General features: G+C 37.4%; 52 protein-coding genes and 1 pseudogene (2 of these 53 cut by a window edge). 37 read left to right on the forward strand and 16 right to left on the reverse strand.

The annotated features are described in order from the left end of the window. The 3 genes from R3F25_07620 to R3F25_07630 form a co-directional block, all read right to left on the reverse strand. A protein-coding gene (locus R3F25_07620) for an EAL domain-containing protein (protein MEZ5496683.1) crosses the window boundary here: on the reverse strand, window positions 1–1,297 show its 5' portion. Its footprint begins 764 nt before the window's first position; 1,297 of the gene's 2,061 nt are visible here — the first part of the coding sequence; it begins with the start codon at window positions 1,295–1,297; its stop codon lies off the left edge, out of view. A 266-nt stretch (window positions 1,298–1,563) separates the two neighbouring features. After that, on the reverse strand, window positions 1,564–2,772 hold the full coding sequence (locus R3F25_07625) for a DUF3011 domain-containing protein (GenBank protein ID MEZ5496684.1): 1,209 nt from the start codon (window positions 2,770–2,772) through the stop codon (window positions 1,564–1,566). Between the two features lie 3 nt (window positions 2,773–2,775). Further along, window positions 2,776–4,305, reverse strand: a complete 1,530-nt coding sequence (locus R3F25_07630) for a peptide ABC transporter substrate-binding protein (GenBank protein ID MEZ5496685.1) — start codon at window positions 4,303–4,305, stop codon at window positions 2,776–2,778. Window positions 4,306–4,395: 90 nt separating this feature from the next. Between R3F25_07630 and R3F25_07635 the strand changes: the two genes are divergently transcribed. From R3F25_07635 to R3F25_07655, 5 genes are all read left to right on the forward strand, one after another. Further along, entirely contained in the window at window positions 4,396–5,748 is a 1,353-nt protein-coding gene (locus R3F25_07635; GenBank protein MEZ5496686.1) for a glutamate--cysteine ligase, read from the forward strand. A 152-nt stretch (window positions 5,749–5,900) separates the two neighbouring features. Beyond that, window positions 5,901–6,383, forward strand: coding sequence for a transposase (locus R3F25_07640; GenBank protein ID MEZ5496687.1), 483 nt, complete (start codon window positions 5,901–5,903; stop codon window positions 6,381–6,383). Beyond that, a complete protein-coding gene (locus tag R3F25_07645; GenBank protein ID MEZ5496688.1) occupies window positions 6,383–6,571 on the forward strand; it encodes a hypothetical protein in 189 nt (62 codons plus the stop codon). The genes R3F25_07640 and R3F25_07645 overlap by 1 nt, the downstream gene beginning before the upstream one ends. Window positions 6,572–6,610: 39 nt before the next feature. Then, window positions 6,611–7,090, forward strand: a complete 480-nt coding sequence (locus R3F25_07650) for a transposase (protein ID MEZ5496689.1) — start codon at window positions 6,611–6,613, stop codon at window positions 7,088–7,090. Then, on the forward strand, window positions 6,973–7,359 hold the full coding sequence (locus R3F25_07655; GenBank protein ID MEZ5496690.1) for a transposase: 387 nt from the start codon (window positions 6,973–6,975) through the stop codon (window positions 7,357–7,359). Before R3F25_07650 ends, R3F25_07655 begins: the two co-directional genes overlap by 118 nt. A gap of 370 nt (window positions 7,360–7,729) precedes the next feature. Here the strand turns inward: R3F25_07655 and R3F25_07660 are convergent, their stop codons facing one another. The 3 genes from R3F25_07660 to lpxL are packed head-to-tail and all read right to left on the reverse strand — an operon-like array spanning window position 7,730 to window position 10,238. Next, window positions 7,730–8,458 (reverse strand): class I SAM-dependent methyltransferase, encoded by a 729-nt coding sequence (locus R3F25_07660; GenBank protein ID MEZ5496691.1) that lies wholly within the window; start codon window positions 8,456–8,458, stop codon window positions 7,730–7,732. Then, on the reverse strand, window positions 8,455–9,318 hold the full coding sequence (locus R3F25_07665; GenBank protein MEZ5496692.1) for a class I SAM-dependent methyltransferase: 864 nt from the start codon (window positions 9,316–9,318) through the stop codon (window positions 8,455–8,457). Before R3F25_07665 ends, R3F25_07660 begins: the two co-directional genes overlap by 4 nt. 14 nt (window positions 9,319–9,332) lie before the next feature. Then, window positions 9,333–10,238, reverse strand: a complete 906-nt coding sequence (gene lpxL, locus R3F25_07670) for an LpxL/LpxP family Kdo(2)-lipid IV(A) lauroyl/palmitoleoyl acyltransferase (GenBank protein ID MEZ5496693.1) — start codon at window positions 10,236–10,238, stop codon at window positions 9,333–9,335. 165 nt (window positions 10,239–10,403) lie between these two features. Here lpxL and nhaB point away from each other — a divergent pair, with 165 nt between their 5' ends. Next, complete coding sequence (gene nhaB, locus R3F25_07675; GenBank protein ID MEZ5496694.1) at window positions 10,404–11,873, forward strand: sodium/proton antiporter NhaB; 1,470 nt, start codon at window positions 10,404–10,406, stop codon at window positions 11,871–11,873. A gap of 307 nt (window positions 11,874–12,180) precedes the next feature. Here the strand turns inward: nhaB and R3F25_07680 are convergent, their stop codons facing one another. The 8 genes from R3F25_07680 to R3F25_07715 all read right to left on the reverse strand — a co-directional run bounded on the left by R3F25_07680 (window position 12,181) and on the right by R3F25_07715 (window position 24,706). Further along, window positions 12,181–15,021, reverse strand: coding sequence for a glycosyl hydrolase (locus tag R3F25_07680; GenBank protein MEZ5496695.1), 2,841 nt, complete (start codon window positions 15,019–15,021; stop codon window positions 12,181–12,183). Window positions 15,022–15,147: 126 nt separating this feature from the next. Beyond that, on the reverse strand, window positions 15,148–15,891 hold the full coding sequence (locus tag R3F25_07685) for a PhnD/SsuA/transferrin family substrate-binding protein (protein ID MEZ5496696.1): 744 nt from the start codon (window positions 15,889–15,891) through the stop codon (window positions 15,148–15,150). A 21-nt stretch (window positions 15,892–15,912) separates the two neighbouring features. Then, on the reverse strand, window positions 15,913–16,281 hold the full coding sequence (locus R3F25_07690) for a roadblock/LC7 domain-containing protein (GenBank protein ID MEZ5496697.1): 369 nt from the start codon (window positions 16,279–16,281) through the stop codon (window positions 15,913–15,915). 30 nt (window positions 16,282–16,311) lie between these two features. Then, window positions 16,312–17,274 (reverse strand): IS30 family transposase, encoded by a 963-nt coding sequence (locus tag R3F25_07695; protein MEZ5496698.1) that lies wholly within the window; start codon window positions 17,272–17,274, stop codon window positions 16,312–16,314. 259 nt (window positions 17,275–17,533) lie between these two features. Beyond that, entirely contained in the window at window positions 17,534–19,849 is a 2,316-nt protein-coding gene (locus R3F25_07700; GenBank protein MEZ5496699.1) for a DUF1631 domain-containing protein, read from the reverse strand. Between the two features lie 132 nt (window positions 19,850–19,981). Next, window positions 19,982–22,747, reverse strand: coding sequence for a valine--tRNA ligase (locus R3F25_07705; protein ID MEZ5496700.1), 2,766 nt, complete (start codon window positions 22,745–22,747; stop codon window positions 19,982–19,984). 68 nt (window positions 22,748–22,815) lie between these two features. Next, complete coding sequence (locus R3F25_07710; GenBank protein ID MEZ5496701.1) at window positions 22,816–23,193, reverse strand: GxxExxY protein; 378 nt, start codon at window positions 23,191–23,193, stop codon at window positions 22,816–22,818. Between the two features lie 46 nt (window positions 23,194–23,239). Then, entirely contained in the window at window positions 23,240–24,706 is a 1,467-nt protein-coding gene (locus R3F25_07715; protein ID MEZ5496702.1) for a leucyl aminopeptidase, read from the reverse strand. A 135-nt stretch (window positions 24,707–24,841) separates the two neighbouring features. Between R3F25_07715 and lptF the strand changes: the two genes are divergently transcribed. Together lptF and lptG are read left to right on the forward strand one after the other, a co-directional pair. Further along, entirely contained in the window at window positions 24,842–25,906 is a 1,065-nt protein-coding gene (gene lptF / locus R3F25_07720; protein ID MEZ5496703.1) for an LPS export ABC transporter permease LptF, read from the forward strand. After that, a complete protein-coding gene (lptG, locus tag R3F25_07725) occupies window positions 25,906–27,003 on the forward strand; it encodes an LPS export ABC transporter permease LptG (protein MEZ5496704.1) in 1,098 nt (365 codons plus the stop codon). The genes lptF and lptG overlap by 1 nt, the downstream gene beginning before the upstream one ends. A gap of 1 nt (window position 27,004) precedes the next feature. Here the strand turns inward: lptG and R3F25_07730 are convergent, their stop codons facing one another. Next, complete coding sequence (locus R3F25_07730) at window positions 27,005–27,415, reverse strand: RDD family protein (GenBank protein MEZ5496705.1); 411 nt, start codon at window positions 27,413–27,415, stop codon at window positions 27,005–27,007. A gap of 282 nt (window positions 27,416–27,697) precedes the next feature. Between R3F25_07730 and R3F25_07735 the strand changes: the two genes are divergently transcribed. The 28 genes and pseudogenes from R3F25_07735 to R3F25_07870 all read left to right on the forward strand — a co-directional run bounded on the left by R3F25_07735 (window position 27,698) and on the right by R3F25_07870 (window position 56,388). Then, on the forward strand, window positions 27,698–28,453 hold the full coding sequence (locus tag R3F25_07735) for a DUF3450 domain-containing protein (GenBank protein ID MEZ5496706.1): 756 nt from the start codon (window positions 27,698–27,700) through the stop codon (window positions 28,451–28,453). A gap of 17 nt (window positions 28,454–28,470) precedes the next feature. Further along, window positions 28,471–29,811: a MotA/TolQ/ExbB proton channel family protein gene (locus R3F25_07740; GenBank protein MEZ5496707.1), complete on the forward strand. Its 1,341-nt coding sequence runs from the start codon at window positions 28,471–28,473 to the stop codon at window positions 29,809–29,811. A 1-nt stretch (window position 29,812) separates the two neighbouring features. Continuing rightward, a complete protein-coding gene (locus R3F25_07745) occupies window positions 29,813–30,340 on the forward strand; it encodes a MotA/TolQ/ExbB proton channel family protein (protein ID MEZ5496708.1) in 528 nt (175 codons plus the stop codon). 81 nt (window positions 30,341–30,421) lie between these two features. Beyond that, window positions 30,422–30,823, forward strand: coding sequence for a biopolymer transporter ExbD (locus tag R3F25_07750; GenBank protein MEZ5496709.1), 402 nt, complete (start codon window positions 30,422–30,424; stop codon window positions 30,821–30,823). Between the two features lie 18 nt (window positions 30,824–30,841). Further along, window positions 30,842–31,480 (forward strand): energy transducer TonB, encoded by a 639-nt coding sequence (locus R3F25_07755; GenBank protein MEZ5496710.1) that lies wholly within the window; start codon window positions 30,842–30,844, stop codon window positions 31,478–31,480. A gap of 13 nt (window positions 31,481–31,493) precedes the next feature. Next, the gene (locus tag R3F25_07760; GenBank protein ID MEZ5496711.1) at window positions 31,494–32,786 is read left to right on the forward strand and encodes a hypothetical protein; all 1,293 of its coding nucleotides are present in this window, start codon (window positions 31,494–31,496) and stop codon (window positions 32,784–32,786) included. 23 nt (window positions 32,787–32,809) lie between these two features. After that, the gene (xerD, locus tag R3F25_07765) at window positions 32,810–33,712 is read left to right on the forward strand and encodes a site-specific tyrosine recombinase XerD (protein ID MEZ5496712.1); all 903 of its coding nucleotides are present in this window, start codon (window positions 32,810–32,812) and stop codon (window positions 33,710–33,712) included. A gap of 100 nt (window positions 33,713–33,812) precedes the next feature. Continuing rightward, on the forward strand, window positions 33,813–34,538 hold the full coding sequence (locus R3F25_07770) for a thioredoxin fold domain-containing protein (GenBank protein MEZ5496713.1): 726 nt from the start codon (window positions 33,813–33,815) through the stop codon (window positions 34,536–34,538). A 154-nt stretch (window positions 34,539–34,692) separates the two neighbouring features. Continuing rightward, window positions 34,693–38,532, forward strand: coding sequence for a phosphoribosylformylglycinamidine synthase (gene purL / locus R3F25_07775; protein ID MEZ5496714.1), 3,840 nt, complete (start codon window positions 34,693–34,695; stop codon window positions 38,530–38,532). A gap of 3 nt (window positions 38,533–38,535) precedes the next feature. Then, a complete protein-coding gene (locus R3F25_07780) occupies window positions 38,536–39,195 on the forward strand; it encodes an exosortase H-associated membrane protein (GenBank protein ID MEZ5496715.1) in 660 nt (219 codons plus the stop codon). A gap of 110 nt (window positions 39,196–39,305) precedes the next feature. Beyond that, on the forward strand, window positions 39,306–40,964 hold the full coding sequence (gspE, locus tag R3F25_07785; GenBank protein MEZ5496716.1) for a type II secretion system ATPase GspE: 1,659 nt from the start codon (window positions 39,306–39,308) through the stop codon (window positions 40,962–40,964). Continuing rightward, window positions 40,964–42,172, forward strand: a complete 1,209-nt coding sequence (locus R3F25_07790) for a type II secretion system F family protein (protein ID MEZ5496717.1) — start codon at window positions 40,964–40,966, stop codon at window positions 42,170–42,172. The genes gspE and R3F25_07790 overlap by 1 nt, the downstream gene beginning before the upstream one ends. A gap of 10 nt (window positions 42,173–42,182) precedes the next feature. Then, window positions 42,183–42,611 carry a type II secretion system major pseudopilin GspG gene (gene gspG / locus R3F25_07795; GenBank protein MEZ5496718.1) on the forward strand — a complete coding sequence of 143 codons (429 nt, stop codon included), beginning with the start codon at window positions 42,183–42,185 and terminating at the stop codon, window positions 42,609–42,611. 37 nt (window positions 42,612–42,648) lie between these two features. Next, window positions 42,649–43,116, forward strand: a complete 468-nt coding sequence (locus tag R3F25_07800; protein ID MEZ5496719.1) for a prepilin-type N-terminal cleavage/methylation domain-containing protein — start codon at window positions 42,649–42,651, stop codon at window positions 43,114–43,116. Beyond that, window positions 43,116–43,538 carry a prepilin-type N-terminal cleavage/methylation domain-containing protein gene (locus tag R3F25_07805; protein MEZ5496720.1) on the forward strand — a complete coding sequence of 141 codons (423 nt, stop codon included), beginning with the start codon at window positions 43,116–43,118 and terminating at the stop codon, window positions 43,536–43,538. The genes R3F25_07800 and R3F25_07805 overlap by 1 nt, the downstream gene beginning before the upstream one ends. A 2-nt stretch (window positions 43,539–43,540) precedes the next feature. Next, complete coding sequence (locus R3F25_07810) at window positions 43,541–44,251, forward strand: prepilin-type N-terminal cleavage/methylation domain-containing protein (protein ID MEZ5496721.1); 711 nt, start codon at window positions 43,541–43,543, stop codon at window positions 44,249–44,251. Continuing rightward, complete coding sequence (locus R3F25_07815) at window positions 44,252–45,151, forward strand: type II secretion system protein GspK (GenBank protein MEZ5496722.1); 900 nt, start codon at window positions 44,252–44,254, stop codon at window positions 45,149–45,151. Window positions 45,152–45,171: 20 nt separating this feature from the next. Then, complete coding sequence (locus R3F25_07820; protein MEZ5496723.1) at window positions 45,172–46,320, forward strand: PilN domain-containing protein; 1,149 nt, start codon at window positions 45,172–45,174, stop codon at window positions 46,318–46,320. Beyond that, the gene (gspM, locus tag R3F25_07825; GenBank protein ID MEZ5496724.1) at window positions 46,310–46,936 is read left to right on the forward strand and encodes a type II secretion system protein GspM; all 627 of its coding nucleotides are present in this window, start codon (window positions 46,310–46,312) and stop codon (window positions 46,934–46,936) included. Before R3F25_07820 ends, gspM begins: the two co-directional genes overlap by 11 nt. Further along, window positions 46,933–47,640, forward strand: a complete 708-nt coding sequence (locus R3F25_07830) for a hypothetical protein (protein ID MEZ5496725.1) — start codon at window positions 46,933–46,935, stop codon at window positions 47,638–47,640. Before gspM ends, R3F25_07830 begins: the two co-directional genes overlap by 4 nt. A 23-nt stretch (window positions 47,641–47,663) precedes the next feature. Further along, entirely contained in the window at window positions 47,664–49,772 is a 2,109-nt protein-coding gene (gene gspD / locus R3F25_07835) for a type II secretion system secretin GspD (protein MEZ5496726.1), read from the forward strand. 7 nt (window positions 49,773–49,779) lie between these two features. Further along, window positions 49,780–50,196: a hypothetical protein gene (locus tag R3F25_07840; protein ID MEZ5496727.1), complete on the forward strand. Its 417-nt coding sequence runs from the start codon at window positions 49,780–49,782 to the stop codon at window positions 50,194–50,196. Between the two features lie 122 nt (window positions 50,197–50,318). After that, window positions 50,319–51,836, forward strand: coding sequence for a hypothetical protein (locus R3F25_07845; protein MEZ5496728.1), 1,518 nt, complete (start codon window positions 50,319–50,321; stop codon window positions 51,834–51,836). 164 nt (window positions 51,837–52,000) lie between these two features. Beyond that, window positions 52,001–53,338 carry a hypothetical protein gene (locus tag R3F25_07850; GenBank protein MEZ5496729.1) on the forward strand — a complete coding sequence of 446 codons (1,338 nt, stop codon included), beginning with the start codon at window positions 52,001–52,003 and terminating at the stop codon, window positions 53,336–53,338. A 1-nt stretch (window position 53,339) separates the two neighbouring features. Next, a complete protein-coding gene (locus R3F25_07855; protein MEZ5496730.1) occupies window positions 53,340–54,305 on the forward strand; it encodes a peptidylprolyl isomerase in 966 nt (321 codons plus the stop codon). Between the two features lie 432 nt (window positions 54,306–54,737). Beyond that, the gene (locus R3F25_07860) at window positions 54,738–55,187 is read left to right on the forward strand and encodes an IS30 family transposase (GenBank protein MEZ5496731.1); all 450 of its coding nucleotides are present in this window, start codon (window positions 54,738–54,740) and stop codon (window positions 55,185–55,187) included. Then, window positions 55,184–55,423 carry a hypothetical protein gene (locus R3F25_07865; protein MEZ5496732.1) on the forward strand — a complete coding sequence of 80 codons (240 nt, stop codon included), beginning with the start codon at window positions 55,184–55,186 and terminating at the stop codon, window positions 55,421–55,423. The genes R3F25_07860 and R3F25_07865 overlap by 4 nt, the downstream gene beginning before the upstream one ends. Next, a pseudogene (locus R3F25_07870) lies at window positions 55,420–56,388 on the forward strand (integrase core domain-containing protein). The gene R3F25_07865 and the pseudogene R3F25_07870 overlap by 4 nt, the downstream one beginning before the upstream one ends. A gap of 473 nt (window positions 56,389–56,861) precedes the next feature. Here R3F25_07870 and R3F25_07875 read toward each other — a convergent pair. Beyond that, on the reverse strand, window positions 56,862–57,275 hold the full coding sequence (locus R3F25_07875; GenBank protein ID MEZ5496733.1) for a hypothetical protein: 414 nt from the start codon (window positions 57,273–57,275) through the stop codon (window positions 56,862–56,864). 109 nt (window positions 57,276–57,384) lie between these two features. Here R3F25_07875 and R3F25_07880 point away from each other — a divergent pair, with 109 nt between their 5' ends. After that, window positions 57,385–57,671, forward strand: the 5' end (the start) of a protein-coding gene (locus R3F25_07880) for a polysaccharide ABC transporter ATP-binding protein (protein MEZ5496734.1). It continues 913 nt past the right edge of the window; the window shows 287 of its 1,200 coding nt (coding positions 1–287); its start codon is at window positions 57,385–57,387; the stop codon falls past the right edge of the window.

The raw sequence follows: 57,671 nt of genomic DNA on the forward strand, positions 1-57,671 counted from the left end.
ATTCAAAGTTTTCAGCGTTGTATATAGTGTATTTGTTCTTACCTAATTTTTTTGAGACATAACAGGCTTCATCGGCATGAATGAACACTGATCGAAAATCATCTTCATTTTCTACAAAAACAATACCAATGCTGATTCCCAGTTTAAAAATTTTGCTTTTCCATTGATAGGTATAATTACTAATGGCAGACTTGATTTTTTCGGCCAATGCTATCACCTCTTGTTGAGAGGTTTCGCTTAGGATTAATCCGAACTCATCTCCCCCAAGACGAGCTAGATAAGCATCCTTTCCACTAGTTTCTTGTAATATTTGGCTGACTTCTCCCAAAACATCATCGCCGTATATATGTCCACAGGAGTCATTAATGACTTTAAAATAGTCCAAGTCCATATACATAAAGCTTAGCTTGCTTTTGTCGTAGGTTTTTTTAAGAAGTTGTTTTAACTTTTTCTCACACCAACGACGACTGTATAGGTTGGTTAAAGAATCTCTAAACGCCAGTTTAGCCAGCCGGTCAACAAGTTGAGTTTGATTTGTAATGTCTTTGTAATACCAACAGGTTCCTGCAATTTCATCATTACTTATGTGCGGAACCGAGCGTCTTTCAATGATTCTTCCGTCTTTGAAGTGGATTGTGTCTCTGGTTTGGGATTTCTTATCAAAGTTTTGCGTAAAACTAATTAAAACACCTTGTTGCTTCTCTGAAATCTTTTCCTGCATGATTTTATAGGTCTCATCCAGAGTTTGAATAAATAAGTCACCCTTGTTAAAACCCCACATATTGTTAAACTCCAGGCTGATTGCCAGAAATTTTTCATTGCGATCAATGATGAGCAATGCTTCGGATAATGAATCGAGAATAATTCGGTTAGTTGTTTGCAAGTTTTTAATCGCTTGTTTGGTTAATACATTCTCTGTTTCGATGATAGAAATTCCGAAATACCCAATCAGTTGATCATTCTCAAAAACGGCTCTAGCATGGGTATTCAGATGCATGATTTGGCCGGTTGCCGATTTAATCCGGAATTTAATGTTGTTAAAAAAAGAACTTGGTTCTTGAAGTTCGGCAATGGCATTATCCCATGAGCTTTTATTGTAAGGGATTATGATGTCATTGAGTTTGTGTCCGATGACCTCTTCTTTGGAATATCCTATCTGTTCACTGATTGTTTGATTGATGTTTTGAATGACGAAATCAGAGTCCACTTCCCAGAAAATAATTTCATCAGAGAGCTCAACCAGTTCAAGCATTTTTCTGGTTTCTGAGTTGTAATTGTTGTCTGCCTTCATTGTCATAGTTATTTGTTAGCAGTTGATTCCCGGAGTTGAGTGAATCAATGTTTAATATTCAACCAAATTTCTGAAAAGGTACGACGAATGAAAATAGCCAAGCTGAACTTGACCTTGTATTTGTTGTCCTATCCACTATACGATTGACTAGGTATTATACACCAAATTATGACGAATGTTAGAAGTAGAAAGGTCTGTTAAATAGAGTTTTTAAAAATAAAAAACCGGGTGAATAAACTCCACCCGGTTGGTAAAAAATACGATTTCAGAAATTAGTGAATTTCAAATTCGGCACGACATCCGTTATCAACCCAGATATTGTTTCTGTCATATCCCCAATTTCCTTGGCAACTGCTACTGGATAATTGTCTTTTTAGCTTCACTTTTCTACCACTTGTAATTGCACAAGTGTTTCTTCTATTATTGAGTGATGAGCATATCAGCGTATTGTTATATCCGTTATTGTTGTGTCCCGGATTATTGTTGTAACCAGGACCATTGCCGTAGTTGTTTCCATGTCCATAATTACCATGATGCCCACCACGTCCGTTAATGTACAACTGGAATGTTGCTCTGCAACCATTATCAACCCATATGCTGTTACGGTCATAACCCCAATTTCCTTCACAAGATGATCTGGAATGTTGTTTTTTCAGTCTGACGCCACCGGATGTATCTGCCGGGCAACTATTTCTTCTCATATCTCGCGAAGCACAACTCACAGTATCATCCATGTATCCGTTATTATTGTTATTGAAAGGCAAGATTCTGAATTTGGCACGACAGCCGTTTCTGACCCAAATTCCCTGACGGTCATAACCCCAGTTACCATTACAGCTGGCGCGTGATAGTTGGCGGATAAACTCGACACCACCTCGAACATCCACATCACAAGATTGGAATCTCATATCGTTGGAACTACAATAGACAATATCGTCTTGAGGAGTTCCCCAGTGGCTTTGATTAACGACAAACTCAGCTCGGCAACCATTAGTCACCCAAACACCATTTCTGTCAAATCCCCAGTTATTATGACAGGAAGTGTAACTTAACTGACGGAGTAACTGGACTTCACGTCCATCAAGGTAAGCCGGACAATAAGTACGGTTATATCCATGCGACTCACAGACAAAAATATTCTCATCAGCTCCCGGTTGATCCCAGCCATAATTGACAGTAAATTCAGCCCGGCAACCATTATCAACCCAAATTCCGGTTTGATCATATCCCCAGTTGTAATTACAGGTTGCATAAGATAGCTGTTGATTGAAATTCACACCGTATCTAGTGTCAGCCGGACAATGTGTGCGTCGATTTCCATTGGATTCGCAAACAATCACTTGTTGATTTGAGTGATAATTGTACCTGTCCATGTATTTATCATTATTCTGATTCTTCAAATTTTTCAGATCCCTGGTTTGTTCTTGTTGGGCAATTGCTACAACACTAAATAATAGAAAAAATATAAATAGCTTTTTCATGATTTAATCCTCTTTCTCGTGTAAATATTTTGATAAGTGGCGGTCAGCGACATTATCCTCAAATCCGGCAATTTTCGTATTGACCAGATGCCTTGAAACATAATAATACAACGGTATGACCGGTAAGTCATGTAATAAAATGTTTTCAGCATTTTCTGTTAACTGTTGTTTCATACTTAAATTGTCGGTATTTTTTATTTGCTCGATAATGGTATCGAAATTTTCGTTGCTGTATTTATAAAAGTTGAAGTGTGAATCGGAGGTGAACAACTCCAAAAAATTGAGTGCATCGGCATAATCTGCAATCCAACCCGAGCGAAATGTTTGTCTGTCACCGGATTTTCTTGAATTGACAAAAACTTTCCACTCCTGATTGACTAACTTGGTTTGAATTCCTAAAGTCTGTCGCCACATGGCAGCGATGGCAATAGCGACTTTACGCTGGTTTTCACTACTGTTATAGAGCAGTTCAATCTCACACTCGTGCTTGTTAAAACCGGTTTTCTCAAATAACAATTTGGCTTGTTCAACCCTTTCAGCATAATTTGTCCTATCTTCCGTAGGAATTCCTGAAAGATTTTGCGGAATGATTCGATAAGCGGCTTGCTGACCTGTTTTTAAAACTTTCTCAACTAGGATTTCACGATTGATGGCAAGTGACAATGCTTTTCTTAAATCAGAGTTTTGTAAATACTTATCTTTGGTGTTTAAACCTAAAAAAAATGATCCCAGATAAGGTGTAATTCGCAACTCGTTTGGCAAATTTTGCCGAATCCAGTCGATTTGATTGTCAGGAATGGCTTCGGTGATGTCCAGTTCTCCGGCACGAAAACGTTTGAGTTCGCTGGATTGATCTTCGGTGACCCAATAAACCACTTTATCAAAATACACCGAATCTTTATCGTAATAATGAGGATTCTTCTCCAGAACAATTTTTTCCTGAATGTTCCACTCTGACAATCGGTAAGCTCCGTTACTGATGATGTTTCTTGTGGTATTTTGTTGTTCCGGAAGTGGATAAAAGACTGGTAAGGTCAGTTTTTCCAGAAATGCGGAATCCGCTTGCCATAGTCTGATTTCCAAAGTGAAGTCATCAATCGCTTTGACGACTAAATTATCAGGTGTGAGCTTTTGTTGTAGGGTTTCTTCACCATGACGAATATTTTTTAGCAGAAAAGAATAGGGTGCTGCTGTTTCCGGTGCTATGGCTTTTTGCCATGCTCTGACAAAATCACCGGCAACCACAGGTTTGCCATCCGACCATTTGCTGTTCTGGCGAAGTTTAAAAGTCCAGACATTATTTTCAACTTTATGACTCTCGGCGACGCCATAAATCGGTTGACCTTTGGCATCCAAAGTCATCAAGCCTTCATACAAATCACGAAGAATATTGTGTGAATTCAAACCCTCTGCCTGATGAATATTCAGAGAATCAGGCTCAGAACCATTTCCACGATTCAGAATTTTTTCAGCATGACAACCGAGGGAGAATATAAGCAGAAAACAAATAATGTTTGAAAAATAATTTTTCATACCTAAATTGTATCTTTCGTTTATGAATAATTTGTGAACGCCATTCATTATACATGATAGAATCGCAAGTAACCTTTACCGAGAATCAAATTGAAACAATCACCAGTTATAGAGAATAAAAGCCAGCTTATCGAATATCTCGCCTCGGGTTGCAAACCCAAGTCTGAATGGAAAGTCGGAACCGAACACGAAAAGTTTGGGTTTCATAAAGATACACTAGCTCCTTTAAAATATGCTGAAAAAGGCGGAATCAGGGATATTCTTGAGGGTTTGAGAGATAAATTTGACTGGCAACCTCAATATGAAGGTGAAAATATTATTGCTTTGACTCGTGACGGTTGTTCGATTACCTTGGAGCCGGGCGGACAGTTGGAGTTATCCGGTGCTCCGCTTGCTGATATTCACCAAACCTGCAGAGAAACCAATTTACACCTGAAAGAAGTCAAAGCGGTTTGTGAGGATTACAACTCTGCTTTTATTGGTATGGGCTTTCATCCGACTGCCAGAAAAAAAGACATTGAATTTATGCCCAAGGGTCGTTATAAAATCATGCGGGAATACATGCCTAAAGTTGGTACTTTGGGTTTAGACATGATGAAACGCACCTGCACCATTCAGGCGAATCTCGACTTTGCCAGTGAAGCCGATATGGTGCAAAAGTTTCGTGTGTCTTTGGCATTGCAACCGATAGCGACAGCGTTGTTTGCGAATTCGCCTTTTAAAAATGGTAAACCGAATGGATATTTGTCCTATCGTTCACATATCTGGACGGATACCGATAATGACCGTTGCGGAACGATTCCTTTTGTTTATGACGACTCCATGAGCTTTGAACGCTATGTGGATTATATGCTGGATGTACCGATGTATTTTGTCTATCGAGATGGCAAATATATTGATGCCAGCGGTTTGTCTTTTAAGGATTTTATGCAAGGCAAACTGTCGGTGTTGCCCGGTGAATTACCAACACTGAAAGACTGGGAAGATCATTTAACCACAGCTTTCCCGGAAGTTCGTCTGAAAAAATATCTGGAAATGCGCGGAGCCGATGGCGGTCCGTGGCGACGAATCTGTGCTTTGCCGGCTTTGTGGGTTGGGATTTTGTATGATCAGGAATGTCTGGATGCCGCATGGGATTTGGTCAAAGACTGGACAAAACAAGAGCATCAATTACTGCGAGATAATGTACCTAAGAAAGGATTATGCACTAATTTCAGAACAGGAATCGTCCGTGACGTGGCTCTGGAAATGTTGAAAATTTCCAGATTAGGACTTGAAAAAAGAAACATTCGTAGCTCGTGTGGAAAAGATGAGTCGTTATTTCTGGAAACCTTACAAATCATTGCTGATACCGATGTGACACCGGCAGAGCGTAAACTTGGAAAATATCACAGTGTGTGGAATAAGGATTTGAAGTATCTTTATGAGATTATGAAGTATTGAATGCAATTGACAATGTGAAATGAATAATTAGTAATTTGTAATTAACAAACTAATTATCTCGTTCCTATTCTCTGAGACTGTGAAATAACTCATATTAGAATTACAACAAAACATGTTACAATCATATGTGCTAATAATACAAATTTTTACAAATGTCATCATTTTATAAATCAGGAAAGAATCGTCATCAACAATTAATCTTCCCTCCCAGTCTGGATGAATATATAGACTCTGACAATAGTGTAAGAGCGATTGATGATTACATTACACAACTGGATTTTGATAAGCTAGGCTTTCAAGATACAAGGAAAAGCAACCGGTCTGACGGTCAAAAATCTTACAGTCCCAAACTATTAATGAAAATATATCTTTATGGATATTTGAATAAAATCAGAAGTAGCCGAATGTTAGAGCGAGAGTGCAAACGCAACATTGAACTCATGTGGCTTACTTCAGGATTAACACCAACTTACCATACAATATCAGACTTTAGAAAAAACAATCCCAAAGCACTAAGAAAGACATTTAGACACTTTGTTCTGTTATGTAAGAACCTGAGTTTGATTGGAGATGGTCTAAAAGCTGTTGATGGAGCATTTTTTAAAAGCCAATGCCTCAAAAAAACAAATTACTAATGAAGAAGACAATTGAAAAAGACTTGGTAATTATAGATGAGAAAATTGAAACCTATTTAAAAACTTTAGATAGTTCGGATAAAGAAAAGCAACCATCAAACCTGGCAGATAAATTACCCAGGGATATAGAAAAACTGAAAGCCAGACAACAAAAGCTGTTAGATGATTTAGCGCTTCTGAGAAACTAAAAAAAGCAACATAACCTCACAGACCCGGATGCATCACTAATGAAAAAGCCTGCTCATAACCTTGTGGCTTACAATACACAAATAACAGTAGATGAAAAATTCAAATTAATAGTAGCCACTGATGTTTCCTCAAATGGTAATGACTTAGAACAACTTCACAATATGTCAGTTCAAAGCAAAGAGAATCTTGAAGTTCAGGAATTAGACATAGTCGGTGATGTAGGATACTTTAGTGCCAAAGAGATCAAGAAGTGTGTGGATGACAACATCAAAATATCAATACCTGAAGGCAATAAAACTCAAGGTCAAAAAAACAAAGGTAAATATACAAGAGACGCCTTTAAATATGATTCACAAAATGACTGTTATGTATGTCCAAACAATAAGAGCCTCAAAAAACAATATCGAAACAAACTAAAAATGAAAAACTATACTATAAATATGCAACGACAAACCCGGATTGTAATGGATGTCCATTACGAGAAAAATGCTTGTCATCTAAGGCGTCTTATAAAGTGATTTATAGATGGGAATATGAAGCTGTGGTTGAAAAACATAGGGAAAATATGGCCTTAGAGGAATCAAAAGAAATTATTAAGAAAAGAGGTTCCATTGTAGAGCATCCATTTGGAACAATAAAACGAATGCTCGGTTGGGATCATTATCTTGTTCGGGGCATTGAAAAGGTATCTGGTGAAAATGCATTAATCATGTTTACTTACAATTTTAAGCGAGTATTAAATATACTGGGTATTGATATATTTAGAAAAATGATAAGATTGATGTAAGACCTTTAAAAGGCCATATTCACCTGAGTAAAAAGTCAGTTATTGAAGATAATGACAAGCAAAGCTAAATTTATAGCTAGTAAGAAAATATAAAGTAGTTAATCATAAATTTAGTACAATATAGAAAAATGAGAACAATCCATATTTACGATGATTTTTCTATATGTTATTTCACAGTCTCTCTGCGTGGGAATGCGTATTTGTTTTTATGCAGATACTTACGAACTCTTAAAACTCATCCACTTTGCTTAACATGATTGTGTTTTACTAGATGTCTGATCGGTTTCGGGCATGACATAACTCTTTCTAACTTGCACCGAATTTTTTATTCAGAATTAAAATATCGAAGAAGTAACTAAATTAATAAGCTCTATTTCCTTGCGACCAATATTGGTCTGGCATATCCGAAAAGACTTTTTTTGTTGGGTTTGATTATTTCGGTACTTTTAAATCCGGCATCACTTAATCGCTGTAAAATATCTACTCCATAGTTTCTGTAACAGAAAACTTTGTTTTTTCCACGCAGGCTGTCTGAGTGATATTCGGGTGGAAGTATGTTTATTCTTTTTCCATTGACGACCTGTGTTCTTTCAATAGTTTTTGAATCAAGGATGATAGGAACTGTAAAGATAAAAACTCCGTTTGGTTTAAGCACTCTGTATACTTCTTTGAAACCTTTTATATCATTCTCAACATGCTCAAAAACTTCTAAAGATGTGCAGATGTCAAAACAGTTATCTTCAAGTGTCAGTTTTTCGACATTCTGACATTGAATTCCATTTTTGTATTCACCGGGTTTTATTTCATCGATGTACTCACTCAGAGTCAGATTTCTATTTTGCTTTTGCAGAAAGCGAACAAAAGCTCCTCGTGAAGATAATTCATAAACACTCATATCAGGTTTGAAAAATTGTTTAAATACTCGACCTAATGACTGTGCAACCGGAGAGGCGAAACATTTAGAGCAACGAACTCCCATTTCATCATTATGTGTTTTGATTTGGAGCTTCCAGCCACAAAGTGAACACTTCTCTCTATTTAATCGGAGTTGAGACGGCTTTGTCTGTTTGAGTGCTGATATTATCTTGCGAACAATCATTTTTCAGCACATATGAGAATTTGTTCATCACCCAAATACGCATATTTCTCAGACCAGTAGAGAAAGATGTATGCGTCTTTAAATCCTATGTCTTTAAGTTGCTTTAACAATTGCCAACCAAAAGTGTAATAACTTAATGAACCTTTACCGGATACCGGATTTCCATGATATTCGGGAGTTTCATGATGAATGATTTGATTGTCTTTGATGCTTGCTCGAGTTAGATTAGTTAAAGAGTTTAAATCAAAAGGCACTGATAAAAGAAGTTTTCCTTTAGGTTGAAGAACTCTGTGTATTTCATTCAGAGCGGTCTGGTAATCAGGAATATGTTCCAAGCAATCAAATGATAAAATGTATTTGAAACTGTTATCACTAAAAGTTAAGTTGGTTAAGTCTTTATGATTTAATTTATCAGGGAAAAATTTTAGTGAAAGTCTGAATTTAAAGTAGAATGAACTATCTGACAAATATTCGCTGCCGACTATTTTTTTGTATTTCCTTTTAAGCCATTTATATAGCAATGATGCTTGTTCAGTGATATAAATTTTGTCGTTGATGTTTGGTTTAAACAGATTTTCAAATAAATGGATACTTCCTCTGATTCTATTATTAAGTTTGGATTTTTTGCACACCAATCTTTCTCTGAAATTGATCGTTTCATTATTCGAATACTTTAAATCGATTGAAAATTGACTTGGACTTTGAGCGGTCCAGGAAAATCCGTCAATTAAAAAAAATGCTTGTTTCTTGATTCTGAGATTGAGACTGTTATTAATTTTTTGAAGCTCGTCAAGTTGCAACCTATCGTTTAGCAAGTGGTTTTTGTAGTCATTAATGTACTCTATTCGTGTGATATGCATTTGTTATTTAGCCTTTAAGGGAGATTATATGGGTTTTTCACTCTGTCAGGTGTTGTTTTAAATCTTTTATGCACCCAGAGGTATTGTTCAGGGCATTGTTTTACCATATTCTCAATTCCAAGATTGATACGCGTTGTATCAATAATAGCATCTTTTGTTGGAAAGTCAGGCAATGGTTCTGAAATTTTCAGAGTGTAATAGGGTGGTTTAGGATTTCTTTGCACATGGAAAAATAAAACCTCGCAGTCAGATAATCTTGCCAGTTGGTGCGTAGCAACGATGGTGGCAGCCGGACGATTGAAAAACGGAACAAATACCGATTGCCCTCTTCGGTAGTCTTGATCCGGAGCGTACCATAATATTTTTCCTTGTTTTAAATGCTTGATAATTGGTCGGAGTTCGTCTCGTTTAAACATGTGAGTTGCGTATTTAAGACGTGATTTTGTCACGATATATTCGGTCACAGGGTGTTTGTGAGGTCGGTACATACCGGCGATGGGATATTTTTTACAAAGGATTTTTCCTCCCATATCTAAAGCTGTAAAGTGCCCGGCGACCAGCAAGATTCCTTTCTTTTCATCTAAACATCGTTCAATGTGTTCACTACCATCAATAATGGCATTACTTTCGATTTTTGTTGTATTTCCGAGAAAGGCTTTGAGAGTTTGGGTGAACATGATTCCAGTTTCGGAGATGTTTTTTTTGAGCAAAAATTTTCTTTGTTCCTCAGATAAGTCGGGAAAACAAATCTGTAAGTTTTTTTGAGCGACTTTTTTTCGTGAACTCAATAATAACATTAATAACTTACCAAGTCCTGAACCCAATAACACCAGCAGATGATAAGGCAAAGCAGAGAGTAATCGCAATAAAATGTATAGCAACCATGCAAGAGGATATTTGAATATCGAAGGCTTAATCATGGAGTGGATTATATCAATTGCAATTTGGAAATAATATGTCGCGGAGACTTTTTAAATATTTTAGTCTTGAACGATATTATAAATCATATTTTTCAGGCACGATATACCTGACTTTTAGTTGTGAGATGTTGTAGAATGTTGTTTTTTTGAAAATTAGGGGACATTGTGAATATCGTATTCAATCAGTTTTTAGGCAATAGTCCAAAATGGTTTAAATTAACAATTTTAACCTTTTTGGTGTTGTGCTATCCACTAACTCTGGCATTAGGAAAAACCGTAATGGGTTGGGCTTTTATTGCCATGTTCATTATGACTTTAGCGTTAGCTTTGAAATGCTATCCGTTGCAATCCGGTGGTTTGCTGGGGTTGGCAATTCTGGCTTTGGGTTTAACCAGTCCGGAAACGGTTTGGCATGAAATACAGGCTAACCTTGGAGTGATTTTTTTATTGGTATTTATGGTGAGTTTTATTTATTTTATGAAACCACTGCTAATTTTTCTATTTGGAAAAATTTTATTAAAAGTGAAAAACAAGTTGATATTGTCTTTTATTTTTTCCTTTGCAGCAGCTTTTTTATCAGCTTTTTTGGATGCATTGACTGTAACTGCTGTGTTAATCACAGTATTTGTTGCTCTTTATGGAGTGTATGAAAAAGTTCACTCTTCCATGAATGTTGATTATGATGATAACAAAGAACCCGACAGAAAGCAGATGGGGGGCGATACTCTTTCGGAGTTTCGTGCTTTTATTCGTTCATTGGTGATGCATGGTGCAGTTGGTACGGCTTTGGGAGGTGTTTGTACAACAGTAGGTGAGCCACAGAATTTATTGATTTCAGAAAAGATGGGATGGGATTTTGTTACTTTTGCGGTCAACATGTCTCATGTCACGGTTCCTGTTTTTATTGCCGGAATAGTCACTTTGGTTATTGTTGAGTTAACGAAAACATTTGGTTTTGGCGCAAAACTGGATCCGGGGGTTCGTGAAATCCTGAAAAATTATTTACAGGAAGAAGATGCGAAACGCACATCGAAAGATCGCTATAGTCTGGTGATCCAAGGTATCAGTGGCTTATTGCTTATTTTTGGTTTGGCGTTTCATGTGATGGAAGTCGGGTTGATAGGCTTGAGCCTTTTGGTTCTTGTCACCTCTTTAACCGGCATTACAGACGAACATCAAATAGGACGAGCATTCGAGGAATCTTTGCCATTTGTCTCATTGCTGGTTATCTTTTTTGTAGTGGTTGGAATGATTCATGACTTGCATTTGTTCAAGCCAGTGATTGATTGGGTTCTGGCGATGCCATTTGAACAACAACCGAAGGCGTTTTTCCTCGCCAATGGCATCTTGTCTGCAATTAGTGATAATGTTTTTGTTGCAACTGTTTATATTAATGAGGTGAAAGCCGCATTTGATTCCGGAGCGATTACCAGAGAGCATTTCGATACTTTGGCTGTTGCTATAAATACAGGAACAAATATTCCTTCAGTTGCCACTCCAAACGGACAGGCTGCTTTCTTATTCTTGCTGACGTCTGCTTTAGCACCTGTAATCAGGTTGGGTTATGTAAGAATGGTAACAATGGCTTTGCCTTACACGGTTATTCTGACGATTGTCGGATACTTTGCTCAATAAAAATTGAGACACAATATCAAAAGAAGCACCTCTTTTTAGAGGTGTTTTTTTTATGCAAAAAAAACCCGGCAATTTCTTGCCGGGTACAAAAATACATAAAAATTGATTGGGGAAAACCAATTTTCCAGCTTATTCAAAGGGGGGGGAAGAATAAGCTAAAACATGACTCTTGCGAAATCATGGTTCTATCTAATCATGTTTTATTTATATTAGCAAGCATTAAATTAGCAAATTCTAATATAATTTCAAAATTCTTCATTACTCTCAGAAATGTCTAAGTGAAAACTGACAAAATTTGTAAATGGAATCATTTAACCATTAGTTCAGTATCGACACTTGACTCTGATCCGCCAACGATAAATTTGTATTTCCCTTTCGGAATATAAACACCGTGTCCAAGTCTAAGAGCTTCGCTAATTGGTGTTAATGATTTATTCAAAGGTTGTTCTTTGTCTTTGTTTTTGAACTTCTCAGCTGCAAGAGCTAACTCTTCATTGAGTTTGTAATCCCATGTGATTAAATTGAGCCCCTTATGCAAATGAGCTTGATTGGTATAGATAGCCTGTTCATTTTCATCCTGAATTTCGACATGAACTGATTGTTCTGAGTTTGACCAGATTTTGAATGATGCCTGATTCGGTTCGCCATCGTTATACCATCTTGATGGGGTTGAGTTCCAAGCAGAGGAAAACTGAACTTCATCAGGTTTAAAAATATGCAATTCTTTATCTTTGTAGGATTCATATTCCTGAATGAAAGAAACGTCACTTACCCATACGCTTCTTCCATGAGTAGCAACAACCAATTCATTATCTCTGGGGTGAACAATTAAATCGTGTACCGGAACAGTTGGAAATTCATCGCCCAAAGTTTGCCACTTTTGTCCATAATTCAATGAGTAATAAACTCCTCTGTCAGTACCTATGTAAACCAAACCTTTAGTCTTTGGATCTTCTTTAATCACATTGACGGCTGAATTAGGGAGGTTGTTGGAAATATCTTTCCATGATTTTCCAAAATTATTGGAATAGTAAGCATAGCTCTGAATATCATCATTTCGATAGTTATTTAAAGTGAGCCACAAATGGTTTTTGTCATGTTCTGAAGCAACCACTCTGGAAACCCAAAGTTTCTGAGGGAGCTTCTTCGTCACATTCTTCCAGTTATTTCCACCATCGGAAGTGACCCAAACCAAACCATCATCTGTTCCGACAATGATTCTGCCAAACTCCAAGGGTGATTCAGAAATAGAAGTGATTGTGGCATAAGGCACATCGCCATATTTGAGCGATTGAGTTAAGTCTTTGCTAATAGCCTTGTAAGTTTCACCTTTATCCATGCTTCGATAGAGTTTGTTGGCTCCATAATAGATAATTTCTTTATTATGCGGAGATAAAACGACCGGAGTATTCCAGTTGTAACGCAAAGGAGCTTCATTCAAATAATTAGGAGGTTTGATAGATTTAGGTTTTCCTTCTCCAAGTTTGAAATAGTTACCGAATTGAAATCCGACATAGGTTGTATTGTCATCGGTGTTAACATACATTCCATCACCACCAAACAGACGTGTCCATGATTCGCCATCTTTCCAGTCTGTTTTACTGGAACCTTTCAATGTGCCGTTATCTTGTAAGCCGCCATAAACATTATAAGGTTCTTCCATGTCAACATTGATTGTATAAAACTGTCCAACCGGTTGGTAATCTAACTTCCGCCAGTGTTCACCGCCGTCATAAGACTCATCAGCACCACCATCGTTTGCGGCGATGATATGATTGGAGTTTTTAGGGTCTATCAACACTTCATGATAATCGACATGAACCTTAGGATCATAAAGGCTAATCCAATTTTGTCCGCCATCTGTTGATTTTATTAATGGAACGCCCATGGTGTAAATCGTATTGGAATCATTGGGATCAACATGAATTTTGCCGAAATAGTAACCATAGGTGAAAACTACATTATCTAATGACTTTTCGTGTGTTTTGCTAAATGTTTCTCCTCCATCATCTGAGCGATAGACTTCCAATCCCTTAATATCAGTATCGAACAAGTTATTATTGGCATCCTTTAATGACTTGACTAAATCTTGTGGCGTGGTTTTTTTCTCTTTTAGTTCTTCTATTACTTTATCGGCAGTGGTTTTCGGTGGAAAATTATTATCTCTAAGGAATTTCTCCAGTGCATCTTTATCTTGCAATAATAATTCTTCAGTTGTCATTTTTTTAAGGCGTTTGGCATTAATGGCTGTATCTCCCATATCCCACTGATCTTCCGGGAGTTGTTCCTGATTATCGACCACTACATAGACAACATTATTGTTGGAAGCTGCAACATCAACACCCATACGACCAACAAATTTACCGCTTGGTAAGCCATTTGAGAGATGCCTCCATGACTTGCCATGATCAGAACTTTTGTAAATTTTACTTCCTACGCCTGACTCTTCAAAATCCCATGATTTCCGGAACCGTTGCCAGGCACTGGCGTAAACATCACCATTTGAAGCTATGGATAAATCGACAAAACCGGTAGTTTTATCGCCTTTGAGAACTTGTTTCCAATTTTTTCCACCATCTTCAGTTAAGTAAATTCCACGTTGTCCGCCCTCGGAGTACAAAGCTCCTAAAGCAGCAACATAGACTCGATTGGAATCACTGGGATCAACGATGATGTCTCCAATTCGATTGGTATCACCCAGTCCCATATATTGCCAGGATTCACCGGCATCATTTGAACGATAGACGCCCATTCCTGCATAAGATGAGCGTGAAGAGTTGTTTTCGCCGGTTCCTAACCAAAGAACATTTTCATCATTTGGATCAATTGCTAAAGAACCAACAATTTGATTCGGTAGTTTGTCAGTGATTGGCTTAAAAGTGATCCCTTTGTTTTCAGATTTCCAAACACCTCCGGAGGCATAAGCCAGATACATAATGTGGTCGGATTGTTGCGGAACTCGAATCGCTACCACACGTCCGCCTTGTAAAACCGGTCCGATATTTCTCCAAGGCAAATCACGAAAGTCTGATAATTCGACTAACTCTTGATGTTGTTTCCATGATTTGAGTTGGTTTTCATAGGAATCAGGAATACCTGCATAGGCAGATATATTTAAAACTAAGAATGTTAGAACCAGATTTTTCATAATTTGAATTACCACTGCAAAAGTGGTATCAATTATGCTGATTCAGATAAGTTGTGACAATGTATTTTTAAAAAAAGCTAACCAATGAGTTAGCTTGTTGAAATATTTGAATATGCCAGTGGAGAATTACTCCATAATTTCAGATCCCAAGGTCAGCAATGAACGAAATCTAAGAATCTCCAGTTTGCTGACAGTGATAAATTTTTCAATATTTACGCCTGATAACACGCTGTTACCTTTTTCGGTGAGGTGAGCCTCTGAAAGTGTTTGGATAAGGTGGTTTTTATGGTCAGCATATTTTGGATTAATAAATAAGGTGTGGAAAATGCTTTGTTCCTGAGTTTCTCCAAGTTTATGAACCAGGCTTTTACTCATTTTATTGAGTCCATCATAGAAATCTTTATAAACAAAACCGTACGGCATTTCGCCTTGACTAACAGCTTTTACAACAGCCATCCAGTTGTCTTTTGAATGTATAGTTTTAGGCTTAATGTTCTTGCTGAATAAATCTTTAATCCCAATTCGCGTGACCATCATGCTGTTGCAACTGACACACTCTTGATTATTAAGAACTTCAAGAGATCCATGGTCAGCATCTTGGTTGGCTATAAAAACGATTTCATCAAACAAGTTTGTGGAGTGTAACAGCGGAATAAATCCGTGTTTTTCTTGTAATGAAAGAGAGTCTTGCGGATTGGCATAGATGATATCGGCTTCCTCCATTTTGTTATGGAATTCGACAAAATCTAAGCATTGATAAAAAAGAGTGCTGACATTTGCATACTTGCTTAGGTATTGACTAAACTGAAACCACTTTATTGGATCGCCGGCTGTATCGTGAGGGCATACCATCATTTTTAAACTATCCATTCTTTTCTCCTCAATTTGATACTATGACTGGATTGTTTCTGAGATTTTTTGAGATGCTCTTTTGACGTCTAAAAATATGAGTCCGAGTTTGGCATCTTTCTTTGCGAGAACAGTTAGAACAGCGTCTTCTCCGGCACTAACCATAAGCACATAGCCCATTTTTCCTTTAATTAGCACTTGCTCTAATTGACCTCTTTCCAACTCTTGAGCTGTTCTTTCACCGAGTGAAAGCATAGCTGCACTCATAGCACCAACTCTATCTTCATCGACATTATTTGGGAGTTGTGATGCGATAATTAAACCGTCGGTAGATATAATTGCCGATGCCTCAACATCAGGTGATGAACTATTTAACTCTTGTAAGGTGGACTCTAAAATATTTATTTTCATATTCTTGTTGTTATATAAAAGGAGCTGGATTCAACAACGAAGTGCAACACTCCAGTTTCTAGATTTTACTTCAAGGGGAGTTAAAAAGCCTAATTTTTTTCTGGGTCTGTTGTTCAAAGCGTCTTCAACAGCCTGAACTTCGTTTTCTGATAACTGATCAAGAGTCTTGTTTTTAGGGAAATACTGTCTGATTAAACCGTTAGTATTTTCATTCGTGCCTCTCTCCCAGGAATGATAAGGTTTGGCAAAATAGATGTTTATTCCGATAGTATCACTAATCATTTCGTGTTTTGCGAATTCCAAACCGTTATCCAAAGTCAGGGTATGTGTGATTTCATCCTTTAGCTTTTCAATACAGGCTTGACTGACATCGGTTGCCAGTTTTCGGTTCAATGGTTTGATTTTGACTTCGAGTGATTTTCTGTCAACAAGAGTCAGTAGTGCTCCTCTGTGCTTGCTGCCAATAATTGTATCGCCTTCATAGTCTCCAAGGCGTGAACGATTATTTGCAACCATAGGACGTTTATCAATATCTACGCGGTTGCTTATCTTTCCACGTCTGGTTTGGCCGGAGTTGTATCGTTTTCTTCTTTGTTTTTGGCATCTCAGGTGTTTAAGCAATAAGGCTTTGTTCTCTTTGTTAGCATAAATGAATTGATAGATTCTTTCGATGCTGGGTACACCATCCCAACCATCGAGTTTTAAACGACCATTGATTTGTTCGGGGGAGAATTTCTTCTTTAACAAGTAAGTGACATAAGCCCAGCAAAAGTCGGTTATTTTATTGGCATTATCAGATTTCCGTTTAACCGCAAATTCATTGGCTTGCTTGGGTCTGTATCCTCGAAGTCCGGTATTGCGTTTAATTTCACGAATTACAGTGCTTTTATGACGATTTAGGATGTTTGCTATTTCAGTTTTGCTACAATTAGTTTTCAGCAGAGCTGATATCTGATATCTTTCTGCTTCAGTAAGATGTGAATAGTGTGACATTTGCAATCTCTTTTTGGGAAGTTCAACTGCAAGTGCAACACATCACATCTTACTTTTCAACTTCGATAAAAATTTTGTTGCACTTCGTTGTTGAATCCAGCGGACTTTATTCTATGTAAAAACACAATAATAACAAGAATGATAATTAATTAAACTGTTAAAATATGTTACATGGTTCTATATAAAGCGTAATAGTTTTTTATGAGTGATAATAAGAGTGTTGAAGGAAGATAAAAGTAACGGATAGAGTAAAATGTTTCTAGTTTACTTGATTGCATTTAGTTGTAACCTTTTTTGCAATTGCTATCATTGCTCTGTCAAATATGGGTTTTTGCTCTATTATAATTGCTGTCTTTTGTCTGAAGTTTAGTGCAACCTCATTAAGGCTTTTATCGGAGACTTTGATGCCCTTTGAATCTACAAACAGCAATTTGTGTGTTATGGGACTAATCCATGACAATTTGGCTCTAACGAGTTTATTTTTTTGTTCGGTAGCAAATTCTACCCAATCGCCCGGTTTAAGTCTTTTGGCTGTATCAAGATAGGAGTCTTCAATATGTTTTATTTCAGTATCTGATTTGTTTTGAATCTGATTGTCAGTAAGATAGTTGAATATATCAGGTTTTTCTGCATTTTCATCAATCTCTTCAAATAATTTGACTGCGTGAATGTATTCATGTTCAAACTTACGATCTATCGCTTTTAAATCATTAATTTCAAGCAGTTGTTCATACAGTTCGAGTCCTTTTTTCTTGATTCCAGGTTCATCATACGCAACTAATTTTAGGCCTTCGCAGTAATGATTGATGACATTTTTTATTTGTGTGGGAGTCGCATTAACTTTTTTGTTTTGCACTGAAGCGAATATCAATTTATCTACGAATTTAATATATTTATCAATTATTTCTGGTTTATCTTTATGTCTTAAATGAATGAGAGTCAGCACGCTTGCCCAAGAATTTAATAATATTTCTGTTATATTTTTTGGTAGATAGAATTTTTTCATTCTTGATTGCAGTATCTGAGCTGTCGCTTCTTTGGCTTTTAATATCTTGTCTTGTGCTAATGCTTTTTCGGAGGTTCTTTTTTCGGAGACATAAACGCGCTTTTGTTCTTTATTGAAGAATTTTTGGAAATCATCTATTAAACCCGAGAAATCAATGTCGTTATAATCAGAATTTAGAATTACATAAACGATTTGCTTGATTTTGTTGATAAATTTCCCTTTTTTGTCATTTTTTTCATTCCAACCAATAGCAGCTTGAGCCAGATTATCCAATAACTTTCTAGCACTATTTTCTTTATTTGAAAATATCCTGCGATCTTGTAATGCTATATGCAAATAGGGAATTTGTAGCTTCGCAAGTAGAGCCTGAATTTTATCTGGTAAATTTCTGTCATCAACCAAAAACTGAAATAGCATTCCGACTAAATCAATAGTATCTTCATCTTGCTGCTTTACCCGTTTTGTCTCTTTTCCTGATGCAGAGTGCTCTAGTTGTTTCAACAGGGCATTTTTAAGTTCAGTTGGACTGAATATGGGTTGTAGGGAATCACCTGAATTGATTTCAATGTTTCTTAGTGCTAAAAGTGCCTTATTTATTTTCGGAGCATCATACACAGGAAAATCAACTCTGCTGCCATATGTATTTGGCGAAGAAATCATATCTTGATTTTGCATTTGTCTAAATGCATCAAATATTAATTGATAGTTTTCATCGTAGTATTCTCCTGGAACCTGATTGTTTTGATTGTAATTCAGCCTATGATCATTGTTAGTGAGAGATGGTTGCTCTTTCTTTATCTCTCTATTTGAGTTCGCACTTGCTGAGTTTAGTCGATTGGCTGCTTCAGGCAATGGCTGGAACTTTAAACTAGGGAGAATCCCTTGCTCAATCAGATAGCTATTAATTTTATGATAGAGTTCAATGAGATTAGGAATCAGATTCCTCTCAAATAACTTCAAAATAATCAATTCAACAGTCCCGGTAACAACAAGATGTTCAAGCGTTCTAGCAAAAGATTCGACGATAACAAAAGGAGATACTGGTATTTGGTCGTTCTTTAACTCCTTCCCTCCAGCTAATAGTGAAAATCGTTTTTGAAAAGCATACAATTGTTGATGCAGGTGTGTATCGGCTTTCCCGACCATATTCGAAATAGCGAGTTTATAATCTAGTTCATGCTCATCAATCAATGACAATTTGATATTGGAGCTATCAGTTGCTGTTGTGTCATTTGTTCCTGGGAAGAACTTGTAATCCGAGTTATTAAACTTATTAAAAACAGTTTGAATCCTATCGGTAAACTTCCTTAACATCAAATCTTTTTTCTTTCTGATTTCTTTCATTGCAGAAAAGTAGTCAGACTGTAATTCATTACTTTCTGCTTTCTCAGCCATATTAAACAAAGCATCATCAAGATGGTCATAATAAGAGAGGATTGTTGGTTTTAGACCTGAGATAAGCAATTCATATATTTTTGGTAGTATACGCCCCTCACTGATTTTTTTCTTCAGTTTTGAAGATATATTTAATATGTTATTTGAAGAGTCAGATTCTGCCACTTTTTTCACTTCTTATGCCATATTGAATTGAATTAACTAGGTCATTCTAATGCAAAACTAAGCAAAAAATATGTGGGACACTTCACACAATCATAAGAAGTAGTGATAGGAACTAGATATAAAAAAGTGACTAATTCGTTATTAAATATTGTTCAGTTTGAGTAATTGTTCATTAAGTTCTTTTAACATATGTTTGTTTTCAGAGAGAGTAATCTTTTCTTTCTCAACGACGGCATGAGGTGCGGAGTTGACAAACTTCTCATTGCTCAGTTTGCTATTCGCTCTGGTGATTTCCTTGTTTGCTGTTTCTATCAATTTGTTGATACGAGTAATTTCAGCTTCCACATCAATCAACCCAGCCATTGGAATATTAATTTTCATTTCACCAACCAGAGCCACTGCGGATTCCGGAGCTTGTTCATCATTTCCAAGAACTGTGATATTTTCGAGTACAGCCATGGTTTTTAGTAATTCTTCGTTGGAATTTAGAATTTCCAAATCCTGAGGAGAAGCATTTTCCAGAATAATAGACAAAGGCTTTCTTGGAGAGATGTTCATCTCACCACGAATTTGACGAATTCCCAGAACAATAGATTGCAACCATTGCATATCATTGGCCGCTTTTTCAAAGACTAGACTCTCATCAAATTCAGGGAAAGCAGAAATCATAATACTTTCATCAGGCAGTTGCAGCTTGGTTTTTAGCTCTTGCCAGATTTCTTCGGTAATAAACGGCATCAAAGGGTGTAATAATCGCAACGCCTGATCCAGCACATATAACAAGGAGTGTTGAACATTATATTTAGTCTTTTCATCTTGCTTGAGAAGTGGTTTTGCCAGTTCCACAAACCAGTCGCAGTATTCATTCCAGATAAAATCGTAAATACACTGAGCTGCCAAATCGAGACGGAATCCATCCAAGTGCTTTCTGAACTCTTCAGTTCTTTGTTGTAAGCGTGTCAAAATCCACAATTCGGCGATTGAATCCGGCTTCCAGTTGTCGGAATTTAACTCAAAATCTTCGGTATTCATAAATACAAAACGTGATGCATTGAATATTTTGTTGGCGAAATTCCGGTAACTTTCCAGGCGGTTCATGTCAAAACGCAGATGTCTGCCATTGGTGGCAATTGCTGCAAAAGTAAACCTCAAAGCATCACAACCATTGGGTTTGATGCCATCAGGAAATTCCTTACGAGTGGCTTTTTCGATTTTGGGAGCTAATTGTGGTTGCATCAGCCCGGTGGTGCGCTTTTTCACCAACGATTCCAAATCGATACCATCAATAATATCAATTGGATCAAGTACATTGCCTTTGGACTTGGACATTTTTTGTCCATGTGAGTCATTAATCAATCCATGAATATATACTGTTTCAAACGGAATCTTATCCATGAATTTGCAACCCGCCATAATCATACGAGCGACCCAAAAGAAAATAATGTCAAATCCGGTGACTAATACCTGAGTGGGATAGAATTCTTTTAATCGATCCGTTTGTTCGGGCCATCCCAAGGTTGAAAAAGGCCACAGGTTGGATGAAAACCAAGTGTCGAAGACGTCTTCATCTTGTTTGAGTTGCAAATCATCAGATAAATTGTACTTTTCACGAACTGCTTGCTCGTCTTCTGCAACATAAATATTGCCTTCATCATCATACCAGGCAGGAACACGATGTCCCCACCACAACTGACGGGAAATACACCAGTCTTCAATATTTTCCATCCACTGATAATAGGTTTTGTCCCAGTTTTCCGGAACAAACTGAATTTCACCATCTTTGACGGCATCCAAAGCCCGTTTTGCCATGGTTTCGACTTTGACATACCATTGGTCTGTGAGATAAGGTTCAACCACAGAATGTGAGCGATCTCCACGAGGAACCATCAGTTTATGAGGTTCGATTTTTTCAAGCAAACCCAGCTCTTCAAAATCGGCGACAATTTGTTTACGCGCATCGAAACGATCCATACCATGATATTTTTCCGGCATTTCATCATTGATTCTGGCATCATCTGTTAGAACATTGATGATTTCCAGATTATGGCGTTTGCCGATTTCCGCATCATTAAAGTCGTGAGCAGGAGTGATTTTCACACATCCGGTTCCGAATTCCATGTCTACATAATCATCAGCGATTACAGGAATTTTTCTACCGGCTAATGGCAAGTCGATGGTTTTTCCAACTAAGTCTGAATATCTTTCATCATCAGGATGAACTGCGATAGCGGTATCGCCCAGCATGGTTTCAGGGCGTGTGGTTGCGACAATGACAAAACCCTTACCATCAGTTCTTGGATATTTGAGATGCCAGAGAAAACCGTCTTCTTCTTTGTTTTCGACTTCAAGGTCAGAAAGAGCCGTTTGCAAAACCGGGTCCCAATTGACTAGTCTTTTACCACGATAAATCAGACCTTCTTCATACAGTTGAATGAACTGCTTTTGAACAGCATCAGACAAGCCGTCATCCATGGTAAAGCGTTCGGTTTCCCAATCAACAGATGCGCCCAAACGGCGAATTTGACCTTGAATCGTGCCGCTGGAATGCTCTTTCCACTCCCAAACTTTTTCCAGGAACTTTTCTCGACCCAGGTCGGTTCTTTTGACACCTTGTTCTAAAAGTTGTCTTTCAACGACCATTTGAGTAGCAATTCCGGCATGATCCGTTCCGCATTGCCACAAAGTTTTTTTGCCTTGCATGCGGTTATATCGGATTAATGCATCCATAATGGTATCTTGAAATGCGTGCCCCATGTGTAAGGAACCGGTTACATTGGGCGGAGGAAGCATGATGCAGAAAGTTTCGTCAGCTTTCTTTCCTCTTCCTTTGGGTGAAAAGTATCCGGCACTTTCCCAGATGTTATACCATTTGCTTTCAATTGTTTTAGGATCGTATTTGTTTATCATAACTTATATATTTGAATTATTAGTAACACAGAGAAACACGGAGGAGACACAGAGTTACGCGGAGTTTTTTATTTATCATTTATTAATCTTTTAATACCATTTTTTAAAATTGGAACATTGAAGTTAATCAATAATCCTAGCTTGAATTTGCCCAATTTTAAATATGTCAAGAGTTGAGACTTATGTATATCTGTTAGTTTATCCACTGATTTTAATTCAACTACTATTATTCCTTCAACCAATAGGTCTATTCTGTAGCCTTGGTTTAGTTTTATTTCCTTGTAGGTGATTGGTACAGGTGTTTCTTTTTCAACTTTTAGCTCAGATTTAACTAACTCATATAGCATACATTCCTGATACGCAGACTCTAACAAGCCAGGTCCCAATTGCTTGTGTACTTCAATAGCACAAGAAATTATTTGACTTGTTAGTTTTTGATAAATCATTAAATGCCTCCGTGCAACTCTGTGTATCTCAGTGTTCCTTTTAAGCTTATTTTGAAGATTCGTTTATCAAATATTGAACCATCATGGCAACAGGGCGCCCGGTTGCACCTTCTTTTTTGTTGTTCCAGGCTGTTCCTGCGATGTCAATATGCGCCCAGTTGGCTTCTTCAGTGAAACGACTGAGGAAGCATCCGGCTGTGATGGTTCCCGCAGGGAATCCTCCAATGTTTTGCATATCGGCAAAAGATGTATCCAGTTGTTTTTGATAGTCATCCCATAAAGGAAGTTGCCATGCACGGTCATGAATTTGCTCTCCTGCTTTTAATAAATCAGTCGGAAGCTGATCTTTTTTACTCATGACAGCTGATGCCACATGACCAAGTGCAACAATACACGCTCCGGTTAATGTTGCTAAATCAATTAATACCTGAGGTTCAAATTCCTGAGCATAAGTCAAAGCATCGCATAAAATTAAACGGCCTTCTGCGTCAGTATTCAGAACTTCAATTGTTTTTCCTGAATAACTCTTAACCACATCGCCTGGTCTGTATGCATTGCCATCAGGCATGTTTTCAACAGCAGGAACGATGCTGATTAAATTGATTGGCAACTGCATTTTAGCAACCGCAACAAATGTTCCAATCACGGTTGCAGCCCCACACATGTCATATTTCATTTCATCCATGTTTAATCCCGGTTTTAATGAAATGCCGCCGGTATCAAATGTGATTCCTTTACCAACTAAAATATGAGGCTTTTGTTCTTTTTTCGCTCCATTGTATTTTAAAACAATCATCTTTGGTTTGTTGCTTGAACCTTGCCCAACAGCAAGCAAAGCATTCATACCTAATGTTTCCATTTCCTTATGGTCAAGAATCGTCAATGAGCAGTTGTCATATTTTTTGCTGATTTTTTTAGCCTTTTTCGCAAGATAATTGGGGTTACAAATATTTGGAGGAAGGTTTCCAAGTTGTCTGGTTGTTGAAATGCCTTTGGCAATGGCGCTTGCTTGTTGTATGGTTTTTTCTTGAGATTCATCGGCATAAAAATCCATTGAATCTAAGCTGTGTTTATTATCTTTTTCAAAATGCTTGGTTGATTCATAGCGGTAAGTGGTATTTGCTGCTGATATAGCAATAATTTTGCAAGCCATTTCTTTGTCTAATTTGCCAAAATCAATGGCGGTCATGTAATTTTGGACAGATTTTGCCGGAGTGCTCACCAGGCTTTTAACTGCGCTGGAAGCGGCAGATTGTAGAACTCCTAAATCACATTTGTCTTTTTTACCTAGGCCAACAATAACAACTCTTTTGTTACTATCAGTAAATAATGTTAACACTTCTCCACTATTGCCTTTAAAATCACCGCTTTTTAAAAGCTGTGAAACTTTACCTGATACCATGGAGTCTATTTCTTGGGTGATATCATCCAGTTTTTTATCAGAATAGACAGCCGCAATAATAGCATCAGTCGTTGATTGGGAAGGCTTCGTTAATGATGATGTGATTTTCATGTGTTTCTCCAATATTGTTTCAGTGTGTGATAATATTCCACCTGAAATTTTATGCGAAATGTTTTATAAACGGTGCATTTTAAACAACTAACAGAGCATGTGCCAGTAAATAGTGAACCCTTTACGAGAAAATAAGTGCAGATTCTAGCCGGATATTTAAGGAAAGAAACATTCAGAGCATTTTTGGCAATTCTGATTGTTTTGCTGATTTTCAGTATCGGGCAGTTGTTCGCTGAGTCTCTCCGTGCTGTGGCAAGAGGTGCATTGCCGACCTCTATGCTTTATATTGAGCTCGGTTTGCGGACAATTGACAGCTTAACCATTCTTTTGCCTTTATCTCTTTATCTGGCAGTTTTAGCAAAGCTTGGACAGATGTACCGAAATCAGGAATTGGTGATGTATCATGCTTCCGGAGTTTCAACAAGTCATATTTTGCGAATGTATTTGCCACAAATAGTGTTCTTTTTTATATTTCTATTAATCATTTCTACGGTCATTTTACCACTTGCTTCGCAAACTTCAGAAAGATTAACACGAGCAGCCAGTAAAGACATTTCGTTGATGGGTCTGAAGGAAGGTGTTTTCCAGGAATTATCTGGTAGCAACTCGGTCATTTATGTCAGTAAAATCAACACGGAAGAAAAGCGCCTGGAAAACATATTTGTTAATGTGACTCATGATGATCGTGTCGATACTTTAACTGCGGAATATGGTTATCAATATGAAGATGAAGAAAATGGCGAAAGATACATTTCTTTATTTAACGGCTTTAGAAATGAAGGGGTTCCGGGAAAGAAAAAATACAATTTGATGCGTTTTGAGAGAAATGACATCAAGCTACCAAAGCTGGAAGGTAAATCGGTGAATATTGATGAGAAGGGCAAAAGCACTTTTGAGTTGTTTAATTCCACTGATTTAACTGAAAAAGCTGAATTTCATAAAAGGTTGTCAAGTGCGATTGCTGCTGTTGTGCTTTTGATGTTAGCAGTTTCAATTTCAAAAACTTCTCCTCGAGATGCAAAATATACCAGTTTGGTTTTGGGTTTGTTGATTTATATATGTTATTCGTATCTTCTGGCAATCTCTTTTTCGATGATCGCTCAAGGAAAAATTCCGGGTTGGATAGGCGGATGGTGGGTGCATATTATTTTCATAATGTATGGTTTGCGAAGGATTAATAAGGTCGACGAGTTGAAATAATGTATCCGGGAGTTTTAAACAGATATTTATTCAAGTCAATTAGTATGGGAATACTGATGGCGGCCTTAATGTTCCTGACTCTTGATGTTCTCATCAGTTTTATTCAGCAGGTCAATCAGGTTGGAAAAGGCGATTTTACAGTTGGAAGTGCGTTTTATTACACCTTATTGGTAATCCCAAGCAGTATATATAATGTGTTCCCGGTGAGTGCTGTTGTTGGAGTCATGCTCGGGCTGGGTCTTTTGTCTGCGAACTCAGAGCTGGTTATTGTCCAGTCGATCGGTATCAGTAAGTTAAAATTAGCTTCAATAACAATTGTAACATTAGTGGCTTGGCTCGTGCCAATATCGCTGCTTGGGGAATTTGTTGCTGCTGATGCTAAATTGTTAGCGGAATCCTATCGTTCGACAACTATAAGTAAAAATATTGGCCTTGGTGCAAATACAGGCGTTTGGATTCGTGATAACAATGTCATTTTTAATGCGGTTCCAACCGGGAATACTTATGATATTAGAAACAAAGACATTGTTATGAATGATGTGACTGTGTATGAACTTGATGAAAGTCTTCAAGTTGAGAAAGTTTCAAAGGCCAAACAGGCAATTCACAAGCAAGGAAGTTGGGAGCTTTTTGATATTGAGGTCACGGAATTTGTTGAACTGGGAGTTGAAACCAAGAAATATGAAAAGTTAACCTGGCCCTCGAGGATTGAACCGGAAATTCTTAGTATTACTCATTCTCGCCCTAAGAACCTAAGCATCAGAGATATTCTAAAGTTCAAAAAATTCCATGTTGAAGAAAATAAAATTCCTGCAAATTATGAAATTGCTCTGTGGTCCAAGTTTTTTTATCCATTGGTGGTTATCTCCACGGCCTTGACGGCGTTGCCTTTTTTGTTTGGTTTAATGCGAGCCGGAGGATTTGGACAAAGACTATTGACTGGTATATTGCTTGGAGTGGTTTTGGACTTAAGCCACAGAACATTGTTGAATATTGGTGAGGTTTATAATGTGCATCCAACTTTAGTGACCGTGGCACCTCAGTCTCTTATATTAATTATGGTTTTGTTGTATTTGAAAACTCAAAACCAAAAATAAATTAAACTTCAGAAACCACGGTATTTGTCTGAGTAATCAAGTCCATCCATGTTGATTTCGGAGAAAGCTTCCAGAAAACCCCCAGGCCTAATAATAACGTAGAGACCACACCAACAATGAATCTGATAATTGCCTGATTCCAATTAATGGTGTGATTTTCATTTGACGCAGATTGTATCTTCATCTTCCAGGCTCTCATTCCGAGAGTTTGTCCACCTTTTTTCCATGAATAAATGTAATAAATTGCAATTTCAAAAGTAACAAGTGCGGAAAACCATAAGGTGTGTCTTTCCACCTGTTGTCCGTTCCTTATCATCAAAACAATAAATGAAGTCAGTAGTAAAATCCCTATTACCGGGAAAAGATCATATAAGAAAGCAGCGAAGTGCTTCCAGACAGGAGGTTTTGTCATTAATTTTGCCGAATAAAAAGGACTTGCATTATAGCTTTTCAAATAAAAAAAAGTGTAAAAAACGACAAAATTTGGTATCAAAAAAATTCAAGAAAATCAAAAAATCGTTGAATAAATCCTTTTCTTTTGAATCAAAGAACTGTATTCTTAGCAATCTTGAAATCGAGTGCAGGTGAATATCTGATAAGTTTTTTCCGAATTTATCAATTGCATCTGATTGTCTATAAATCAAAAATAGAGTGAAAACACGGTATGTTAAACCAAAGCATAAACAAACAAACGATGAGTAAAATTGTAACGTTGTTGCTTTTGACTCTTGTCTCAATTGTCGTAAACGCACAGCAACAATTAAACACAGCTGTTCAAGTTGTTGTTGATACAAATAATGCATCAGCAGCAACACAAACAAGAATCGACAGTTTGAACGATCAAACCGACGAGTTGACAGCAAAATATAGAAATGTTCTCAATGAAATTGAAAGTTTAAGAGAATACAATAAACAATTGGAAGCAGTTGTAAATGATCAAAGAGCTCAGATTGTCTCGATTGAACAGCAAATGACTAGCTTGGAGCAAACTAACAGAGGTGTTGTTCCAATGATTATTGAAATGATTGATTCGCTAGGTCAGCTTGTTGAAGCAGATATTCCTTTTTTAAAGGAAGAGAGGCTTGATAGAGTTGCTGAGCTGGAAGGCATGATTGGATCGCAGGCATATACCACTTCTGAACTTTATCGCAAAGTAACTGAAGCATATGGAATAGAGTTAGATTACGGTTCGACAGTTGAGTCATATCAGGATGCGTTGCCAAACGGTAAAGAGGTTGATTTTTTAAGAGTTGGTAGAACTACTTTGATTTATCAAACTCTGAATCAAGAGGTTTCCGGTTGGTGGAATTCCTCAACAGGTCAGTTTGAAGAGTTGGACAAGCGATACAATGCTGAAATTAAAGAGGCTATTCGTATTGCAAAGAAACAAGCTTCTCCTGATTTAACAGGTCTGCCTGTTTTTGCTGCTGATAACGCAGGAGGGCAATAAAAATGAAAACTAAATTTATGAAAAAAACTGTATTATTATTTTTAGTAGGTTTAACTAGCGTTGCATCAGCGATGACTTTGCCGGAATTGGTTGAGGCAGTTAGAAAATCAGCAACTGAAAGTTCAGCTGAAAACAAGCAACGTTTGGCAGAATTCAAAAGCAAAAGAGATCAGCAACAAAGATTGTTGAGCGAAGCTGAAGCGACTTTACGAGCTTTAGAGAAAAAATCCGATGAGCTTAAAACTGAGTTTGATGCTAATGAAAAATCTCTCGCAGAATTAGAAACAATTTTACATGAGAGATCAGGTAATTTAGGTGAAATGCAAGGGACGGTTAAAATTCTGTCCGGTGATTTGAGAAGTCGTGTACAAAACTCTTTGACAAGTGCAGAAATCACTGGAAGAGATGAGTTTCTATCTGAGTTGGCAGCTAAGAAAGAGTTGCCGACCATTGATGATTTGAAAAAATTATGGTTTGAAATGACCAGAGAAATTTCTGAGCAGGCTAAGATTGTTAAGTTTTCTGCACCGGTTCTGAACTCTGAAGGCGACATCGAAGAGAATGTCAGTGTGATTCGTTTAGGTGCATTCAATGCATTTGATGCAAGTGGCAACTTCTTAACATGGAATCCAGATGGTTTGTCAAATAAAGGTGTTTTATATAAACTTTCAAAACAACCAAGTGGGAAATATAAGCAAATGGCAAACAGCTTTGTCAATGCAGCCCCTGGTACAATGGTAAATGCTCCTATTGACTATACCAAAGGTACAATTTTACAAATGGTTGTCCAAACTCCAAGTTTGAAAGAAAAAGTGGAACAAGGTAAAGAAGTTGGTTATGTAATTATCGGATTGGGTGTTTTTGGATTGCTGTTGGCTTTGTGGAAATTCATCAGTTTGTATGTTTCCGGATCTAAAATCAAAAAACAACTTAAGAGCAAAACACCAAGTTCAAACAACGCTCTGGGAAGAATTATGCATGTTTATTCTGACAATCCGGATGCAGATGTTGAAACTATGGAGCTTAAAATGGATGAAGCCATATTGCGTGAGACAGCTCCTCTTGAGAGTGGCTTGTCATTCATTAAGGTGATGTATGTTATTGCTCCATTATTAGGTCTGTTAGGTACGGTTGTTGGTATGATTGCAACATTCCAAATGATTACGTTGTTTGGAACCGGGGATCCTAAAGCGATGGCGGGCGGTATCTCACAAGCATTGGTTACAACTGTTCTTGGCTTGGTAGTGGCGATTCCGTTGACTATCTTGCACTCAGTATTGCAATCAATGGCTAGAAAACAAACACAAGTTCTTGAAGAGCAAAGTGCGGGCATTATTGCCAGATTAGCGGAGAAGTAAAATGTTTTATCAGTTACAACAAAACTGGTATAAAATTCTCGACTTTATTGACATGGGTGGCCCTGTACTATGGGCCATCATGGCAGTTTTGTTTTTCATGTGGTTGATGATTGTTGAAAGAATGTGGTTCTATTCAATCACATTTCCAAAACTAAGAAAACAAATTCTAAGTGACTGGGATGCAAGGAGTGACAGATCCAGTTGGTATGCGCGGAGGATTCGCGAGCAAATGGTATCGGAAGCGAATGTCAATTTACGTTCCGGCCTTGGTTTTCTTGATGCGTTAGTGGCGATTAGTCCGTTACTGGGTTTGTTTGGAACCGTTTATGGAATGCTTAACGTATTCGATATTATGGCGATGGAAGGAACGTCAAACGCTAGAGCGATGGCTAGTGGTGTAGCAAAGGCGACGATACCAACAATGGCAGGAATGATTGCTGCGCTTTCAGGAGTTTTCTTCACGACATTTTTTAGACAAAAAACAAGAAAAGAAACCGAACATTTAGAAGATTCAATGCACCAAGGTTAAACTTGTATTGAACTGAGATAAATAATTGCTGTCACATTATAATAAAATCGTGCCGGCACACTTAAAGAGGTCATAAAATTTATGAGACGCAGACATTTTCATGAAGATGAAGCTGAAATTAATATCACTCCGATGCTGGACGTGGTTTTCATCATGCTTATATTTTTTATTGTTACAACATCATTTGTAAAAGAAACAGGGGTTTCAGTCAATCGTCCTCAAGCATCAACAGCTCAAAAAGTTGAAAAAGGAAATATATTGATTGCAATAAAAGATAATGGACAAATTTGGATTAACAAACGTGAAGTTGATATCCGTGCCGTTCGAGCTGTTGTTGAAAAAATGCATTCTGAGAACCCTGAGGGATCAGCAGTTATTATCGCTGATAAAGGGTCAAGAACTGGTGATTTAGTAACAGTGATGGATCAAATCAAAGCTGCAAAAGTTGAAAAAATTTCGATTGCAGCAACAAAAACGGAATAGTTGACAAGAGTTTAAGATATGAGTAGTTTTGTCAGAAGTAGTACATCAATTATCCCATCAGTGGTAATAACATTCTTTTTGTTTATTGGAATGCACTTTCTGGTGAATAGTTCAAAGAATGCTAAACCGGATGATAAGGATCAGATTTCTATTGATTTTTCACCGGTCAAAGTTGATGATGAAGTCAATCAGAAACAACGTAGAATTCCGAAGAAACCTCCTCCACCGAAGGAGCCACCTCCTCCACCAAAGATGAATGTACAGCAAAATCAGTCGGTGACAAATAATATGCCTACACCAAATATACCTTCGTTGAATCTGGGTGTTGGTGGAGATGGCCCTTATTTGGGACCAATGGGCTCAGGTGTTGATATGAATCAGGAAGGTGGAATTATTCCTGTTGTGACTATCGCTCCAATTTATCCTCGTAAGGCACTTATTGCGAAAATTGAAGGTTGGGTAGATATTGAGTTTACAATTACGGAAATTGGTACCGTGGTGAATCCTAGAGTGGTGGACTCTGAACCTAGACGAATTTTCGATCGTGAAGCATTGAAAGCTATATTAAGATATAAGTTTAAACCCAAGGTTGTTGATGGGAAAGCTGCGACTCAGATTGCGACACAAAGAATTGAATTTAGACTGGCTAAAGATTAATTAGAAGAAAAATATGAAAAAGATTATATTTGTAACCCTAGTTTTAGCATCTCAACTTGTCTTTGCAGGTGAAGAGTTAACCGGTAATCCGGAAAGAACACGTGAAAATAGTGGTGGTATTACTGAGTTGGTGTATAAGAAGTTTGAGAAAATTCTCGAAATGATTGCCGATAATAAATACCATGAAGCGAGAGTTGACTTAAATCAGTTGATGGCAAAAAGGCTTAACGAATATGAAAAAGCAAATGTTGAGCAATATCTTGGCTGGATTGATGCGGGTGAAGAAAAATATGCCGATGCCATTAAACATTATCAAGCTGCGTTAGCTTCTGATGCTTTACCTAATTTGACGCACTTTAGTTTGATGCTTCAGGTTGCGAGTTTGCAGTCAGCTCTTGGACAGTATCAAAAGACAATAGACTCATTGCACGAATACTACAAAGTTACTGATAAAATCAAAGATACAACATTTGCAATGGAAGGTAATGCTTATGCTCAACTCAATCAGTATAAGAAAGCGATACCTTTATTTATTAAAGCAATTGCATTGTCGGATGAGCCAAGAGAACAATGGATGTATATGTTGTACTCTCTTCATATGGAACTTTCACAATTCCAAGAAGCTGCAAATGTTTTAGAGAAGTTGATTGAGATTAATCCTAATAAAAGAGATTACTGGATTCGTTTATATAGTGTTTACTTTAATCTTAAGCAGGATAAGAAGGCTTTAGCGACATTGGTACTAGCTGATAAAAATGGCCTCTTGGATGACGAAAAAAACCGTTTAACTCTTTATAAAATGTATGCATTGATGGAAGTGCCCTATAAAGCAGGACAGGTTTTAGAAGACGGTCTTAAAAAAGGTATTGTTAAACCAAGTTTCAAACACTGGGATTCATTAGGAAAAGTTTGGTACTCAGCAGCTGAAATGGATAAGGCACTTGAGGCGTTTGACGAGGCCAGTAAATTGGCAACAGACGGTAAAATCGACTTTCAAAGAGCTAATATCTATTTCGAAAGAGAAGATTGGAAAAAAGCAAAGCAAGCTCTGAGAGAAGCCATTGAGAAAGGTGGGTTGACTGAAACACAATTTGGAAACACATGGTTGTTGCTTGGAATGGTTGAAAGTGAGATTGGTAATATTCCAGGTGCTATTGATGCCTTAAAGCATGCTAAAAATTATAAAAACGCGAGAAAAAATGCCATACAATGGATAGATCATCTAGAGAAAAAATATGCCAGACAGAAAGCTCAGCAGGAAAGAGAGCAAATCCTGACAGATGCTGTTGAGTCAACTGGTGGCTAATATATTAATTTAGAATAGAGTCAATGAGCAAGAAAAGCAGTAATGAGGAAATTGTTACTGCTTTTTTTTATGCTTTAAAACTTGAACAGGGGCTATCAGATAATACAATTTCCGGTTATATTTCAGATGTTAACCAATTTTTACGTTATTTAGAAGAATCCAACCAGCGCTTAACATCAGTTGATGAAGTAATTATTCAAAATTTTCTAAATGAAATCAGAATAAAAAAAATTAAAACCAAGAGCGTTGCCCGTAAAATATCATCAATTAAACAATTTTATTTGTTTTTACAGAAAGAAAAATATATTCAAAGCAATCCTTTTGACTTAATTACACAACCAAAAACTAGAGGAAATGTGCCTAAACCATTATCGGAAGAACAGATTGAGCAGCTTCTTAACTCTCCGGATGAGGCAGATTCAATAGGATTCCGGGATAAGACCATGTTTGAATTAATGTATGCAACCGGTATGCGCGTGAGTGAAATTGTCGATTTGCAGCTGATGCAATTGAATCTTAATCAAGGGACGGTGAGAATCTTGGGCAAAGGGTCAAAAGAAAGGTTAGTTCCTATTGGTGAATATGCAGCAGACTACTTATTAGAGTATCTAAAGTTTCATCGCTCCGGGTTACTTAAAAACAAGAAATCAAATTTTGTTTTTTTAAGTAATAGAGGACAAAATATGACGCGTCAAACTTTTTGGCATAGTGTCAAAAAATACGCAAAAAAATGCGGTATTCATCCATTACCATCACCACATATGTTGAGACATTCATTCGCAACACACTTGCTAAATAATGGAGCCGATTTACGAGTGGTACAAATGTTATTAGGACACTCGAATATTTCAACAACACAAATATATACATTAGTAGCAAAAGAAAAATTAAAAAAAATACATCATGAACATCATCCCAGAGGCTAGAAGACTAGAAATAAAAGATATTCAGTTGATATGTTAATAAATTGGAACTAAAATCTTTCCTCTTGTGTCTTAGAAAAAATAATTAACTTGGATTTAACTTATGTATAAAAAATATTTCCCTATTTTGTTGGCGGCTTCATTTGCATTAAATGCTATGGAACCAAGTGAAGAAATCAAAACAGGTATCAAAAACTTAGCTCCAACTGCTGTTGTATCATCAGCTAGTGAAACTCCAATTGATAATGTGACAGAAATTATTATTGAAGGCCCTCGAACTGGAGATGTGTATTATATTTCTGATGATGGAAAATATCTGATTAATGGTAGTATTATTGATACAACCAGCAGAAAAGACATTACAGAAGAAAGAAAATCGGGGCTACGTAAAGAAGTCATAGAAAAGGTTGGTGTGGATTCAAGAATTAATTTTTATCCTGATGATATGAAATATCACTTAACAGTGTTTACAGATATTGACTGTGGGTATTGCAGAAAATTGCATACTCAAATTGATGAATATAATAAATTGGGTATAGGAATTTCATACTTATTTTATCCTCGTTCCGGTTTAAACAGCCCATCATTTGATAAGGCTCAGACAGTCTGGTGTAACGATGATAGAAAAACAGCTTTAACAAATGCAAAATCAGGTGTTGAGTTAGAACCTAAAAAATGTGATAACCCAATCAAAGATCATTATTTGACTGGACAAGCAGCAGGCGTAACAGGGACACCAGCATTGATTTTAGATGATGGAAAATTATTGCCAGGATATCTTCCGCCACAAGATTTGTTAAATCGCTTAACTATGCTAGAAGCGCAGTAAATTTTATATAGTTTGATTAAAAAGCCGGTTTCCCCCGGCTTTTTTGTTTGCTAAAGTAATTTTAGTTACAACAAAAGCTAATGGCGTCTATCCTCGTGCAATAAAAAAATAAAAATGCTATCATTCAACACCGCTGTCACACCATTTAATTTTAATGAATAATCAGGTTATTGTGTTACAAGGGGGACTATCCCTCAGTCCATTTAGAATTAATAAAATTAATGATACTTTAAAAGGTTTTGGAAATACTGTTAAAGAAGTTTCCGATGTGTTTTTGATAAATATTGACAAGACAAAGTCAATTGATATCGAGAAGCTGAAAAATTTGTTAGGAGCAAAATCTTTTGAAGAGGTTAAAAATACTTTGTACATTGCTCCGAGAAAAGGAACAATTTCCCCTTGGTCAAGTAAGGCAACTGATATTTTGCACAATTGTGATTTAGACTTTGTTGTGCGTGCAGAACATGTGAAATGCATGGTTTTCGAGAATCCTGTTAGTCTGGAGATAAAACAATACACTGAATTATTTGATCGCATGATGGAATCTACTCATACGAATATACATGAATTAAACTCCCTTTTTCAAGAATTCAAACCAACGCCTCAAAATGATTTAGAAATAATAAACAATCCGAAAAATCTAAACTCTATCGATAGAGAAATGGGTTTGGCATTATCAGAGTCAGAAAAAGAGTATCTGATTAAAAGTTATCAAGAACTTGGAAAAGAGCCAACTGAGGCTGAATTAATGATGTTTGCCCAGGCAAATTCTGAACATTGTCGCCATAAAATTTTTAATGCGGATTGGACAATTGGTGGCGTTGAGCAACCGAAATCATTGTTTAAAATGATTCGGAATACAGAAGCAAATACAGACAAGCCTGCAATTTCTGCATATAAAGACAACTCAGCAGTTTTTGCAGGAGGTGAGTCGATTCGTTGGTTAGTTGATGAGGATAATAAATATTTCCAACAGAACAATACAGCTGATATCCTTATTAAAGTAGAAACTCATAATCATCCGACAGCAATTTCGCCTTATCCAGGTGCGGCAACCGGTTCGGGTGGAGAAATTAGAGATGAAGCTGCTACCGGTCAAGGCAGTCGCCCTAAAGCAGGCCTAACCGGATTTTCAGTTAGTCATCTTCAAATTCCCGAAAATATCAATAAATGGGAAGAAAGTTTAATAGGCAAACCGGATCGAATTGTTTCAGCTTTAGAAATAATGATTGAAGCCCCATTAGGTGCAGCTGCATTTAACAACGAATTTGGTCGCCCGAATATCTGTGGATACTTTCGTAACATGGAGATTAATACAGAAGATTATGGCTGGCGAGGTTATCATAAGCCAATCATGCTGGCAGGCGGATTAGGAACTATAAATCGTGAATTGGCAATTAAACAAGACACTCAAGCCGGTGATTATTTGGCAGTCTTGGGTGGTCCGGCTATGTTAATTGGTTTGGGTGGTGGCGCTGCTTCGTCAATGACGAGTGGAACAAGTTGCGCGGATTTGGATTATGCATCGGTGCAAAGAGGAAATCCGGAAATGGAACGTCGTTGTCAAGAAGTTATTGATAGATGTTGGAGTCAAGGAGGCGAAAACCCAATTCGTTCCATTCATGATGTGGGAGCAGGAGGGTTGTCCAACGCCTTGCCGGAACTTTTGGATGACGCCGGTCTTGGCGGCGTTCTGGAACTGCGTAAATTACAGATTGACACCACATCAATGTCGCCAATGGAAATTTGGTGTAATGAATCTCAGGAACGATATGTGATGTCAATCAAACCAGAAAAACTGTCTGAATTTGAAAAACTGTGCCAGCGTGAAAGATGTCCGGTCGCAATTTTAGGTAAAGCAACCGAAGAAAAACAACTTAAGGTGACTGACGAATACTTTGGGAATAATCCTGTTGAGATTCCGATGGAATTGCTACTTGGAAATACACCTAAAACTGAGAAAAATATTTCAACAGTTCAACCCGAATTAAAAGCACTGGATTTGTCTGGTGTAACAATCGAAAAAGCTGTCTATCAAGTATTAAATTACCCGACGGTTGCCAGTAAAAAATATCTGATAACCATTGGTGATAGAACTGTTTCAGGGTTAGTTCACAGAGATCAAATGGTTGGACCTTGGCAAGTTCCAGTAGCTGATTGCGGTGTAACATTAAGAGATTATTACAGCAATAGCGGCGAAGCAATGGCAGTTGGTGAAAGAACCCCATTAGCACTTATCAATGGTGCAGCATCAGCAAGAATGGCTGTTTGCGAAGCCATAACAAACATCGCATCCAATGATATTGGTGATTTATCGAATATCAAACTATCTGCAAACTGGATGGCAGCATCCGGAAAAGGTCGTGAAGATGAAGTCTTGTTTGAAGCTGTAAAAGCGATCGGTGAAGAACTATGCCCGGAGTTGAAAATTGGGATACCTGTGGGGAAAGATTCGTTATCGATGAATACCCAATGGCAAGATGGTGCAGAAGACAAACAAGTAACAGCTCCGGTTTCATTAATTATTTCAGCATTTGCCAATGTGAATGACATTCGTAAAAGTGTGACTCCGTATTTTAATCGTGAAAAGAAACATCGTTTCTATTACATTGATTTGGCAGGTGGCAACAAACGATTAGGCGGCTCTTGTTTGGCGCAAAGTTACCGGCAATTAGGTAATGATTGTCCGGATTTGCCACAAGTATCAACAATCCAAATATTTTGGCAAACAATGCAGCAGCTAGTCAAAAATGAAATGATTTCTGCTTATCATGATATCTCTGATGGTGGTTTGTTTGTTTCAATATTAGAAATGTGTATTGCCAGTCAATGTGGTATAAAAGCAAATCTCGATTTTAGCCAATACACAGCATTGGAGACGCTTTTTAGTGAAGAACTGGGAGCGGTAATTGCTATTGAAGAAGGTAATGATGAAGGCTTTAGGGATATAATCGAAAGGATGAGTATTTCAGATTCAGTCCATTATTTAGGAAAGCCAAAAACTGAAAAAACAATTGTGTTGAAACAAAATGATCAAGTGGTTTTTAATTCGGAACTGGTTGATTTGGAAAAGCAATGGGCTAAGACCAGTCATTTGATGGCAAGTTTAAGAGATAATCCGGAAACTTGTGAACAGGAATATCAGAACATTGGCAAAGATGATTTTGGATTGTCGCCAAAAGTTGGTTTTGATTTTGATGAAAAAATAATTGCTCCTTACCTCAATGTACAAAAACCTAAAGTTGCGATATTGCGCGAGCAAGGAGTTAATGGCCAAAAAGAAATGGCAATGGCATTTTATAGATCCGGCTTTGAATGTCATGATGTGCATATGCAGGATTTATTAACGGGCAAAACTGACCTGAGCCAATTTCAAGGATTGGCAGCCTGTGGTGGTTTTTCTTATGGAGATGTTTTGGGTGCGGGGCGTGGTTGGGCAAAGACCATTCTCTTTCATGAAAATATAAAACGTCAATTTGCAGAATTTTTTGCAGACAATAATAAATTTACATTGGGTGTGTGTAATGGTTGCCAAATGATTTCATCGCTTTATGAAATTATTCCGGGTAGTGAATACTGGCCAAGATTCATGCGTAATACCAGCGAACAATTTGAGGCCAGGTTTTCGTCATTAAAAATTGAAAACAGCAACTCGGTATTTTTTGAAGGAATGCAGGGAGCAGAAATTCCGGTGGCAATCTCTCACGGAGAAGGCCGGGCTGTATTCAAAAATGATAATGGTGGACTTAACAGCATTATTGCCGCAAAATATATTGATAATAGTGGCGTTGAAACACAAAGCTATCCATTCAATCCCAATGGATCACAACTTGCAACCGCAGCTGTGGTAAATAAACATGGAAATGTTATGGTGATGATGCCTCATCCGGAAAGAGTTTTTCGAGCAGCACAAATGTCGTGGGCTCCAAGCTCATGGCAAGGGAATTCACCCTGGATGAGAATGTTTTATAATGCCAGAAAATTCGTAGGTTAAATTATGACTGAAATTCATGACGCAAAAGCAATAATCAAAAGACTTCTTATCAGCACTGTTCTATATTTGCCGTTATGTTTCTTTATTTGGTTTTATTCAGCAACACTGCTGGTGCTACCGGTTAAGTATTTATTGCAGTTTGTTCTAACCACTTGGCAGCCTGATTTGTTTAATTCTGTGAGTTCAAATTACTACATGCTGAGTATTGAAACACTTATATTCCCTTCACAAACTTTTCCGGGTCAGGGGGCTAAGTTGGCGGTTCTGGATGTTGCGGTTAATCCAATGATTTATGGTTATGGTTTAGCTGTAATTTCCGGTTTAACAGTCTCAATACCTGAACTGGCCCCTGCTAAGAAAATCAAGCAAATTGTGCTTGGTTATATTATCGTAGTCGTTATCCAAACCTTTGGTTGTTTTTGGGAAGCTATGAAACATCTGGTTTTTTATGGAAGCCCTGATTCCAAACAAGCTATTTTAGATACTGGATTATTTCCGGACTTGATAGCATTATTCTATCAGATGTCTTACTTAATATTTCCGGCAGTAATACCAATAGCTGCATGGATTATAATGAACAAGAATTTCATTGGCATTATTACAGGGTTAGATGCAAAAATAAACGGAAACTTAAAAGATGCGAAAGTGTCTGAGAAGAAGTGACTTCAGGCGTATATATGGCAGAACAGCAAACAATAGTAGAAAAAGAAATTGATAAAACGGAAGCAAATCCTTCCTTAAACTTGTCATTTGAGGACAAGTTATGTCAGTACATGATTGAAAAAGGTCGGTTGAAGCAGGAGGATTTAATTCGTGGTGAGCGCTTGCATAAGGAAAATCCTGAGACCTCATTAGTTCCTCTTTTAGTGCGCTTGGGCTTAGCGTCCGAGAGAGATGTGGCTTCATCGCTCAGTGAAGTGATGGAATTAGAAGTCATAAAGGAAAAAGATTATCCTGAAACCACTAATGTCGAAACAGAAATCCCCATTCGTTTCATGCAAAAAAGTTTGTTTGTGCCGATTTCGGAGGATGAAGAAACAATTAAGGTTATCATGGTATATCCCAGTGATGAGTTTACCGTAAAAGCCATTCGGATGGCATCTGGCAAAAAGTTGGATATCAAAATTGGTTTGCCTTCAGAAGTTGAAAATGCCATTGAAAAATATTTTGGTGGCGGAAGATCGGCGATGGGTCAGATTGTTGAAAGTTTAACCGATGAAAGTGCCGGTGATGAAGAAGATGTCGATCACTTAAGAGATTTGGCAAGTGAAGCGCCGGTCATTCGTCTGGTGAACATCATCATGCAAAGAGCTGTTGAATCAAGAGCATCTGACATACATGTTGAGCCCTTTGAAAACAGATTGAAAGTAAGATACAGAATTGACGGAGTTTTGCAAGAAGTTGAGTCTCCGCCGGCACGGTCAACCGCAGCAGTCATTTCAAGAATCAAAATCATGGCAAAGCTAAATATTGCCGAAAGACGCCTGCCACAGGATGGTCGGATTATGCTCAGAGTTCAAGGTAAAGAGCTCGATTTAAGGGTTTCAACAGTCCCCACATCTTATGGTGAAAGTGTGGTTATGAGGATTTTGGACAGGGAAAGCATCGTGTTTGATTTCCACGAATTAGGATTCACCGACAGATTGTTAAAACCTTTTAAAAAATCTTTGGAACTTCCACATGGCATCATGTTGGTAACCGGTCCGACCGGTTCCGGTAAAACCACAACTCTTTATACTGCATTACAGCAATTAAACACAGAAGAACGTAAAATCATCACCGTAGAAGACCCTGTTGAGTATCAACTTACTGGTATCAATCAAATTCAGGTCAAATCATCCATCGGTTTGGATTTTACATCGGCTCTCAGAGCGATTGTTCGCCAAGACCCGGATGTGATTATGATTGGTGAGATGCGTGATTTGGAAACAGCCAAAATCGCCATTCAGTCTGCGTTGACCGGTCACTTGGTGTTGTCAACAATTCACACCAATGATGCCGCCGGTGGAGTAACTCGGATGCTAGATATGGGTGTTGAAGATTATTTATTAACCTCAACAGTCAATGGAATTCTGGCTCAAAGGTTGGTTCGAAAACTCGATCAATCCACCATGAAAAAAGAAATTCTTGCTGATGATGTGGTTAAAAGCATGGGACTGGATAAGTTAATTAAACTGAATAAATATGCTTTTTACAAACCGGTTCCCAGTGCAACAAATCTGTCGGGTTACAGTGGCAGGATGTCAATACTTGAATTTTTGGAAATGTCCGATTCCATTCGTAGAATCATAATGCAGCATGGAACGGCCGGTGACATTCAAAAACAAGCCTGTAAAGATGGTATGACAACCATTTATGAAGACGGCTTGTTGAAGTGTCTTGAAGGAAGAACCAGTTACGAAGAAGTACTGAGAGTGAGTCAGGAAAACTAATGACGCAGTTTATCTACAAGGCTCTAACGCCTGCCGGAGAACAGCTGGAAGGACAAATGGATGCGACCAGCAAAGCAGAAGTCATTGGTAAAATTCAGGCTGCCGGAAATATTCCATTGTTGGCAAAGGAACTGAGTAGTGGGTTTTCTCTGGAAAATCTATTAGCATCTCGAAAAAATGTTTCGCAGAAACAAATTGGTGAATTTACCGATCAATTGGCGACTTTATTGAATTCCGGTATGCCACTGGAAAGATCATTAACAGTGATGATTGATTTGATTGATAATGAACGGTTACGAATCATGGTTGAGCAAATCCGTGATAAGGTTCGTGGTGGCGGAACATTGTCTGATGCTTTGAAAGAGCAACATGTTTTCACTAATATGTATGTCAATATGGTACGTGCCGGTGAAATGGGTGGAACATTGGAAGTGACGATGGAGCGCTTGGCAGATTATATGGCAAGAGCAAAAGCACTGAAAGATAGTGTTATTTCAGCAATGATTTATCCAATCATTCTGTTTGTATTATCAGGAGTATCGCTTTTTGTGCTTTTGGGTAAAGTGGTTCCATCTTTCAAGCCAATGTTTGAAGATGCCGGAGTTGAACTTCCTGCGGTCACACAACTGGTTTTAAGTACAGCAGAATTCATACAAAATTATTGGTGGGTGATTGTATTGCTAATTATAGCGGTGATTGTTGCAATCAAACAAAAGTTAAAAGACCCAGAGTTTAAACTGGTGTGGGACACAAAATTATTGAAGTTGCCATTGTTCGGTGATTTGTTCACACGAATTGATATTGCTCGTTTTTCCAGAACTTTGGGAACACTGGTAGATAGCGGAGTGCCGTTGCTTTCTGGATTGCAAATAGCCAAAAAAGTGATAAATAACTCATTGCTGCACCAAATAATATCGGAAGCCTCTGAGAAAGTGAAGCACGGTGAGCCTTTGGCGGTAGGCTTAGATAAGGAAAAAGAGTTTCCAAGGTTGGCACAACAGTTAATCAGTGTCGGTGAAGAAACCGGTAAATTAAACGAAATGTTGCTTAAAACGGCTGATACTTATGATGTGGAAGTCAGAACTTCAGTTGACAGAATGATATCATTGCTGGTTCCGATTGTGGTTCTAACACTGGCAGCTTTGATATTTTTTATAATTTTTGCCATACTGATGGCAATGTTGAATATGAATGATTTGGTAGGATAAAGGTACAGATATGAATAAAAGAAAACATATAAACATGGGGAAACAAACAGGTTTTAGTTTAATTGAGATTCTTGTTGTGATGGTCATTATGGCAACCATTATGGGAATTGTTGCGAATAATATTGGTAAAAATAAAATTAAAGCAAACATTAAAGCAGCTGAAATCACAATTTCAAAACTGAAAATGGCGGCTGAAAACTTCAATACGGATTTAGGTTATTACCCCAGAACATTGAACGATTTGGCAGAAGATAATGGTGATTCCAACTGGCTTGGCCCTTATGCCAAGAAAAAAGAATTAAAAGATCCTTGGGGCGAAGAGTTTCAATACAGCAATCCGGGTCAAAATGATGAAGAATTTAGTATCAGCTCCTATGGCAATGACAGATCACCGGGTGGTACTAAATTTGATAAAGACATTAACAGCTGGGAAATTTAAGCAGATTCCGAGAGATTTGCCTTTGAGTTAATACCAGATGAAAACAACGTATTCGCAATTCGGTTTTTCTCAAAGAGGTTTCAGTCTGCTTGAAATTCTTTTGGTGATGACGTTCATTGCTGTGATTGCAGGCTTCGTCACAAGCAGTATGACCAAAAGCTTGAAACAAACTAAAATCCGCTCTGTTGGCAAGGATTTGGTTTCTGCAATGCGTTACACACGCGGACAAGCGATTGTCAAGCATGAACAGAAAGTGATTACTTTCAACGTCAGGGAAAAAACTTATCAGGCTCCACGAAAGAAAATTGTTCACATCCCTGAAGACATGGAAATTAATGTTTATACTGCCGATTTGGACGTTCAAGACGAATCCACCGGCTCCATTCGTTTTTTCTCAGACGGGAGTTCTACCGGTGGCTGGGTGAAGCTGACTTACGGTGAAAAGATGTGGAAAATCAGTGTGAATTGGTTAACTGGTGAAATCACCATGCTTGAAGGGACGTAATGAGAATCTCTCAGTCTAAACAGAATGGTTTTACTTTGCTTGAGGTGCTGGTTGCTTTTAGTATTATGGCTCTGACTTTTGCAACAGTAATGCAGATTATCGCCGGCTCGGCTAAAAATACCGTCAGAGCGTCACATGAGACAAAAATCGCCATGTATGCACAAAGTAAAATGGACGAACTCGGGTTGTTTGAGCTCATTGAAGAAGGTGGAAGCAGTGGCGAGTTTGAGGACAATATTCATTGGGATATGGAAATAACCCCTTTTGATGTTCCTTATGAAGGAGATTATAACCAGGATTTTTCTGCAGTTGAGCTCATGCATGTCAGGCTGGTAGTAACTGCAAGTCTTGGGAACAAAGATTTTAAAACTGAATTTGTGACTTTGCGCGCAGTCACTCCGGATTTTAGTAAGGCTAGATAATTATGTCAGTAAAAAACATAATATCGAAAAAAAATCAGTCGGGATTTTCCCTGATGGAAATTATCATTGCCATGACAATGCTGTCACTGATAATGGCGATGATTTACGGTGGTATTCATTCCAGCCGAAAAATGACGGCCAAAGGAATAAAAAGAATTGATGCCACTAATGAGGTTCGGGTGATTCAGGAATTGTTGCGCAGACAAATCTCGCGGATATTGCCAATGGCATTTAAGGAAGAAGATAATAAATTTGTGATATTCGAAGGAGATGCTGACCATATCATGTTTGTATCGCCTATGCCGGGTTATTTGGGAAATGGCGGTCCGCATGTGCAATTAATAGAGATTGTTAATTCAAATAGTGGTAAAATCCTGCAGTTTTCACATTGGCTGATGAATGATTCGTTGGATATTGATGAGTTGGAAAATTCAGATCAGGAGCCGATTATTCTTCTGGAGAACATAGATGATGCACAGTTTAGTTTTGTAAAACTAACTGAAGAAGGTGAATTGGGGGACTGGGAGACCAGTTGGGAAGAGCCTGAGAATACTCCATTGATGGTGCGTTTGGATATTGATATGAATCCTGAAGCCATTATGCCGTTTCCGCCAATGCAAGTCGCATTGATGCTGGATGCAACTTCTACCAATCGTCGGGTGAGCAATCATTTACTTTTGGGGAATCGTAATCCCGATAGTGAGATTCGTTAAATGGGAAGGATTGCATCAGTCAGAAAACAAAAAGGAATAGCATTGATTCTGGTGTTATGGGTAACCGTTCTGTTGACGGTGATTGCGTCCAGTTTTGCATTGTCTGCACGAACTGAAGCGACTCAGGCGAGAATGGTTTTTGACACCACTAAAGCCAGATATTTGGCCGAGGCAGGGATGCATCGTGCTGTTTACGAATTGCGAAATCCAGATCCTGAGGCTCGCTGGATTGCTGATGGAAGAAAGTATGAGATGGAATTGGAAGAAACAAAAATTGAAATTTATATCACTGATGAAACAGGAAAAATTGATATAAATTTGGCAAGTGCTGAACTTTTGGTCGGACTTTTTGCCTCATTGGGCATGAGCGAGGATGAAGCGATGTCTTATGCCGAAAAAGTGATTGACTGGCGTGACAATGATGACATTAAAGGTCTGGATGGAGCTGAAGATGATGACTATGAAGCAGAAGGTTATCCCTACGGAGCGAAAGATGCCTTGTTTGATACGGTTCCTGAACTTCAGCAAGTCATGGGAATCAATTATGATATGTATCGCCAGTTAGAACCGGCAATAACTGTCTATTCAGGAAACAGAGATATCAACATTACCTATGCACCTGAACAAGCATTGATGGCAATGCCGGGAATAGAGAGAGAAGATGCCAGAGCCTTTATTGAAGAAAGAAGCCAAACCGAAGGTTTGGATAGAGAGCTGCCGATGCTAGGAGATGAGCAAAGCGGAGCAACACGTGGTGGCGGAGTGGCTTTCAGTATTAAAACAAAAGCGACACTCAGCAATGGTCATTGGGCAGAAATGGATGCTACAATCAGGTTGGGCGGTACTGTCAACGGCAGGCCGTTTAGAGTGTTAAGGTGGCGCGATAATGAGCATCTGTAAGATGTTTGAATTTATTAAATATGAATACAATTGATAAGTTACAATATGATTTAAGCCAATGGTATGAATCCTCATCCATAGGTCGTTTTATTCGCTGGTGGACCGGTGAATTAAAGTCATTTGTTCCAAAAAACTATCAGGACAAAATTTTTCATCAGGCGGTTAAAGTTTATTTGATTCCAAAAGACGAACTTATAGAGGTTTGGTTGGACAAAGGAGATGGTGTTGAGAAATATGTAACTGAAGAAGAATTGCAAAATCTGGATGAAGAACAGTGGTGGCATCAGGTTCAATACATTTCAACTCAAGCCGATGGCAAGGATGTAGAGATTTATTTTTTGTTATCTGGCGATGAGGTTTTAGTTCGAAAAGCGACTTGGCCTCAGGCGGCCAAAGATAATTTGGATGATGTGATTCAATACGAACTGGATAAGTTTGTGCCTTTCAAAGCGGATCAAGTTTATATCAGTCATAAAATTGACAAGCAAAACTCTGATGAAACAAAGGTTTTTGTTGATTTAGCTGTTGCACCCAAGGAAAGAATTTCCAAAATCATGGAGCTTTGTGAGGACAAATCAATTTCTCTGAATGGCGTGGACGTGAATATTTCCAATCCACAGGGCGTGCCTGCCAGTTTAGGAATCAATTTATTACCTTTAGAAAACAGGAAAACCAGAAATCTGTTCAATTTAAAATTGAATATAGGGTTGATGGTAATCCTTGTGGCATTAATTTATTTCATTATGCAGACTTCAATTGCAAATAAGCAAAAGAAAATAGATACGCTTACAGAGGTAAACTCTAAACTTCAACAAAACGCTAGGATTTCAAAACAATTGCGTAAAGAGTTGAAAGATACGATTGTTTCCAGTCGTTTTCTGCAAAATAAAAAGAAAGAAACGCCTCAGTTAATGACGGTTTTATCTGAAGTGACGAGTGTATTTCCGGAACATACCTATATCACCAGATTCAAAATCAGCGGTGATAGTTTGGAAATTGTAGGACAATCAAATAATGCAAACAGCTTGATTGCCAAATTAGATGCTTCACCAAATATTTTTGTACCTCAATTGGTTTCAACGACACCTGATCCCAGAACCGGCAAAGAAAAATTTACTATTAAAGCTGAATTGAAAGAACCACCAGCGGAGGAAGAGAATGGCAATTGATTCTGCTAAACTTAATTTCCGTTCTGATATGGGAAAATGGTATGCAATCATGGTTCTTGTTTTGATTGCGATGGTGATTTATTATCTGTTTTTCCAAGGATTTGCGAATGATCATTCTTTAATGAACGAAGAGATATCCGGCTTGGAAGAAGAAAGAAAAGAATATACAGAATTGAGCAGTCAAATCCCCGAGTTACAGATTCGTATAGCGCAAGTTCGAGAAACAATGGGTGACAACACCAATTTTCTAAACGCTGATACCTATAATTTAGGAACAGCCGAACTAACAACGCTGTTTAAAGGAATAGTTGCACAAAATACGGAGTCTTCGACAGATTGTCAACCGATTAGTAATACACCAAGTAGGGATAATAATCCTGATGGTTTCGAGAAAATCATTTTAAAAGTGAGGATGCGTTGTCACTTTGATAAGATGGCAAAAGTTTTGTTTGATATAGAAAATAATTCTCCACATCTTTTCGTGGATGATCTTCAAATGGAACAACGAATAATTAGCAATTCACGCCGCAATGTTGCGCCGGTTAAACCAATGCTGGAAGTGCGCTTTGATTTGTATGCTTATATGAACAATCCCGTGAGACAGGCGGAAAAATGAAGAATAACTTATTTGGACAAGTTCTTATCATTGCATTAGCAATCTTTTTGGTAATAGCCAGTATCCAAATGCTTGGTTGGGGCAACTCTATTGAAGAAATACAAATAGACGAAGAAAACTTACCTGAATTACCGGTTGTTCCAAAGGTGGCAGATGTTGAGGGTTCCGATGTAAAAACGGACGGAATGGATTTATTAAACAAGGTTAATGATAATCCTTTGTTTAGTGAAGATAGAAAACCGTTTGTTGAACCCATCAAAACTACTGAAGAATTACCTGAATTGGTTATCAGTGAACTTAAAGCTCAATTAACCGGTGTTGTAATCACACCGGAACAAAGTTATGCAATGATATTGGATACAGTAACCAATGAGCGCTCTACCTATCAAGTAGGTATGCCTTTGGAGGGTGAGCAAGGAGGTTGGACATTGGAGTCTATCGAAAGTAGAAAGGTCACTTTAGTCTCAGATGATGATAAAACTGAAGAGTTGGAGTTGGAAGTTTTTAGTGGTGATTTGGGCAACGGAAAAGGCAAGGGAAAAAACAAAGGCAAAAACAAGAAGAATGAAGCTGAAGCAGTGACAGCTTCCGATGATGCGAAGCAAGAAACATCAGATGACAAGCGTAACAGAGCTGAAGAAATACGCAGAAAAATTGCTGAACGAAGAGCTCAAATGAGAGCGAATGCGGCTAAAGATAAGTAAGAATAAAAATCAGGAGATAGTGAGTGATTAAAAAATTAATCATAGTATTTTCAATAATCGGATTGATGTCATGTGCATCGAATCGCGTTGATTTGCCCAAAGAAATTGATGGGAATAACTATTTGGAAGGCTTGGAATCCAATAAATACTCCGGAGCGGTTTTCAATGTCAATGAACAAGATGAAGCGGACGCGAAAAAGGAGAAACATGAGTTTTATCCGGGAAGCGGCGAGTTTATCAACATGGATGCGGCGAAGTATAAAGAAAAAGTCATCACAGCTAAAGGCGACATTACTTTCAATTTTGAAGGCGATCCGTTGCCGATGGTTGTCAATTTAATTTTGGGGCAAATCCTCAAAGAAAATTATGTGATTGCTCCGGGAGTTTCAGGTTCTGTAACATTTGCAACAGTCAAGCCAATCAATAAAGATCAGGTTATGCCAATTCTGGAAATGTTATTGAGTTGGAATAATGCATCTATCATTTTTATTGAAGATAGATATCATGTGATGGCAAAGTCTGATGCGATTAAAGGCAATTTGATTCCTAGTTATGGTGAAATTGAACAGCGTAAAGGATATACCGTGATGGTTGTGCCTTTGGATTATATCGCTCCATCGGAAATGGAAAAAATACTAGCGCCTTATGCCAAAGAAGGAGCGGTGGTTAAAGCAGATAATGCCAGAAATTTACTATTTTTGTCCGGAACCAAAAGAGAGTTATCCATGTATATGGATACAATAAAGATATTCGATGTCGATTGGTTGGAAGGAATGTCAACAGGAATATTCACTTTGGAACGTGTTGAGGCTGGAACGATAGTGGGCGAGCTTGAAGCGCTGTTTGGTGAGGGAGCAGATAACCCTTTAGCAGGAATGTTTCGCTTTATGCCAATAGAACGACTCAATGCAATCATGGTAATAACCCCTCAGAAGAAGTATTTACACAAGGCAAAAGAGTGGATTCTAAGATTAGATAGAGCCGATGCCGAAGCGTCCAGTAATCTCTATGTTTATAATGTCAAAAACATCAAAGCTACTGACTTGGCCGGTTATTTGAATGATGTATTTGGTGGAAGCGGAGGTTCAAGTAGCAGTTCTAAAGCGAGTAGCTCAGGAAATGTCGCGCCCGGTTTAAATGGCAAGGAGATTGGTTCAAATACAAATAACTCCAAAGAAATTACAAAAACCAGAAACTCTTCCGGAGGCAATAAAGACGGAATTAACTTCACAGCCATCGAAGAAAACAATCAGATATTAATTAGTGCAAATGCACAGGATTATGAGTCTATAATGTCTGCAATATCAAGATTAGACATTGAGCCGTTGCAGGTATTTATTGAAGCGAAAATTATTGAAGTTACATTGTCTGACAATTTTCAATTTGGTGTGGATTGGTTGTTTGGGTCAGCCGCTAGTAGTAGCTCATCTAATACAAATATAAAGGGTCTTGGAGGTATTAGGGAAACAGAATCCTCTTCGTTGGGGAGAAATGGTTTAAGTTATGTGCTCACGGGTATTGATGTAAATGCAACAATAACATCTTTGCAAAAGAATGGTGTGGCTACAGTATTGTCTACACCATCAATGTTGGTTTTGAATAATAAGCAGGCAAGCATAAATGTAGGACAACAAATCCCCATCCCAACTAATAGTTATAGTAATACGAATACTGGCGTGACAGGTGGAGTTTTTCGTACTGTATCTTACAAGCAAACTGGTACAGATTTACAGATAACACCCCGGATTAATCCGGGTGGATTGGTGTATATAGAACTTTCTCAAGAAGTTAGTGTTCCTGGCACTCCTAATGCTGAAACAAATGATGTTCCAATTGATAACAGAACTTTATCAACCGAAATTGCGGTGCAAAGCGGTGAAACAGTTGTTATGGGAGGTCTGATTAAACATGTTGATAGACGAGCAACAGCTGGAGTTCCTGTTTTGAAAAAAATTCCATTGCTTGGAAAGCTTTTTCAAAATGAGACAAAAGATATAGAAAGAACAGAGCTTCTGGTTTTAATCACCCCAACAGTTGTAGAAAACCCGGAACAAGCGAAACAATTAACAAAAGAATACGCAAACCAATTTAAAGGTTTGAAACCATTAAATGTGAAAGAAACACAGGAATAAGAGAGAAATGAAAAACATAAAACTATTATTGATATCAACAATATTATTACTTTCCGCTTGTACAGATAAGGAAAAAGGTAAACTTGACAATAGAGTTAAAGACTACTGGACAGCAAAAATCAATAAGGACTTCAAGACTGCCTATCAATTTCTGAGTCCGGGTTGGAGGAAAAACGAAACAGAAACAGCTTATATAAAGCGTATGGGCTTTAGTAAGGTAAAATGGCTTGAGGCGAATAATATAAAAAAAAATTGCTCAAAGGAAAGTGTGTGTAAGGTTTATTTGGATATCAAGTATGAATATACTTTCAAGGGAGTAGGAGGAGAGAAAATTGAAATGGAGTCAACACAAGAGGAAAATTGGATTATGAAGGAAAATGTCTGGTACAATGTTCCAACCAAACAAAAAATGAGTAAAAGGTGATTTTATTCTTGTGCTTTAATTTGAAATAAAGTAACATTTGGACAAGCTATAAGTTAAATTTGAGTTTAGTTAAATTTGAATGCCCTATAGCTCTGTATAAATATATTTAGGAGTTTATAAAAATGAAAAGAAATAATTTAACAACTGCAGTTGTTGCTGGTATTGCTGGTGTTGCTGGTATTGCTAGTGTTTCAAACGCAGTTAATTTAAATTCAGATGGTGTTGGTCAAGTACTAGTATATCCATACTATACAGTAAACAACGGTCTGAATACATTGATTTCAGTTGTTAATACATCTGATAGAACTAAAGCTGTAAAAGTTAGATTCTTAGAAGGTAAGAATTCTCGCGAGTGTCTTGACTTTAACTTGTACTTGTCTCCTTATGATGTGTGGACAGCAGGTCTAGTTGCAGCAAGTGCAACTTCTTTGTATTCACCAGGTTTTGAAGGGCAAGATACAGTTAAAATCGTTACTAACGACAAATCTTGTACTGATCCTGCTGTTTTGTCAGGCTATGAGTTTTTACCATGGGCATTTGTTGGTGCTGCTGCTGATCCTGTGTATGATCCAGGCGGATGGGAGTTAGAGAGATGTACTGAAGGTCATTTTGAGATGATTGAAATGGGCAACATTGATGATTTGACGACTGAAACAGGTGTTTTACATAATGGTGGTGTTCCTAATGATTGTGGTGTGTTGACTGATAACTGGTCAGGTGCAGGTACTTTGGATTGGGCCAATGATGAGAATGACGGACTTGAGTCTCCAACAGGTGGACTTTTTGGCTCGGCTTCTATCATTGATGTAGTTGGTGGAACAGATGTTGCCTACAATGCTGACGCTATCGAAGGTGTATTTGTTGATCCAGCTCATACTGATCCAGGTAATTTGCAACCAGGTCTAGGTGACGGTGATGACAATAACATTTATATTTTTGCAAACGCAGCCGTAGTGAGTGATTTCTGGATGTCAAATCCGGTTCAAGCAGTAAGTGCGGTCTATATGCACGATCAAATTTTTGGTGAGTATGTATTATCAGATGGAATTGGTGCAAACACTGAGTGGGTAGTAACTTTCCCAACTAAGAATTACTATGTTGATCCAGATAGATCTCCTTTTATTTCTGTGCCTTATGAGCCATTTACCGAGGAAATTGGTGAGTACGGTGCTTGTGAAGTGTATACAATTGCATTGTATGACAGAGAAGAGCAAACTCCTGATCCAAGATTGGTGATTAGACCTCCTTCTCCACGTCCGCCTACTGTTACTAATGATGACGCTGTTTTCTGTTGGGAAACTAATGTTCTTGAATTTGAAGATTCTGACAGAGTATCTGGTGAATCTATGGTTCTTGGTTCAAGAAATACAACGCACTATGCTACTCAAAGTGTTCCAGCACAGCCTGCAACACCTCAAACACCTGCTGTTGAAGCAGAATACTTTACAACTGGTTGGGTTGCGCTGAGTTTTGCACAATCCACTGATGACAACTTAAATGACAGAACTTATGGTGGTTTACCAGTAACTGGTTTTGCTATTCAAAGATATGTTAACGGAAATGCTAGTGAAGGTCTCTTAGCTAACTATGCAGGTTTGTTTGCACATAGATATTCTAGAGATATTGTTTCAGGTCCATAATTAATAGTATTTGATTAATTTCTTTATAATCTATAAAAAGTGGGTGCGCTAGCATCCACTTTTTTTTTATAAAAAATATTTGTTTAAGATAAAATTAACAATTGGTGTAATATAATATCGCCCACTAAAAAGATTTTTCTAAACCCTTTAAGTTAGAGATTGATATGAAAATTCAAAAAAATAAAACAGTAGTTATGATATCTATATTACTAAATGTTGCAATGCCAACTATAGCTCAAGATGTCAACTTATCATATAGTGATGGAAACGTAACTTTACCATTAGACACAAATAGTTCTATGACTGTAGACCCAGTATCGGGAGATATTAATGTCGTTACATCATTTTCATCAGAGGATATCGGCAATGAGCTTGGTTTGCAACCAACGGGCTCTGCTCCAGTCATTGATTTTACAATTACAGAAAATAATACAACTTCAGCGGACGTATCAGCTACAGTGTCAAATGATGCTGTCTATTGCAATAAAACAGTTGCATGGTCTGGATTGACTCAATCTAACCCTCCAGTAAGTTATGTTACGTCTGTAGTAGAAAATGGTGTAACAGATAATGGTACTTACACTCTAACATGTGCGAATACTTTTGGAAAAACAACAAACAGTGGCGTGGTAGATAATATCGTTGTGGTCAATCCAGCGACATTAACATTATCTGCTAATCCAACAAGTGTAACGAGTGGTCAATCTTCTACATTAACTTGGGTCATAGGCAACAATCCAACATCTTGTACTAAATCAGGAGATTGGCCAGATAATGGTGTCATGCCTGCCCAAGATATAACAAATGGTACACATCAACAAGTAATAACCAATATCACGCAGAGTATGTCATTTAGTATGATATGTTCAAATACAGCGGGAAGTTCAGGTACAAAAGTTGCCTCTGTTACAGTTTCTGGTGGTACTGGATCAACGTGGCCAAGTTGTGCAGGAAGTGCAGCATCAATACTAGGTGGAGCGGAAGACAGATCGATTCTTGCGACATTCGCTGGGGTTTCTCCAGGTACATATAATGGTAAATATGAAGAGATCTTTAATACAACTAATCCTGTTGCATTCCCCGGGGATGTTGGTTTAACAATGTATTTGTCGATTACAAGAAATCAGTATGTAGCAGCACAATTTAACTCAGGAACTCCTGGTAGGTATGCAAGATATTCATTAAATCCTCCTGGAAATGATCAAGGTCCATTATCTTCAGCAACTACGATAACTATTAGCGAGTGTCCTGGTGATTTTAATGTTCACCTTGGTCAGTCAACTTGTAAATCAAATGGTTCAGCAACAGGCTCACTTTATTGGTCTGATATGCCAGACGCAAACCCAAGTTTATTCTGTAAGATTGATAGGAATAAAACTTATTATTTAAATATTGTGCATTCAAATGATACTGTAAATAATTATCAAGTCTCAGGTTGCGATAGTAGTAACAGCTATTGTGGTTTAATTATGACACTAAGATCGGCTACAAATCCTCAGTAATATGATTAGAAAAGTAAAAAAAAATCTCATATTGTTACTTATTTTAACGTTCAATGGTTATTCAGGTGAATACTTGGTAAAGCAAGGTGAAGTTGAATTAACCATTGAAGATGTTGAGGGGTTTATTTATCAGTTACCACCAAACATTCGGAAAGGCTTCTTGGATGATATAACTAGACTAGACAGTACGTTAAAAACATTATTGAATTATAAACACGTATATAACTACGTAAGTGAGAATAATTTATTTGATGTTGATGAATTGTCTAAAAAAATTGAAAAAGAAATAAAACAGTATAATTTTCAAATAAACGATAATTTCAGTCTAATAGAAAAAGATGTAATAATAACTAAGATTACAAATTTTTTTATTGCAAGAAACGTTTATAGAAAATTCCAAGATGAGATATTAAACTCAATATCTGACGAAGACATAGGTGATGTTGCGGAAGAGTACTATTTGATAAACCATAATAACTATTTAGTTCCTGAGTCACGAGGACTTATATATTTGTCTGTGATGTTTAATAGCAATGAAGATGATAAAAAAAATAAGTCGTCCCAATTGCTCGAATTAAAAGACAGACTAATAGAAAAAGGAAAAAAACTGTCTGAAATCAGTGAAGCAGATCTGGAAAAAATGAATGCTATTCTTTCAGATGAAATTGAAAAATATATGTTTGATGCTAATCAAGAGAAGTTTTCAAAGTTTGTTTTTAGTTCTAATGAAAAAGGAATTATAGACGATGTTTTGGAATTGAATGAGAGTTTATTAATACTGGTCGAAATAACATCAGTGAATAAAAAACATGAAATTCCATTTGAGGAAGTTAAAGAAGATTTGATAAAACAGTTAAAAAAGGAAAAAGCTGAAAGAGACATCAATAATATATTGTTGAAAATTACCAAGGACAAAGTTCAAGTAAACGAAGATAAAATATTAGAATTGAGATCACATTTTAGCTAAAATTAAAAGCAAATAATAAATATAAATCACTTTACTTTAAAATTATTAATTTATGTAACAAATAATGAACTCATTTAGAGTAGAAATTTATAAAACTAGACTTTTGAATGAGTTCATTGTTTTCTAAGGCTAAACTTACTAGGAATGTGATTACATTTGTTCTATTTTTTTTAGTAAAGAAAACAGAGAAATTGCTTGGCTATAAACAAGGCTGGATTCAACAACGAAGTGCAACAAAATTTTTATCGAAGTTGAAAAGTAAGATGTGATGTGTTGCACTTGCAGTTGAACTTCCCAAAAAGAGATTGCAAATGTCACACTATTCACATCTTACTGAAGCAGAAAGATATCAGATATCAGCTCTGCTGAAAACTAATTGTAGCAAAACTGAAATAGCAAACATCCTAAATCGTCATAAAAGCACTGTAATTCGTGAAATTAAACGCAATACCGGGACTTCGAGGATACAGACCCAAGCAAGCCAATGAATTTGCGGTTAAACGGAAATCTGATAATGCCAATAAAATAACCGACTTTTGCTGGGCTTATGTCACTTACTTGTTAAAGAAGAAATTCTCCCCCGAACAAATCAATGGTCGTTTAAAACTCGATGGTTGGGATGGTGTACCCAGCATCGAAAGAATCTATCAATTCATTTATGCTAACAAAGAGAACAAAGCCTCATTGCTTAAACACCTGAGATGCCAAAAACAAAGAAGAAAACGATACAACTCCGGTCAAACCAGACGTGGAAAGATAAGCAACCGCGTAGATATTGATAAACGTCCTATGGTTGCAAATAATCGTTCACGCCTTGGAGACTATGAAGTTGGTATAAATTATTGGCAGCAAGCACAGAGGAGCACTACTGACTCTTGTTGACAGAAAAGCACTCGAAGTCAAAATCAAAACCATTGAACCGAAAACTGGCAACCGATGTCAGTCAAGCCTGTATTGAAAAGCTAAAGGATGAAATCACACATACCCTGACTTTGGATAACGGTTTGGAATTCGCAGACCTTCCCCCAAAAAAGAACCATGACAAGATGAGATTTCCAATTAAACTACAACGCAGGAGATCTCAAAATGAAGAAAAAGATTTACAGAAGAACAAATAATCAGAGCTATCAAGCAGCAGAATCCGGAGTGAAGGTGAAGACATTGTCGCCACTTGGATTTCCAACGGACTTTACAACTGGCGAAGCAAGTATGCGGATTGAAGTTTCAGAAGCCAAAAGGCTCAAAGAGGACATGAAAATGCTAAATGAAAAAGTCTGGCGAAAAGCTTCTTGAGAAGAAGCAATGAGGATGTTCTCTCAAAAAGTGGTAAGCCTGCGGTAAAGGAGATAGCAAACACATGAAGAACTTTCATCTTAGGAAAGGCATCATGTAAATTGGGCATCAGTCGAGGTTTCAGATATCATAAATCTGAAAGGATAAAAGTTAGATACGTTTGCTGGAATTAGCAAAGGCATCCCAGTATGGCTATTTGTTTTTACACAGATTTAAACGAGGTTTGGTTTGAATCGAAGCGACTTATCGATATACAAAGAGCTTGGCTTGCAAGTACGGACACGAAAACGAAAAACTGGTTCGGCCAAGGTTGCCAATGGTGATGCCTTCATCAGTGGATAGAGATGGTCTATGGATTTTGTCAGTGATCAACTGGCAAATGGAAGACGGTTCAGGGTACTTAGTCATAGATGATTATTCTCGTCAGGTTATCGGTCAGCTGGTTTCCTCATAAATGGCCGTCAAGTAGCGGATTTTTTAGACAGACTGAGATCAGAAGAAAGAAACCGAATCAGATAACATGTGATAAAGGCACAGAATTTACATGCAAGACCATGTATTACTGGCAACAACAAACAGGAGAAGTTGGGCTATATTCAGCCTGGAAACCATCAGAATGCATTTGTTGAAAGTCTGAACGGTAAATTCAGAAGTGAATGCCTGAACCAATATTGGTCAAAAATATAGAAGAAGCAAAGAATTAATCATGCAATGGAGGAATATTAATACAAAAAGACCACATAGTTCACTAAATTATTTATCACCGGTGGACTTTGCAAAACAGGCATAAGATGAATTTCTCATCCAAAATCTGGTATTAATTTGGGGGAAGGTCACGCAAACACGAAATGATTAGTGATACTATCGGAATAAACATCTATTTTGCCAAACCTTATCATTCCTTGGGAGAGAGGCACCGAATGCACAATTAACGGAAGGCACGAATGAAAATACTAACGGTTTAATCAGACAAGTATTTCCCTAAAAAACAAGACTCTTGATCAGTTATCAGAAAACGAAGTTCAGGCTGTTGAAGACGCTTTGAACAACAGACCCAGAAAAAAATTAGGCTTTTTAACTCCCCTTGAAGTAAAATCTAGAAACTGGAGTGTTGCACTTCGTTGTTGAATCCAGCAAGTATTATTCATTATTAATCCGAAAAGCCCGATTTCAAAAATTAATTACAATGTAAAAGGGGTATAGTTATATTGTTTATAAAGGTAATACAAATATTTATCAAAATATAGATAAAGCTTTTAAAAGTTAGTATCTATAATCTGGAAATACATAATCCAATCTCTCTTTGAGCAATGCCACTTTATCAGTCTCGCCTTTACTTTGGAATCTCGAAATTGCGGCGACAATATCCTCAGGCGTTCGTAAACTTGACATATAATTTCTAAAACGAACAGTGTTAAGTTTAGCCTCTTTAATTTCATGTGGAGTAGCCTCATTTAAATTGTTAGCTATATCGTTATCTTGAGGCAAAATATCATAAGTATCATGAATAATTTGCTTATTAGGTTTTTTGGGTTGGTTTTTTAATTTAACAACTTCTACGTTAACGACTTCAGAGTTGTCAACTTGAAAAAAATTAGTTGCAGCAAATGCAACAATAAATAATACTGCCGCGACAGAAACTATATAAATAATTGTGTTATTTGATTTTGTAGCCATAAATAGTAATAAAATATATAAAAAAAATTAGATTGCGTAAAACAAATTATGTTCCCTATTTTAATAAAAAAAAAGTACAGATACTATTTTAATCATTATAATTAGAACTTTGTTAATAAAACAGCGTAAAAAGTTGCCTCATATAATTGAAGTTAAGTCAATAAAGAAAACTTATCCTAATGTAAATACAGCAAAAAGCAGGTTTAAATCATTAGTTTCACTATTATTTAATAGTCAACTTTATGATGGTTCTGAAGTATTAAAAGATATCAGTTTGAAAGTAAAAAAAGGGGAGTCACTGGCAATTATCGGTAAAAATGGTGCAGGCAAAAGTACATTATTAAAAATTATTAGTGGCGTCATCAAACCAACCAGTGGAGAGGTAATAGTAAATGG

It is taken from the genome of Gammaproteobacteria bacterium, from assembly GCA_041395445.1.
Taxonomy (GTDB): Bacteria; Pseudomonadota; Gammaproteobacteria; order Xanthomonadales; family Marinicellaceae; genus NORP309.

Excerpts from the sequence above, each read along its gene's own strand:
- R3F25_07850 (MEZ5496729.1), top strand. The coding sequence starts at position 52,001 with ATGAAAATTCAAAAAAATAAAACAGTAGTTATGATATCTATATTACTA.
- R3F25_07845 (MEZ5496728.1), top strand. The coding sequence starts at position 50,319 with ATGAAAAGAAATAATTTAACAACTGCAGTTGTTGCTGGTATTGCTGGT.
- lptG (MEZ5496704.1), top strand. The coding sequence starts at position 25,906 with ATGTATCCGGGAGTTTTAAACAGATATTTATTCAAGTCAATTAGTATG.
- gspM (MEZ5496724.1), top strand. The coding sequence starts at position 46,310 with ATGGCAATTGATTCTGCTAAACTTAATTTCCGTTCTGATATGGGAAAA.
- R3F25_07650 (MEZ5496689.1), top strand. The coding sequence starts at position 6,611 with ATGAAAAAGCCTGCTCATAACCTTGTGGCTTACAATACACAAATAACA.
- R3F25_07800 (MEZ5496719.1), top strand. The coding sequence starts at position 42,649 with ATGAAAACAACGTATTCGCAATTCGGTTTTTCTCAAAGAGGTTTCAGT.
- xerD (MEZ5496712.1), top strand. The coding sequence starts at position 32,810 with ATGAGCAAGAAAAGCAGTAATGAGGAAATTGTTACTGCTTTTTTTTAT.
- R3F25_07790 (MEZ5496717.1), top strand. The coding sequence starts at position 40,964 with ATGACGCAGTTTATCTACAAGGCTCTAACGCCTGCCGGAGAACAGCTG.
- R3F25_07640 (MEZ5496687.1), top strand. The coding sequence starts at position 5,901 with ATGTCATCATTTTATAAATCAGGAAAGAATCGTCATCAACAATTAATC.
- R3F25_07705 (MEZ5496700.1), bottom strand. The coding sequence starts at position 22,747 with ATGATAAACAAATACGATCCTAAAACAATTGAAAGCAAATGGTATAAC.
- R3F25_07805 (MEZ5496720.1), top strand. The coding sequence starts at position 43,116 with ATGAGAATCTCTCAGTCTAAACAGAATGGTTTTACTTTGCTTGAGGTG.
- R3F25_07690 (MEZ5496697.1), bottom strand. The coding sequence starts at position 16,281 with ATGAAAATAAATATTTTAGAGTCCACCTTACAAGAGTTAAATAGTTCA.
- R3F25_07750 (MEZ5496709.1), top strand. The coding sequence starts at position 30,422 with ATGAGACGCAGACATTTTCATGAAGATGAAGCTGAAATTAATATCACT.
- R3F25_07830 (MEZ5496725.1), top strand. The coding sequence starts at position 46,933 with ATGAAGAATAACTTATTTGGACAAGTTCTTATCATTGCATTAGCAATC.
- R3F25_07680 (MEZ5496695.1), bottom strand. The coding sequence starts at position 15,021 with ATGAAAAATCTGGTTCTAACATTCTTAGTTTTAAATATATCTGCCTAT.
- R3F25_07820 (MEZ5496723.1), top strand. The coding sequence starts at position 45,172 with ATGAATACAATTGATAAGTTACAATATGATTTAAGCCAATGGTATGAA.
- gspE (MEZ5496716.1), top strand. The coding sequence starts at position 39,306 with ATGATTGAAAAAGGTCGGTTGAAGCAGGAGGATTTAATTCGTGGTGAG.
- R3F25_07840 (MEZ5496727.1), top strand. The coding sequence starts at position 49,780 with ATGAAAAACATAAAACTATTATTGATATCAACAATATTATTACTTTCC.
- R3F25_07780 (MEZ5496715.1), top strand. The coding sequence starts at position 38,536 with ATGACTGAAATTCATGACGCAAAAGCAATAATCAAAAGACTTCTTATC.
- R3F25_07770 (MEZ5496713.1), top strand. The coding sequence starts at position 33,813 with ATGTATAAAAAATATTTCCCTATTTTGTTGGCGGCTTCATTTGCATTA.
- R3F25_07645 (MEZ5496688.1), top strand. The coding sequence starts at position 6,383 with ATGAAGAAGACAATTGAAAAAGACTTGGTAATTATAGATGAGAAAATT.
- R3F25_07735 (MEZ5496706.1), top strand. The coding sequence starts at position 27,698 with ATGAGTAAAATTGTAACGTTGTTGCTTTTGACTCTTGTCTCAATTGTC.
- R3F25_07710 (MEZ5496701.1), bottom strand. The coding sequence starts at position 23,193 with ATGATTTATCAAAAACTAACAAGTCAAATAATTTCTTGTGCTATTGAA.
- purL (MEZ5496714.1), top strand. The coding sequence starts at position 34,693 with ATGAATAATCAGGTTATTGTGTTACAAGGGGGACTATCCCTCAGTCCA.
- R3F25_07685 (MEZ5496696.1), bottom strand. The coding sequence starts at position 15,891 with ATGGATAGTTTAAAAATGATGGTATGCCCTCACGATACAGCCGGCGAT.
- R3F25_07745 (MEZ5496708.1), top strand. The coding sequence starts at position 29,813 with ATGTTTTATCAGTTACAACAAAACTGGTATAAAATTCTCGACTTTATT.
- R3F25_07630 (MEZ5496685.1), bottom strand. The coding sequence starts at position 4,305 with ATGAAAAATTATTTTTCAAACATTATTTGTTTTCTGCTTATATTCTCC.
- R3F25_07660 (MEZ5496691.1), bottom strand. The coding sequence starts at position 8,458 with ATGATTGTTCGCAAGATAATATCAGCACTCAAACAGACAAAGCCGTCT.
- R3F25_07740 (MEZ5496707.1), top strand. The coding sequence starts at position 28,471 with ATGAAAAAAACTGTATTATTATTTTTAGTAGGTTTAACTAGCGTTGCA.
- R3F25_07730 (MEZ5496705.1), bottom strand. The coding sequence starts at position 27,415 with ATGACAAAACCTCCTGTCTGGAAGCACTTCGCTGCTTTCTTATATGAT.
- R3F25_07810 (MEZ5496721.1), top strand. The coding sequence starts at position 43,541 with ATGTCAGTAAAAAACATAATATCGAAAAAAAATCAGTCGGGATTTTCC.
- lpxL (MEZ5496693.1), bottom strand. The coding sequence starts at position 10,238 with ATGATTAAGCCTTCGATATTCAAATATCCTCTTGCATGGTTGCTATAC.
- R3F25_07715 (MEZ5496702.1), bottom strand. The coding sequence starts at position 24,706 with ATGAAAATCACATCATCATTAACGAAGCCTTCCCAATCAACGACTGAT.
- gspG (MEZ5496718.1), top strand. The coding sequence starts at position 42,183 with ATGAATAAAAGAAAACATATAAACATGGGGAAACAAACAGGTTTTAGT.
- R3F25_07665 (MEZ5496692.1), bottom strand. The coding sequence starts at position 9,318 with ATGCATATCACACGAATAGAGTACATTAATGACTACAAAAACCACTTG.
- R3F25_07625 (MEZ5496684.1), bottom strand. The coding sequence starts at position 2,772 with ATGAAAAAGCTATTTATATTTTTTCTATTATTTAGTGTTGTAGCAATT.
- R3F25_07855 (MEZ5496730.1), top strand. The coding sequence starts at position 53,340 with ATGATTAGAAAAGTAAAAAAAAATCTCATATTGTTACTTATTTTAACG.
- R3F25_07760 (MEZ5496711.1), top strand. The coding sequence starts at position 31,494 with ATGAAAAAGATTATATTTGTAACCCTAGTTTTAGCATCTCAACTTGTC.
- R3F25_07875 (MEZ5496733.1), bottom strand. The coding sequence starts at position 57,275 with ATGGCTACAAAATCAAATAACACAATTATTTATATAGTTTCTGTCGCG.
- R3F25_07815 (MEZ5496722.1), top strand. The coding sequence starts at position 44,252 with ATGGGAAGGATTGCATCAGTCAGAAAACAAAAAGGAATAGCATTGATT.
- R3F25_07695 (MEZ5496698.1), bottom strand. The coding sequence starts at position 17,274 with ATGTCACACTATTCACATCTTACTGAAGCAGAAAGATATCAGATATCA.
- R3F25_07755 (MEZ5496710.1), top strand. The coding sequence starts at position 30,842 with ATGAGTAGTTTTGTCAGAAGTAGTACATCAATTATCCCATCAGTGGTA.